General features: G+C 57.3%; 47 protein-coding genes and 1 pseudogene. 26 read left to right on the top strand and 22 right to left on the bottom strand.

All coding sequences use genetic code 11. The features are described 5' to 3' along the window. The first annotated feature begins 32 nt into the window (after positions 1 to 32). Both ACM6IR_RS17310 and tldD read left to right on the top strand, forming a co-directional pair. Positions 33 to 881, top strand: coding sequence for a carbon-nitrogen hydrolase family protein (locus ACM6IR_RS17310; protein WP_414908831.1), 849 nt, complete (start codon positions 33 to 35; stop codon positions 879 to 881). Positions 882 to 899: 18 nt separating this feature from the next. Beyond that, positions 900 to 2,342, top strand: coding sequence for a metalloprotease TldD (tldD, locus tag ACM6IR_RS17305; protein ID WP_033058018.1), 1,443 nt, complete (start codon positions 900 to 902; stop codon positions 2,340 to 2,342). Between the two features lie 48 nt (positions 2,343 to 2,390). Here the strand turns inward: tldD and yjgA are convergent, their stop codons facing one another. Further along, on the bottom strand, positions 2,391 to 2,915 hold the full coding sequence (gene yjgA / locus ACM6IR_RS17300) for a ribosome biogenesis factor YjgA (RefSeq protein ID WP_201114880.1): 525 nt from the start codon (positions 2,913 to 2,915) through the stop codon (positions 2,391 to 2,393). Positions 2,916 to 3,023: 108 nt separating this feature from the next. Here yjgA and pmbA point away from each other — a divergent pair, with 108 nt between their 5' ends. Continuing rightward, positions 3,024 to 4,370, top strand: coding sequence for a metalloprotease PmbA (pmbA, locus tag ACM6IR_RS17295; RefSeq protein WP_414908829.1), 1,347 nt, complete (start codon positions 3,024 to 3,026; stop codon positions 4,368 to 4,370). A 70-nt stretch (positions 4,371 to 4,440) separates the two neighbouring features. Here the strand turns inward: pmbA and ACM6IR_RS17290 are convergent, their stop codons facing one another. The 10 genes from ACM6IR_RS17290 to ACM6IR_RS17245 all read right to left on the bottom strand — a co-directional run bounded on the left by ACM6IR_RS17290 (position 4,441) and on the right by ACM6IR_RS17245 (position 11,466). Beyond that, on the bottom strand, positions 4,441 to 4,713 hold the full coding sequence (locus ACM6IR_RS17290; RefSeq protein ID WP_414908828.1) for an HPr family phosphocarrier protein: 273 nt from the start codon (positions 4,711 to 4,713) through the stop codon (positions 4,441 to 4,443). A gap of 15 nt (positions 4,714 to 4,728) precedes the next feature. Beyond that, positions 4,729 to 5,586, bottom strand: coding sequence for an RNase adapter RapZ (gene rapZ / locus ACM6IR_RS17285; RefSeq protein WP_414908827.1), 858 nt, complete (start codon positions 5,584 to 5,586; stop codon positions 4,729 to 4,731). Between the two features lie 2 nt (positions 5,587 to 5,588). After that, complete coding sequence (ptsN, locus tag ACM6IR_RS17280; protein WP_414908826.1) at positions 5,589 to 6,053, bottom strand: PTS IIA-like nitrogen regulatory protein PtsN; 465 nt, start codon at positions 6,051 to 6,053, stop codon at positions 5,589 to 5,591. A gap of 12 nt (positions 6,054 to 6,065) precedes the next feature. Continuing rightward, a complete protein-coding gene (hpf, locus tag ACM6IR_RS17275) occupies positions 6,066 to 6,374 on the bottom strand; it encodes a ribosome hibernation-promoting factor, HPF/YfiA family (RefSeq protein WP_060542979.1) in 309 nt (102 codons plus the stop codon). Positions 6,375 to 6,449: 75 nt separating this feature from the next. Next, entirely contained in the window at positions 6,450 to 7,943 is a 1,494-nt protein-coding gene (locus ACM6IR_RS17270; protein ID WP_201114876.1) for an RNA polymerase factor sigma-54, read from the bottom strand. Positions 7,944 to 8,127: 184 nt separating this feature from the next. Further along, positions 8,128 to 8,853, bottom strand: a complete 726-nt coding sequence (lptB, locus tag ACM6IR_RS17265; RefSeq protein ID WP_414908825.1) for an LPS export ABC transporter ATP-binding protein — start codon at positions 8,851 to 8,853, stop codon at positions 8,128 to 8,130. Beyond that, a complete protein-coding gene (gene lptA / locus ACM6IR_RS17260; RefSeq protein WP_414908824.1) occupies positions 8,853 to 9,401 on the bottom strand; it encodes a lipopolysaccharide transport periplasmic protein LptA in 549 nt (182 codons plus the stop codon). The genes lptB and lptA overlap by 1 nt, the downstream gene beginning before the upstream one ends. After that, the gene (lptC, locus tag ACM6IR_RS17255; RefSeq protein ID WP_414908823.1) at positions 9,388 to 9,960 is read right to left on the bottom strand and encodes an LPS export ABC transporter periplasmic protein LptC; all 573 of its coding nucleotides are present in this window, start codon (positions 9,958 to 9,960) and stop codon (positions 9,388 to 9,390) included. The genes lptA and lptC overlap by 14 nt, the downstream gene beginning before the upstream one ends. Positions 9,961 to 9,967: 7 nt before the next feature. After that, the gene (locus ACM6IR_RS17250) at positions 9,968 to 10,492 is read right to left on the bottom strand and encodes a KdsC family phosphatase (protein WP_414908822.1); all 525 of its coding nucleotides are present in this window, start codon (positions 10,490 to 10,492) and stop codon (positions 9,968 to 9,970) included. Continuing rightward, positions 10,492 to 11,466: a KpsF/GutQ family sugar-phosphate isomerase gene (locus ACM6IR_RS17245; RefSeq protein WP_414908821.1), complete on the bottom strand. Its 975-nt coding sequence runs from the start codon at positions 11,464 to 11,466 to the stop codon at positions 10,492 to 10,494. Before ACM6IR_RS17245 ends, ACM6IR_RS17250 begins: the two co-directional genes overlap by 1 nt. A gap of 275 nt (positions 11,467 to 11,741) precedes the next feature. Here ACM6IR_RS17245 and ACM6IR_RS17240 point away from each other — a divergent pair, with 275 nt between their 5' ends. The 10 genes from ACM6IR_RS17240 to hisC all read left to right on the top strand — a co-directional run bounded on the left by ACM6IR_RS17240 (position 11,742) and on the right by hisC (position 19,702). Continuing rightward, positions 11,742 to 12,551 carry an ATP-binding cassette domain-containing protein gene (locus tag ACM6IR_RS17240; RefSeq protein WP_414908820.1) on the top strand — a complete coding sequence of 270 codons (810 nt, stop codon included), beginning with the start codon at positions 11,742 to 11,744 and terminating at the stop codon, positions 12,549 to 12,551. After that, positions 12,551 to 13,348 (top strand): lipid asymmetry maintenance ABC transporter permease subunit MlaE, encoded by a 798-nt coding sequence (mlaE, locus tag ACM6IR_RS17235; RefSeq protein ID WP_414908819.1) that lies wholly within the window; start codon positions 12,551 to 12,553, stop codon positions 13,346 to 13,348. Before ACM6IR_RS17240 ends, mlaE begins: the two co-directional genes overlap by 1 nt. Then, positions 13,348 to 13,815 (top strand): outer membrane lipid asymmetry maintenance protein MlaD, encoded by a 468-nt coding sequence (gene mlaD / locus ACM6IR_RS17230; RefSeq protein ID WP_414908818.1) that lies wholly within the window; start codon positions 13,348 to 13,350, stop codon positions 13,813 to 13,815. The genes mlaE and mlaD overlap by 1 nt, the downstream gene beginning before the upstream one ends. A gap of 11 nt (positions 13,816 to 13,826) precedes the next feature. Further along, the gene (locus ACM6IR_RS17225; protein ID WP_414908817.1) at positions 13,827 to 14,480 is read left to right on the top strand and encodes an MlaC/ttg2D family ABC transporter substrate-binding protein; all 654 of its coding nucleotides are present in this window, start codon (positions 13,827 to 13,829) and stop codon (positions 14,478 to 14,480) included. Continuing rightward, positions 14,477 to 14,782: an STAS domain-containing protein gene (locus ACM6IR_RS17220; protein ID WP_414908816.1), complete on the top strand. Its 306-nt coding sequence runs from the start codon at positions 14,477 to 14,479 to the stop codon at positions 14,780 to 14,782. Before ACM6IR_RS17225 ends, ACM6IR_RS17220 begins: the two co-directional genes overlap by 4 nt. Before the next feature lie 113 nt (positions 14,783 to 14,895). After that, entirely contained in the window at positions 14,896 to 15,135 is a 240-nt protein-coding gene (locus ACM6IR_RS17215) for a BolA family protein (RefSeq protein WP_414908815.1), read from the top strand. Positions 15,136 to 15,157: 22 nt separating this feature from the next. Continuing rightward, a complete protein-coding gene (gene murA, locus ACM6IR_RS17210) occupies positions 15,158 to 16,423 on the top strand; it encodes a UDP-N-acetylglucosamine 1-carboxyvinyltransferase (protein WP_414908814.1) in 1,266 nt (421 codons plus the stop codon). A gap of 126 nt (positions 16,424 to 16,549) precedes the next feature. Then, positions 16,550 to 17,185, top strand: a complete 636-nt coding sequence (gene hisG, locus ACM6IR_RS17205) for an ATP phosphoribosyltransferase (RefSeq protein WP_007901570.1) — start codon at positions 16,550 to 16,552, stop codon at positions 17,183 to 17,185. Between the two features lie 124 nt (positions 17,186 to 17,309). After that, on the top strand, positions 17,310 to 18,647 hold the full coding sequence (hisD, locus tag ACM6IR_RS17200; protein WP_414908813.1) for a histidinol dehydrogenase: 1,338 nt from the start codon (positions 17,310 to 17,312) through the stop codon (positions 18,645 to 18,647). 2 nt (positions 18,648 to 18,649) lie between these two features. Next, a complete protein-coding gene (gene hisC, locus ACM6IR_RS17195) occupies positions 18,650 to 19,702 on the top strand; it encodes a histidinol-phosphate transaminase (protein ID WP_414908812.1) in 1,053 nt (350 codons plus the stop codon). 120 nt (positions 19,703 to 19,822) lie between these two features. On the opposite strand, the gene algW is transcribed toward hisC, so the two are convergent. Further along, entirely contained in the window at positions 19,823 to 20,977 is a 1,155-nt protein-coding gene (gene algW, locus ACM6IR_RS17190) for a Do family serine endopeptidase AlgW (RefSeq protein WP_414908811.1), read from the bottom strand. A gap of 102 nt (positions 20,978 to 21,079) precedes the next feature. Here algW and ACM6IR_RS17185 point away from each other — a divergent pair, with 102 nt between their 5' ends. The 3 genes from ACM6IR_RS17185 to cysN all read left to right on the top strand — a co-directional run bounded on the left by ACM6IR_RS17185 (position 21,080) and on the right by cysN (position 24,913). Next, positions 21,080 to 21,838 carry a Nif3-like dinuclear metal center hexameric protein gene (locus ACM6IR_RS17185; RefSeq protein ID WP_414908810.1) on the top strand — a complete coding sequence of 253 codons (759 nt, stop codon included), beginning with the start codon at positions 21,080 to 21,082 and terminating at the stop codon, positions 21,836 to 21,838. A gap of 249 nt (positions 21,839 to 22,087) precedes the next feature. Continuing rightward, positions 22,088 to 23,005 carry a sulfate adenylyltransferase subunit CysD gene (gene cysD, locus ACM6IR_RS17180; protein WP_414908809.1) on the top strand — a complete coding sequence of 306 codons (918 nt, stop codon included), beginning with the start codon at positions 22,088 to 22,090 and terminating at the stop codon, positions 23,003 to 23,005. A 9-nt stretch (positions 23,006 to 23,014) separates the two neighbouring features. Then, positions 23,015 to 24,913, top strand: coding sequence for a sulfate adenylyltransferase subunit CysN (gene cysN / locus ACM6IR_RS17175; protein ID WP_414908808.1), 1,899 nt, complete (start codon positions 23,015 to 23,017; stop codon positions 24,911 to 24,913). 179 nt (positions 24,914 to 25,092) lie between these two features. Here cysN and ACM6IR_RS17170 read toward each other — a convergent pair. Continuing rightward, positions 25,093 to 25,434: pseudogene (locus ACM6IR_RS17170) on the bottom strand (acyltransferase); the annotation flags it as partial. Positions 25,435 to 25,631: 197 nt separating this feature from the next. Between ACM6IR_RS17170 and ACM6IR_RS17165 the strand changes: the two are divergent. From ACM6IR_RS17165 to ACM6IR_RS17140, 6 genes are all read left to right on the top strand, one after another. After that, complete coding sequence (locus ACM6IR_RS17165; protein ID WP_414908807.1) at positions 25,632 to 27,086, top strand: TolC family outer membrane protein; 1,455 nt, start codon at positions 25,632 to 25,634, stop codon at positions 27,084 to 27,086. A gap of 79 nt (positions 27,087 to 27,165) precedes the next feature. After that, a complete protein-coding gene (locus ACM6IR_RS17160) occupies positions 27,166 to 29,307 on the top strand; it encodes a type I secretion system permease/ATPase (RefSeq protein WP_414908806.1) in 2,142 nt (713 codons plus the stop codon). A 93-nt stretch (positions 29,308 to 29,400) separates the two neighbouring features. Beyond that, positions 29,401 to 30,816 carry an HlyD family type I secretion periplasmic adaptor subunit gene (locus ACM6IR_RS17155; RefSeq protein ID WP_414908805.1) on the top strand — a complete coding sequence of 472 codons (1,416 nt, stop codon included), beginning with the start codon at positions 29,401 to 29,403 and terminating at the stop codon, positions 30,814 to 30,816. A 105-nt stretch (positions 30,817 to 30,921) separates the two neighbouring features. After that, complete coding sequence (locus ACM6IR_RS17150) at positions 30,922 to 31,488, top strand: hypothetical protein (protein WP_414908804.1); 567 nt, start codon at positions 30,922 to 30,924, stop codon at positions 31,486 to 31,488. A gap of 246 nt (positions 31,489 to 31,734) precedes the next feature. After that, on the top strand, positions 31,735 to 32,424 hold the full coding sequence (locus ACM6IR_RS17145) for a hypothetical protein (protein WP_414908803.1): 690 nt from the start codon (positions 31,735 to 31,737) through the stop codon (positions 32,422 to 32,424). Between the two features lie 14 nt (positions 32,425 to 32,438). Further along, positions 32,439 to 38,267, top strand: a complete 5,829-nt coding sequence (locus tag ACM6IR_RS17140; protein ID WP_414908802.1) for a S8 family serine peptidase — start codon at positions 32,439 to 32,441, stop codon at positions 38,265 to 38,267. 87 nt (positions 38,268 to 38,354) lie between these two features. On the opposite strand, the gene ACM6IR_RS17135 is transcribed toward ACM6IR_RS17140, so the two are convergent. From ACM6IR_RS17135 to ACM6IR_RS17125, 3 genes are read right to left on the bottom strand one after another with little or no spacing between them, the layout of a single operon-like run. After that, positions 38,355 to 39,260 carry an acyltransferase gene (locus tag ACM6IR_RS17135; protein ID WP_414908801.1) on the bottom strand — a complete coding sequence of 302 codons (906 nt, stop codon included), beginning with the start codon at positions 39,258 to 39,260 and terminating at the stop codon, positions 38,355 to 38,357. Continuing rightward, entirely contained in the window at positions 39,261 to 41,360 is a 2,100-nt protein-coding gene (gene pta, locus ACM6IR_RS17130; RefSeq protein WP_414908800.1) for a phosphate acetyltransferase, read from the bottom strand. Positions 41,361 to 41,419: 59 nt separating this feature from the next. Then, positions 41,420 to 41,758, bottom strand: coding sequence for a DUF3565 domain-containing protein (locus ACM6IR_RS17125; protein WP_414908799.1), 339 nt, complete (start codon positions 41,756 to 41,758; stop codon positions 41,420 to 41,422). Between ACM6IR_RS17125 and ACM6IR_RS17120 the strand changes: the two genes are divergently transcribed. The 3 genes from ACM6IR_RS17120 (at position 41,727) to ACM6IR_RS17110 (ending at position 44,122) form a co-directional block, all read left to right on the top strand. Beyond that, the gene (locus tag ACM6IR_RS17120) at positions 41,727 to 42,212 is read left to right on the top strand and encodes an FKBP-type peptidyl-prolyl cis-trans isomerase (RefSeq protein WP_154851047.1); all 486 of its coding nucleotides are present in this window, start codon (positions 41,727 to 41,729) and stop codon (positions 42,210 to 42,212) included. The two genes, ACM6IR_RS17125 and ACM6IR_RS17120, sit on opposite strands and share 32 nt — an antisense overlap. 123 nt (positions 42,213 to 42,335) lie before the next feature. Beyond that, complete coding sequence (locus ACM6IR_RS17115) at positions 42,336 to 42,818, top strand: glutathione peroxidase (RefSeq protein ID WP_414908798.1); 483 nt, start codon at positions 42,336 to 42,338, stop codon at positions 42,816 to 42,818. A gap of 200 nt (positions 42,819 to 43,018) precedes the next feature. Next, positions 43,019 to 44,122 carry an NADH:flavin oxidoreductase gene (locus tag ACM6IR_RS17110; protein WP_414908797.1) on the top strand — a complete coding sequence of 368 codons (1,104 nt, stop codon included), beginning with the start codon at positions 43,019 to 43,021 and terminating at the stop codon, positions 44,120 to 44,122. A gap of 134 nt (positions 44,123 to 44,256) precedes the next feature. Here ACM6IR_RS17110 and ACM6IR_RS17105 read toward each other — a convergent pair whose 3' ends face one another. Both ACM6IR_RS17105 and cysZ read right to left on the bottom strand, forming a co-directional pair. Next, entirely contained in the window at positions 44,257 to 45,456 is a 1,200-nt protein-coding gene (locus ACM6IR_RS17105) for a glycosyltransferase family 4 protein (RefSeq protein WP_414908796.1), read from the bottom strand. Between the two features lie 85 nt (positions 45,457 to 45,541). Continuing rightward, positions 45,542 to 46,297: a sulfate transporter CysZ gene (gene cysZ / locus ACM6IR_RS17100; protein ID WP_414908795.1), complete on the bottom strand. Its 756-nt coding sequence runs from the start codon at positions 46,295 to 46,297 to the stop codon at positions 45,542 to 45,544. A 314-nt stretch (positions 46,298 to 46,611) separates the two neighbouring features. Between cysZ and trxB the strand changes: the two genes are divergently transcribed. Further along, positions 46,612 to 47,574: a thioredoxin-disulfide reductase gene (trxB, locus tag ACM6IR_RS17095; protein ID WP_414908794.1), complete on the top strand. Its 963-nt coding sequence runs from the start codon at positions 46,612 to 46,614 to the stop codon at positions 47,572 to 47,574. Positions 47,575 to 47,746: 172 nt separating this feature from the next. Here the strand turns inward: trxB and ACM6IR_RS17090 are convergent, their stop codons facing one another. From ACM6IR_RS17090 to ACM6IR_RS17075, 4 genes are all read right to left on the bottom strand, one after another. Beyond that, entirely contained in the window at positions 47,747 to 49,030 is a 1,284-nt protein-coding gene (locus tag ACM6IR_RS17090; protein WP_414908793.1) for an NAD(P)/FAD-dependent oxidoreductase, read from the bottom strand. Positions 49,031 to 49,168: 138 nt separating this feature from the next. Beyond that, positions 49,169 to 50,002, bottom strand: coding sequence for a transporter substrate-binding domain-containing protein (locus ACM6IR_RS17085; RefSeq protein ID WP_414908792.1), 834 nt, complete (start codon positions 50,000 to 50,002; stop codon positions 49,169 to 49,171). A gap of 46 nt (positions 50,003 to 50,048) precedes the next feature. After that, positions 50,049 to 50,777, bottom strand: coding sequence for an amino acid ABC transporter ATP-binding protein (locus tag ACM6IR_RS17080; protein ID WP_414908830.1), 729 nt, complete (start codon positions 50,775 to 50,777; stop codon positions 50,049 to 50,051). A 69-nt stretch (positions 50,778 to 50,846) separates the two neighbouring features. Continuing rightward, positions 50,847 to 51,821 carry an amino acid ABC transporter permease gene (locus tag ACM6IR_RS17075; RefSeq protein WP_414908791.1) on the bottom strand — a complete coding sequence of 325 codons (975 nt, stop codon included), beginning with the start codon at positions 51,819 to 51,821 and terminating at the stop codon, positions 50,847 to 50,849. Between the last annotated feature and the right edge of the window lie 58 nt (positions 51,822 to 51,879).

Below are 51,879 nucleotides of genomic sequence, written 5' to 3'. Positions count from 1 at the left end.
TAGTCGTACGGATCTCAAGTAAGGAAAAGGCCATGTCTGTTGCTGTGATTCAAATGGTCAGCCAGAGCGACGTGCTGGCCAATCTGGCCCAGGCCCGTCGGCTCCTTGAGCAAGCAGCGGCGAGTGGCGCTGTGCTTGCCGTGTTGCCGGAAAATTTCGCCGCCATGGGCCGTCGCGACATTGCCGACATCGGCCGCGCCGAGGCGTTGGGCGAAGGTCCGATCCTGCCGTGGTTGAAACAGACTGCCCGCGACCTCAAGTTATGGATAGTGGCTGGCACATTGCCGCTGCCGCCGGTGGATCAACCGACGGCCAAGGTGCATGCCTGCTCGCTGTTGGTGAACGATCAGGGCGAGACAGTGGCGCGCTACGACAAGCTGCACTTGTTCGATGTGGACGTGGCGGACAATCGCGGACGTTATCGCGAGTCCGATGACTATGCTTATGGCAGTGGCGTGGTGGTGGCGGACACACCTGTTGGTCGAGTCGGCCTGACGGTGTGTTACGACCTGCGCTTCCCTGAGTTGTACAGCGAATTACGGGCTGCCGGTGCGGAGTTGATTACCGCGCCGTCGGCCTTTACCGCGGTGACCGGCGCGGCGCATTGGGATGTGCTGATTCGCGCGCGAGCCATCGAGACTCAATGTTATGTGCTCGCAGCCGCCCAGGGAGGAACGCATCCCGGGCCACGCGAAACCTATGGTCATGCCGCGATCATTGATCCGTGGGGGCGTGTGCTGGCACAACAGGATCAAGGCGAGGCCGTGCTGCTGGCCGAACGCGATAGCAGCGAACAGGCGTCGATCAGGGCGCGGATGCCGGTGTCCAGTCACCGGCGCTTTTTCTCGCAGGGCGCACAGCGACCTGCCTCAGAACGATGAATTTAAGGCGTAAAGCATATGAGCGAGTTGTTGTCCTCAGTCAGTGAACACCTCCTGGCGCCCGGCGGCGTAACGATCGAGAGCCTGCAAGGTGTGCTCGGTGATCTGGCCGGCCCGGGCATCGATGCCGCCGACCTGTATTTCCAGGGGCAGATTTCCGAATCCTGGGCGCTGGAAGACGGGATCGTCAAGGAAGGCAGTTTCAACCTCGACCAAGGTGTCGGCGTGCGGGCGCAATCGGGTGAAAAAACCGGTTTTGCCTACAGCAATGCGATCACGCTCGAAGCCCTCGGTGCAGCGGCTCGCGCGGCGCGTTCGATCTCGCGGGCCGGTCAAAACGGCACCGTGCAGGCGTTCACCACGCAGGATGTCGCGCAGTTGTATGGGCCGGATAACCCGTTGGAGGTAATGACGCGCGCCGAGAAAGTCGAGCTGCTCAAGCGTATCGACGTGGCGACGCGGGCCCTTGATCCGCGTATCCAGCAAGTCACCGTGAGCATGGCTGGCGTCTGGGAACGCATCCTTGTTGCGTCTACCGATGGTGGCCTGGCAGCCGATGTGCGGCCGCTGGTACGGTTCAATGTCAGCGTGATCGTTGAGCAGAACGGTCGCCGTGAACGCGGTGGCCATGGCGGCGGCGGACGTACCGATTATCGTTATTTCCTCAGCGACGACCGTGCCATGGGTTACGCCCGTGAAGCACTGCGTCAGGCGCTGGTCAACCTCGAAGCCATTCCTGCGCCAGCCGGTACGCTGCCGGTGGTGTTAGGGTCCGGCTGGTCGGGCGTGCTGTTGCACGAAGCGGTTGGCCACGGTCTGGAAGGCGATTTCAACCGCAAGGGCAGCTCGGCCTACAGCGGGCGGATGGGCGAGATGGTTGCGTCCAAGCTCTGCACCATCGTCGATGACGGCACCCTCGCCGGGCGCCGTGGTTCGCTGAGCGTCGATGACGAAGGCACTCCGACCGAGTGCACTACGCTGATCGAAAACGGCGTGCTCAAAGGCTACATGCAGGACAAGCTCAATGCGCGCCTGATGGGCGTGGCCCGCACCGGCAACGGTCGTCGCGAGTCCTACGCGCACCTGCCAATGCCGCGCATGACCAACACCTACATGCTCGCTGGCGAAAGTGATCCGGCGGAAATCATCGCCTCGGTAAAACGCGGTATCTATTGCGCCAACCTCGGCGGCGGTCAGGTGGACATTACCAGCGGCAAGTTCGTGTTCTCCACCAGCGAGGCGTATTTGATCGAAGACGGCAAGATTACAGCCCCGGTCAAAGGCGCGACGTTGATCGGCAATGGGCCGGAAGCCATGAGCAAGGTGTCGATGGTCGGTAACGATCTGGCGCTGGACAGTGGTGTGGGGACGTGTGGCAAAGATGGGCAATCGGTGCCGGTCGGTGTCGGCCAGCCAACCCTGAAAATTGATGCGATCACCGTGGGTGGCACGGGATCATAAGGAATGGAGCTTCGGGTGAACCGCTTGGCGGCTCACCCGACTCGAGATTTAACGCAGACCGCGTTGAGTCTCGTCCAGCTCACGGATGTACTTGAAGATTTTACGGCTCGATGCCGGTGGCTTGTTGGTCGCCAGTTCGTGCTGGGCCTGACGAATCAGGGAGCGCAATTGCTGACGATCGGCCTCCGGGTAGTCGACAACGAATTTTTCCAGGACGGCATCGTCGCCTGCGATCAACCGATCGCGCCAGCGTTCCAGGCCGTGGAAACGTTCGTTGTACTGCCGAGTGGAGGCATCGAGTTGATCGAGCAGGGTCAGAATGGCGTCAGTGTCCTGATCGCGCATCAGTTTGCCGATGAACATGAGGTGCCGTTTACGCGCGATATTCGCGGTGTGCTTGGAAGCATCGGCCAGAGCCCGACGCAAAGCGTCGGTCAATGGCAGTTTTGCCAGCAAGTCAGGCTTGAGTGTTGTCAGGCGCTCGCCGAGGTCAACCAGAGCATGTAGCTCGCGTTTAACCTGGGATTTGCTTTTTTCTCCCGTATCGAGGGAGTCGTCGTAAGAATCAACCATGGTGGCCGTCCGCAAAGAAACGCCGCCATGATAACCAGTCGGGGGCCGCTTGTCCGGCCCGGTCGCTCGATGACCTTTACCGAAAGCAGAATTTGAGTGGAGAACAGCATGAGTGCAGTTGAAAGCGTCGGCCCACAAGCGTTGCCGGCACTGCAAGAACAAGTCGAGCAAATCATCGCTGAAGCCAAACGCCAGGGTGCCAGCGCCTGCGAAGTGGCGGTGTCTCTGGAGCAGGGCCTGTCGACCTCGGTGCGTCAGCGTGAAGTCGAAACCGTCGAATTCAACCGTGATCAGGGCTTTGGCATCACTTTGTATGTCGGTCAGCGCAAAGGGTCGGCCAGCACGTCGGCCAGCGGCCCGGAGGCGATTCGCGAAACCGTCGCCGCCGCGCTGGCCATCGCCAGGCACACGTCTGAAGATGAGGCTTCGGGCCTGGCAGATGCCGCATTGATGGCCAAGGATCTGCAGGATTTCGACCTGTTCCACCAATGGGACATCACCCCGGAACAAGCCATCGAGCAGGCTCTGGCGTGTGAAGCGGCGGCGTTTGCCACCGACAGCCGGATCAAGAATGCCGACGGCACCACCCTCAGTACCCACCAGGGCTGTCGCGTTTACGGCAACAGTCACGGTTTTATCGGCGGTTACGCGTCGACCCGTCACAGCCTCAGCTGCGTGATGATTGCTGAAGCCGACGGGCAGATGCAGCGCGACTACTGGTATGACGTAAACCGTCAGGGCAACTTGTTGGCCGATCCGGCGAGCATCGGCCAGCGTGCCGCGCAACGGGCGGCGAGCCGTCTGGGCGCACGTCCGGTGCCCACCTGTGAAGTGCCGGTACTGTTTTCGGCGGAACTGGCCGGCGGTTTGTTTGGCAGTTTCCTCTCGGCGATCTCTGGCGGCAGTCTGTATCGAAAATCGTCGTTCCTTGAAGGCACTCTGGGGCAGAAACTGTTTCCGGAATGGCTGACCATCGATGAGCGTCCGCACCTGATGCGCGCCATGGGCAGTTCGGCGTTCGATGGCGATGGCCTGGCGACGTACGCCAAGCCGTTCGTCGAAAAGGGTGAGTTGGTGTCCTACATCCTTGGCACCTATTCCGGTCGCAAGCTTGGCATGCCGAGCACCGCAAACGCTGGCGGCGTACACAATCTGTTTGTTACCCATGGCGATGAAGACCAAGCCGCCTTGCTGCGTCGCATGGGGCGCGGTTTGCTGGTCACCGAACTGATGGGCCAGGGCCTGAACATGGTCACCGGTGATTATTCCCGCGGCGCGGCGGGTTACTGGGTCGAGAACGGCGAAATCCAGTTTGCGGTCCAGGAAGTGACCATTGCCGGCAACATGCGCGACATGTTCAAGCAGATCATTGCGGTGGGTAATGACCTGGAATTGCGCAGCAACATTCGCACTGGTTCGGTGTTGATCGAGCGCATGACAGTGGCAGGTAGCTGACGCTTATCGCAATACAAAAAGGCGCGTCATCCAATTGGGTGACGCGCCTTTTTTTAAGATCAAAAGATCGTTACTCGCCTTCGTCGAAGAAGTTGTTGATCAACTTCACCAGAGCTTCGAGCGCTTCCTGCTCCTGCTCGCCTTCCGTGCTCAGATGGATTTTGGTGCCTTTACCGGCGGCCAGCATCATCATGGCCATGATGCTTTTCCCGTCGACCATGGAGTCAGGCGTGCGCCCGGCTCTGATCTGGCATGGGAACTGGCCCGCCACACCAACGAATTTTGCGGAAGCGCGGGCATGCAGGCCCAGTTTGTTGATGATTTCAATTTCCAGAGCAGGCATCGCGGTGTGAATCCTTTAGCTGAGGTCGCGGTGGCGAACCTGGACGTTCTTCAGGTTTTTTTGTAGCAACTGGCCCAGGCGCTCGGTCAGGTAGACGGACCGGTGATGCCCGCCGGTACAGCCAATGGCAATGGTGACATATGCGCGGTTGCTGGCGGCAAACCGTGGCAGCCACTTGAGCAGATAAGTGGAAATGTCCTGGAACATCTCTTCGACATCCGGCTGTGCAGCCAGGTAATCGGCAACCGGTTGATCAAGCCCGGACTGCTCACGCAGCTCCGGCTTCCAGTAGGGATTGGGCAGGCAACGCACGTCGAACACCAGGTCGGCGTCCACCGGCATGCCGCGCTTGAATCCGAATGACTCCACCAAAAACGCAGTACCGGGTTCTGGTTGGTTCAGCAGGCGCAGCTTGATGGTATCGCGCAGCTGATACAGGTTCAGGTTGGTGGTGTTTACCTTGAGGTCGGCAAGGTCGGCGATCGGCCCGAGCAAGTTGGTTTCGTCGTTGATCGCTTCGGCCAGTGAGCGATTGGCGCTGCTCAGTGGGTGACGACGGCGGGTTTCCGAGAACCGTTTGAGCAAGGTTTCATCGTCGGCATCCAGGTACAAGACATCACACTGGATATGCCGGGCGCGGACTTCTTCCAGCAGTTCGGGAAACCGCGTCAGATGACTTGGCAAGTTACGCGCATCGATGGATACGGCAACCAGTGGTTGTACCAGTTCAGTGTGAATCAGCGCACGTTCTGCCAACTCCGGCAGCAGGCCTGCGGGCAGGTTGTCGATGCAGTAGTAGCCGCTGTCCTCGAGAACATCGAGTGCGGTGCTTTTACCTGAGCCGGAACGGCCGCTGACGATGATCAAACGCATGATTACTGACCGTTTTGCTCGTCCAGGACAACCTGATACAAGGCTTCATTGCTCGAGGCACCGCGCAGTTTTTCGCGCACTTCCTTGCGATCGAGCATGCTGGCGATCTGGCGTAGTAGCTCCAGGTGCGCATCGGTAGCGGCTTCCGGGACCAACAAAACGAACAGCAGGTCAACCGGGGCACCGTCGATGGCGTCGAAATCGATAGGGGCATCCAGGTGCATCAAGGCACTGATGGGTGCGCCGCAACCCTTGAGGCGGCAGTGGGGAATAGCGATGCCGTTGCCAAAACCGGTAGAACCGAGTTTTTCACGGGCAATCAGAGCTTCGAAGACATCTTGCATCTCCAGACCCGGCACTTCCCGGGCGATCAGGTTGGCAATTTGCTCGAGGGCTTTCTTTTTGCTGCCGCCCGGCACGTTCACGAGTGAACGGCCGGGGGTCAGGATGCTTTCAAGTCGAATCATGGGTTGGGAGTGTTAACGACCGGTAGCGCCCTGGAGGAGGCTCTGGGTCTTTTCCTTATGCTTTTTAAGTTGGCGATCCAGCTTGTCGGTGAGTGAGTCGATCGCCGCGTACATGTCGTCATGCTCGGCGTTGGCGACTACTTCACTGCCGGGAATATGCAGCGTGGCTTCGATTTTCTGCTTCAGCTTTTCGACCGTCATCGTGACCTGCACGTTGGTGATCTTGTCGAAATGTCGCTCCAGTCGTTCAAGTTTTTCGCCGATGTAGGTGCGAAGAGGTTCGGTCACTTCCAGTTGGTGTCCACTGATGTTGACTTGCATACAGCTTCTCCTTCGTTGCCAGTGCATAAAGCGGCAGGCAGAAATGCCTGCCACTGGAACGCTGTGGCGTGGCCCTTACATCAACCGCTTGCGTTCGCTCGAAGGCGCGATCCCGAGGGATTCGCGGTACTTGGCGACGGTGCGGCGGGCCACCTGAATGCCTTGTGCCTCCAGTAAACCAGCGATCTTGCTGTCACTCAACGGCTTTTTCTGATTTTCCGCGGCAACCAGTTTTTTGATGATCGCCCGGATCGCCGTGGACGAGCATTCACCGCCTTCGGAAGTGCTGACGTGGCTGGAGAAAAAGTATTTCAGTTCATAGATGCCCCGCGGGGTATGCATGAATTTTTGCGTGGTCACCCGTGAAATCGTCGATTCGTGCATGCCCACTGCTTCGGCGATGTCATGCAGGACCAGCGGTTTCATGGCTTCGTCGCCGTACTCCAGAAAACCGCGTTGATGCTCGACGATCTGGGTGGCAACTTTCATCAGTGTTTCGTTGCGGCTCTGCAGGCTTTTGATAAACCAGCGGGCTTCTTGCAACTGATTGCGCATGAAGGTGTTGTCGGCGCTGGTGTCGGCGCGGCGCACGAAACCGGCGTATTGGGCGTTGACCCGCAAGCGTGGCACGGACTCCTGATTCAGCTCCACCAGCCAGCGCTCGTTGTCCTTGCGCACGATTACGTCGGGAACGACGTATTCGGCTTCACTGGACTCGATCTGAGAGCCTGGGCGCGGGTTGAGGCTCTGAACCAGTTCGATGACCTGGCGCAGTTCATCTTCCTTGAGCTTCATGCGACGCATCAGCTGGCTGTAGTCGCGGCTGCCGAGCAGGTCGATGTAGTCGGTGACCAGGCGCTTGGCCTCGGCCAGCCAAGGCGTCTTGGCCGGCAACTGGCGCAGTTGCAGTAGCAGGCATTCACCCAGGTTGCGGGCGCCGATGCCAGCGGGTTCGAATTGCTGGATGCGGTGCAGGACGGCTTCGATTTCGTCCAGTTCGATGTCCAGTTCCGGATCGAAGGCCTCGAGGATTTCCTCGAGCGTTTCGTCCAGGTAGCCCTGATTATTGATGCAGTCGATCAGGGTGACGCCAATCAGGCGATCGGTGTCGGACATCGGTGCCAGATTCAGTTGCCACAGCAAGTGGCTCTGCAGGCTTTCGCCGGCTGATGTGCGGGTGGTGAAATCCCACTCGTCGTCATCGTTGCTTGGCAGGCTGCTGGCGCTGGTCTGGTAAACGTCTTCCCATGCGGTATCGACGGGCAGTTCGTTGGGGATGCGCTCGTTCCAGTCACCTTCCTCGAGGTTGTCCACCGTCGGGGCGGTTTCCTGGTAGGAGGGTTCCGAAACATCGGCGTTGGGTTGCTGTTCGGCTTTGTCGGCCAAAGGGTCGGCATTATCGAAGTCGTCGCCTTCTTCCTGGCGTTCGAGCATCGGATTGGACTCCAGGGCCTCCTGGATTTCCTGTTGCAGGTCCAGGGTCGACAATTGGAGCAGGCGGATGGCCTGTTGCAGCTGCGGTGTCATCGTCAGCTGCTGGCCCATTCTCAAGACTAGCGATGGTTTCATGGCAGGGGCTTAACACCTTATTCGCCGGCGCACATGCGCCATCCACTACAGGGCGCCGGAGCGCCAAACATAAGCAAATTATATGCCCGAAACTGCAGCCTTTGCCTAGAGCGCTGTAACAATAAAAAACTATTGATTTTTTATCGAGACGAGCGCTCTGCCGACTAGCCAGACACCTCAGTGCTTACAGGCGGAACTCATGGCCCAGATACACTTCCTTGACCAGGTCGTTGGCCAGGATGGTGGCGGAGTCGCCTTCGGCGATCAGTTGACCATCGTTGACGATGTAGGCGGTTTCGCAGATATCGAGGGTTTCGCGCACGTTGTGGTCAGTGATCAGCACGCCAATGCCTTTGGCCTTGAGGTGGTAAATGATCTGCTTGATATCGCCCACCGAAATCGGGTCCACGCCGGCGAAGGGTTCATCGAGCAGGATGAATTTCGGGTTGGTGGCCAGTGCCCGGGCGATTTCCACGCGGCGGCGTTCGCCGCCCGACAGGCTCATGCCGAGGCTGTCGCGGATGTGGCTGATGTGGAATTCCTGCAGCAGGCTTTCCAGTTCCTTGCGGCGACCGGCCTTGTCGAGTTCCTTGCGGGTCTCGAGGATGGCCATGATGTTGTCTGCAACCGAGAGTTTGCGGAAGATCGACGCTTCTTGCGGAAGATAGCCGATACCCGCTTTGGCGCGACCGTGCATGGGCTGGTGGCTGACGTCCAGATCGTCGATCAGTACGCGCCCCTGATCGGCCTGTACCAAGCCAACGATCATGTAGAAACAGGTGGTCTTGCCGGCACCGTTGGGGCCCAGCAGGCCGACGATCTGACCGCTGTCGATGGACAGGCTGACGTCACGCACGACCTGGCGGCTCTTGTAGCTCTTGGCCAGATGCTGAGCTTTCAGAGTTGCCATTACGGGGCCTTTTGCTCGTCGGTTTTCTTCTTCGGCTGGATCACCATGTCAATGCGCGGACGCGCCTCGGTGACCTTGTTGCCTGTGGCGCGACCGGCGCTGGCTAGCTTCTTGACGGTGTCGTAGACGATTTTCTCGCCTTGGGTGACGTTGTTGTCCTTGTCGATAACTTTTGCCTTATCGATCAGCACGACACGGTTTTGCGAGGCGTGGTACTGGACAGTCACCCCCCAACCCTGAACAGGCTTGCTGTCGCCCTGGGTTTGCAGTTGCTCGAAGTAGGCGAGGTTGCCCACCGAAGTCACCACGTCGATATCGCCAGTGGGCGTGCGGGTGATGGTCACGGTGTTGCCGGTAACCTTCATCGAGCCCTGGGTAATGATCACGTCGCCTTTATAGGTGGCGACGCCATTCTTGTCGTCCAGTTGGGCATCATCGGCCTGAATGCGGATAGGCTGCTCTTGATCGTTCGGCAGAGCCCAGGCGCTCACGCTTCCCAGTGCTGCGCTCAGACAGAGCAAAATAGGGAGAGTTTTAACGAGCCTCATACTGTCCTCTTACGTTCGATAGCAGGTGTATCCTGCTTTCTTTCAAATACGCTTTCATTCCCTTGCCAGTCGATACACCGCCAGCGCCGTCGATTCTAACGGGTTGCTCGGTCTGCGCATATTGCTGTTGCGGGAACACGGTCATGCGGGTGCTGGTAATCAGGGTCTTGCGGTTCTTCTCGTCGAAACGCGTAATGCGCACCGAGTCAATCAGTTCGACCTGAGTGCCGTCCGGATTGACTTCGCCGCGCTCGCTCTGGACGTGCCACGGGAACTCGGTGCCACGGTACATGTTCACGTCGGGGTTGGTCAGCAACGTCACCTCGGTCGCTTTCAGGTGTTCGACCTTGTCGGACGTCATTTCGTATTGCAGCTTACCGTCCGGCAGGTACTGCACGCTGTGGGCATTGGTCGCGTAATAGTCGATCGCACTTTCATCGACCTTTGCCACCGGCTTGTCGAGGAAACGTTCCGGACTGATGTTCCAGTAGCCGGCCGCTGCAAAGATCGCTGCGATGCAACTGAACATCAGGGTGTTGCGAAATTTCTTGCTCAGCATAGTTGGCTCACAGGTACGCAGCGTTGGCCGCATCGAGGCGGCCCTGGGCGCGCAGGATCAATTCGCAGAATTCGCGAGCGGCACCCTCGCCGCCGCGGGCCTGGGTGATGCCGTGGGCGTGTTCGCGTACAAAAGTGGCGGCATTGGCCACCGCCATGCCCAGGCCGACGCGGCGAATGACTGGCAGGTCTGGCAGATCATCGCCGAGGTAAGCGACTTGTTCATAGCTCAGGTTGAGTTGGGCCAGCAGTTCGTCGAGCACCACCAGTTTGTCTTCGCGGCCCTGATACAGGTGGGGAATGCCGAGGTTCTTCGCTCGCCGTTCGACTACCGGGGTCTTGCGACCGCTAATGATAGCGGTCTGCACGCCAGCTGCCATCAACATCTTGATGCCTTGGCCATCGAGGGTGTTGAACGTCTTGAATTCGCTGCCGTCTTCAAGGAAGTACAGGCGCCCGTCAGTCAGTACGCCGTCGACGTCGAACACCGCCAGTTTGATGTGTTTGCCGCGTTGCAGCAGATCCTGGCTCATTACATTACTCCTGCGCGCAGCAAATCGTGCATGTTCAAGGCGCCGACCGGGCGATCTTCGCTGTCGACCACGACCAGTGCGTTGATTTTATGGTCTTCCATGATTTTCAGCGCCTCGGCGGCAAGCATCTCGGCACGAGCGGTCTTGCCGTGGGCGGTCATGACCTGGTCAATCGTTGCGCTGTGGATGTCGATGCTGCGGTCCAGCGTGCGACGCAAATCGCCGTCCGTGAAGATCCCGGCGAGTTTGCCGTCGGCTTCCAGGATGACGGTCATGCCCAGGCCCTTGCGGGTCATTTCCATCAGCGCGTCCTTGAGCAGGGTGCCGCGCTGTACTTGCGGCAGTTCTTGTCCGGCGTGCATGACGTTTTCCACTTTCAGCAACAGGCGTCGGCCAAGTGCGCCGCCAGGGTGGGAGAACGCGAAATCTTCCGCGGTAAAGCCGCGGGCTTCCAGCAGCGCCACGGCCAGGGCGTCGCCCATGACCAGTGCCGCGGTGGTCGACGAGGTCGGTGCGAGGTTCAGCGGGCAAGCTTCGTGCTCGACGTGAACGTTCAAGTTGACCTCGGCCGCCTTGGCCAGCGCAGAGTCAGGATTGCCGGTCACGCTGATCAATTGAATGCCCAGGCGCTTGATCAGCGGTAGCAGGGTGATGATTTCATTGGTGGAACCGGAGTTCGACAGCGCGAGGATGATGTCGTCGCGGGTAATCATGCCCATGTCACCGTGGCTGGCTTCGGCTGGATGCACGAAGAACGCCGTGGTGCCGGTGCTGGCCAGGGTCGCGGCGATCTTGTTGCCGATGTGCCCCGATTTGCCCATGCCAACCACAACCACTCGGCCTTTGCTGGCCAGAATCATCTCGCAAGCGCGTACGAAATCCGCGTCGATATGGGGTAGCAAGCCTTGTACGGCTTCCAGTTCGAGGCGGATGGTGCGTTGGGCGGATTGAATCAGGTCGCTGGATTGGCTCATGTCAGAAATCGTATAGCCTGATGAAAAGGCGGCGATTATAGCGGTAATGATGGAAACCCTCACGCTAGTTCGTCGCGCATTGTCATTCCCGGTTACCGAAACCCTCTAAATGAAGCGTTTTGTCTGTCACGTTGCTGAATATGCCCCGGCTTGGGCCTTTGGCGCTTGGCCTGTGCAGTGATATAGTTCGCCGCCAGTTCGGCCCGCCCAGGAGGTATGTGCTTTCGCCAGAAAGTCAGGCGTCCGAGTGAGAGGCTGCATCGCAAGGAGTTTAGATGAGTGCCGATAACGCCTACGCGGTCGAGCTGAAGGGACTGACCTTCAAGCGCGGTGCGCGCAGCATTTTCAATAACGTCGATATCCGTATTCCGCGCGGCAAGGTCACCGGCATCATGGGGCCTTCCGGGTGTGGCAAGACCACGCTGTTGCGTTTGATGGGCGCACAATTGCGTCCGACCAAGGGCGAGGTCTGGGTCAACGGTCAAAACCTGCCGAAACTGTCGCGCAGCGATTTGTTCGACGCGCGCAAGCACATGGGTGTGCTGTTTCAGAGTGGCGCGCTGTTTACCGATCTCGATGTGTTCGAGAACGTCGCCTTTCCACTGCGCGTTCATACCGAGCTTCCGGAAGAAATGATCCGGGATATTGTCCTGCTCAAATTACAGGCCGTGGGCCTGCGTGGTGCCATCGACCTGATGCCAGACGAACTGTCCGGCGGCATGAAGCGTCGCGTCGCGCTGGCGCGGGCGATTGCCCTCGATCCGCAGATTCTCATGTATGACGAGCCCTTTGTGGGCCAGGACCCCATCGCCATGGGCGTGTTGGTGCGCCTGATCCGCCTGCTCAACGATGCGTTGGGCATCACCAGCATCGTGGTCTCCCACGACCTGGCCGAAACCGCGAGCATTGCCGATTACATTTACGTGGTGGGCGACGGACAGGTGTTGGGGAAGGGCACGCCTGACGAGCTGATGAACTCGAATGAGCCGCGTATCCGTCAATTCATGACAGGCGACCCCGACGGTCCGGTCCCCTATCACTTTCCAGCGACGGATTACCGCGCAGATCTTCTGGGGAAGCGCTGATGCGCAAGATTTCACTAATAGAACGAGTACGCCGGCTCGGCCACGCTGGCATCGAAACGATGGCGGTGTTCGGGCGCTCGGCAATTTTCCTGTTTCATGCCTTGTTCGGCCGGGGAGGCATCGGCGGCGGTTTTGGTCTTCTGATCAAACAGCTGCATTCGGTCGGCGTGATGTCGCTGGTGATCATCGTGGTCTCCGGGGTATTCATCGGGATGGTGCTGGCGCTGCAAGGGTTCAACATCCTGTCCAGCTACGGTTCCGAGCAGGCAGTCGGGCAGATGGTTGCGCTGACACTGCTGCGAGAGTTGGGCCCCGTGGTCACCGCGTTGTTGTTTGCCGGGCGCGCGGGTTCCGCGCTGACCGCTGAAATCGGCAACATGAAGTCCACCGAGCAGTTGTCCAGTCTGGAAATGATTGGTGTCGACCCGCTCAAGTACATCATTGCCCCGCGCCTGTGGGCGGGCTTCATTTCCCTGCCGGTGCTGGCGATGATTTTCAGCGTGGTGGGTATCTGGGGTGGTTCCTGGGTGGCTGTCGACTGGCTGGGTGTCTATGAAGGCTCATACTGGTCGAACATGCAAAACAGCGTGACGTTTTCTGACGATGTGCTCAACGGCATCATCAAGAGCATCGTTTTCGCCTTCGTCGTGACCTGGATTGCCGTATTCCAAGGCTATGACTGCGAACCCACTTCCGAGGGGATCAGTCGTGCCACTACCAAGACCGTGGTGTATGCCTCTTTGGCTGTACTCGGCCTGGACTTTATTTTGACCGCCTTGATGTTTGGAGATTTCTGATGCAAAACCGCACCCTGGAAATCGGTGTCGGCCTTTTCTTGCTGGCTGGCATCCTGGCTTTGTTGTTGCTGGCGTTGCGGGTAAGTGGCCTGTCCCCGAGCCCTACCACCGACACCTATAAACTTTATGCATACTTCGACAATATCGCCGGTTTGACGGTCAGAGCTAAAGTAACCATGGCCGGTGTGACCATCGGCAAGGTGACGGCGATCGATCTGGATCGCGACAGTTTCACCGGTCGAGTGACCATGCAGCTGGAAAAGCGCGTCGATAATCTGCCGACGGACTCCACTGCATCTATCCTGACCGCAGGCCTGTTGGGCGAGAAGTACATCGGCATCAGTGTGGGCGGGGAAGAAACCTTGCTCAAGGATGGTGGGACCATCCACGACACCCAGTCGTCGCTGGTGCTCGAAGACCTGATCGGTAAATTCCTGCTCAATACCGTTAGCAAAGACGCCAAATGAGGAGCTTTTGAATGATCTCTACCTTGCGACGTGGCCTGTTGGTGTTGCTCACGGTCCTGCCGGTGATGGCTAACGCCGTGGCGGCACCTTCCGCGCACGAAATCGTGCAGGACACCACCAACCGGATGCTTGCCGATCTGTCGGCCAATAAAGAGAAGTACAAGCAGGATCCGCAAGACTTCTATACGGCGCTGAACACCATCGTCGGACCTGTGGTGGATGCCGAGGGCATTTCCAAAAGCATCATGACGGTCAAATACTCGCGCAAAGCCACCCCCGCGCAAATGAAGACCTTTGAAGAAAACTTCAAAAAAGGTCTGTTCCAGTTCTATGGCAATGCCTTGCTCGAGTACAACAACCAGGGCATCACTGTTGACCCTGCCAAGGATGAGTCCGGCGACCGTACCAGCGTTGGCATGACGGTCAAAGGCACCAACGGTGCGATCTATCCTGTTTCCTACACGCTCGAAAAGATCAATGGCGAGTGGAAGCTGCGCAACGTAATCATCAATGGCATCAACGTTGGCAAGCTGTTCCGCGATCAGTTCGCTGATGCAATGCAACGCAATGGCAACGACCTGGACAAGACCATCAATGGTTGGGCCGGGGAAGTCGCCAAGGCCAAGGAAAAAGCCCCGGATGCCGCTGGGAAACAAGCACAATGAGTGTGTCGGCCATTCGCATGAGCGAATCCGGCGAACTGCGTCTTAGCGGCATGCTGGATTACCGCACCGGCCCGGGCCTGCGCAAGCAAGGGCAGGCGCTGATCAAGTCGAGCAAGGCTGACGAAGTGGTCGTCGATTGTTCGGCGGTGTTGAAGTCCAGCAGTGTCGGCTTGTCGCTGCTGTTGTGCTTCATGCGAGATGCGCAAGAGGCCGGCAAGGCGTTGAGCATCCGTGGGATGCCAGAAGACATGCGTGAAATTGCTCAGGTCAGCGAATTGACCGAGCTGTTGGCGCATCCCTAACCGCATCTATAAATAAGCCCCCCGTCAGAGTCCTGCTTCGCGGGGTTCGCAGGCGCGGGGCTTTTTTGTATGATGTCCGACCCGCGCGCACAAGGCGCCGATTGAGGTTGAGCATGCAGGCCACCGAAGTAAAGAGCTTCCTTGAAGGAAAGCTGTCGAATACAAAGGTGGAAGTTGAAGGCGAAGGCTGCAACTTCCAGCTGAACGTGATTAGCGATGAACTGGCGGCGTTGAGCCCGGTGAAGCGTCAGCAGCAGGTCTATGCCCATTTGAACCCATGGATCACCGATGGCAGCATCCATGCGGTCACTATGAAATTTTTCAGCAGCGCGGCCTGGGCCGAGCGCACCTGAGCCCAAGGGCGTCGAGATTCTTATGGATAAATTGATTATTACCGGTGGCGCTCGCCTTGATGGCGAGATCCGCATCTCCGGGGCAAAGAACTCTGCCCTGCCGATCCTGGCTGCCACCTTGCTGTGCGATGGCCCGGTGACTGTTGCCAACCTGCCGCACCTGCACGACATCACCACCATGATCGAGCTGTTCGGTCGCATGGGCATCGAGCCGGTGATCGACGAGAAACTCAGCGTCGAAATCGATCCGCGTACCATCAAGACCCTGATCGCTCCGTACGAACTGGTTAAAACCATGCGTGCGTCGATTCTGGTACTGGGCCCGATGGTCGCCCGTTTCGGCGAAGCCGAAGTCGCACTGCCTGGCGGTTGCGCCATCGGTTCGCGTCCAGTTGACCTGCACATCCGTGGCCTCGAAGCCATGGGCGCGGTCATCGACGTTGAAGGCGGCTACATCAAGGCCAAGGCGCCGGAAGGCGGCTTGCGCGGTGCGCATTTCTTCTTCGACACCGTCAGTGTGACCGGTACCGAAAACATCATGATGGCCGCCGCTCTGGCCAAGGGCCGCAGCGTATTGGCTAACGCCGCGCGCGAGCCTGAAGTCATCGACCTGGCGAACTTCCTGATCGCCATGGGCGCCAAGATTACCGGCGCCGGTACCGACACCATCACCATCGATGGCGTCGAGCGCCTGCACCCGACCACTTACAAAGTGATGCCTGACCGTATCGAAACCGGCACCTACCTGGTAGCGGCAGCCGTAACCGGCGGTCGTGTAAAGGTCAAGGACACCGATCCGACCATCCTTGAAGCCGTTCTGGAAAAGCTCAAGGAAGCCGGTGCCGAAATCACCTGCGGTGACGACTGGATCGAGCTGAACATGCACGGCAAGCGGCCAAAAGCCGTCAACATCCGTACCGCTCCGTACCCGGCGTTCCCGACCGACATGCAGGCGCAGTTCATCTCCCTCAACGCCATTGCCGAAGGCACTGGTGCCGTGATCGAGACGATCTTCGAAAACCGCTTCATGCACGTTTACGAACTGCACCGCATGGGCGCCAAGATCCAGGTCGAAGGCAACACCGCCATCGTGACCGGTACTGAAAAGCTCAAGGGCGCGCCAGTCATGGCCACCGACCTGCGTGCCTCGGCCAGCCTGGTCATCTCGGCCCTGATTGCTGAAGGCGACACGCTGATCGATCGCATCTACCACATCGACCGTGGTTACGAGTGCATCGAAGAGAAACTGCAGATGCTCGGCGCCAAGATCCGCCGCGTACCGGGCTAGTTTCTGCTTCATGGGCGCAGGGACGCGCCCGTTGATTTGTTGATGTCGAGCCGGTTGCCGGCTCGATGTGTGTCCGGCGCCGTTTGCGACCGGGCATAAGTACCTTGATAAGGACTGACGTTCCCCATGTTGACCATCGCACTGTCCAAGGGCCGCATCCTTGACGACACCCTGCCGCTTCTGGCTGAAGCGGGTATCGTGCCGACCGAGAATCCGGACAAGAGCCGCAAGCTGATCATCCCCACGACTCAGGCCGATGTGCGCCTGCTGATCGTGCGCGCTACCGATGTGCCGACTTACGTCGAGCATGGTGCCGCCGACCTGGGCGTCGCCGGTAAAGATGTGCTGATGGAATACGGTGGCCAGGGCTTGTACGAGCCTCTGGACCTGCGAATTGCGCTCTGCAAGCTGATGACCGCAGGTCGTGTCGGCGATGTCGAGCCCAAGGGCCGCCTGCGGGTGGCGACCAAGTTCGTCAACGTTGCCAAGCGCTATTACGCCGAGCAGGGTCGCCAGGTCGACATCATCAAGCTTTACGGCTCGATGGAACTGGCGCCGTTGATCGGTCTGGCCGACAAGATCATCGACGTGGTCGACACCGGCAATACCTTGCGCGCCAATGGCCTGGAGCCCCAGGATTTCATTGCAGACATCAGCTCCCGGCTGATCGTGAACAAAGCTTCGATGAAAATGCAGCACGCCCGTATCCAGGCGTTGATCGACACCCTGCGCAAGGCAGTGGAGTCTCGACACCGCGGCTGATTCACCTGCGCGACGTTAAGTCGCGCCCGTCTATCCGCCTCATAGCCAGAATTCTCGGGTGCCCAAGCGGATCGAACTGTAGCTTCGGGTACCTGAGTTTTTGCCAACCTATGAGGCTCTCGCTATGACCGCACTGACTGCAATTCGCCGACTCAACGCTGCTGACCCGGATTTCGCGCATCATCTGGATCATCTGCTGAGCTGGGAAAGTGTGTCTGACGACTCGGTCAATCAGCGGGTGCTGGACATCATCAAGGCCGTGCGCGAACGTGGCGATGCGGCGCTGGTGGAATTCACCCAGAAGTTCGACGGCCTGCAGGTCGCCTCGATGGCTGACCTGATTCTGCCGCGCGAACGCCTGGAACTGGCCTTGACGCGGATCACTGTGCCCCAGCGTGAAGCGCTGGAAAAAGCCGCCGCCCGCGTGCGCAGCTATCACGAGAAACAGAAGCAGGACTCCTGGAGCTACACCGAAGCCGACGGCACGGTGCTGGGCCAGAAGGTCACGCCACTGGATCGCGCCGGCCTTTACGTGCCGGGTGGTAAAGCGTCTTATCCTTCCTCGGTGTTGATGAACGCGATTCCAGCCAAAGTGGCTGGCGTGACGGAAGTTGTCATGGTCGTGCCGACGCCACGCGGTGAAATCAACGAACTGGTGCTGGCCGCGGCCTGCATCGCCGGCGTCGATCGCGTATTCACCATTGGTGGCGCGCAGGCCGTTGCTGCATTGGCTTACGGTACCGAAAGCGTGCCGAAAGTCGACAAAGTGGTGGGGCCGGGCAACATCTATGTCGCCACCGCCAAGCGTCATGTATTTGGCCAGGTCGGCATCGACATGATTGCCGGCCCGTCGGAAATCCTCGTGGTGTGCGACGGCCAGACCGATCCGGACTGGATCGCCATGGACCTGTTCTCCCAGGCCGAGCACGACGAAGATGCCCAGGCGATTCTGGTGAGCCCCGACGCCGAATTCCTCGACAAGGTCGCAGCCAGCATCGCCAAACTGCTGCCGACCATGGAGCGCGCCGACATCATCGAAACCTCGATTAATGGCCGTGGTGCGCTGATTGAAGTCCGCGACATGGCGCAAGCCATCGAAGTTGCCAACCGCATCGCACCGGAGCACCTGGAATTGTCGGTCGCCGATCCGCAAGCCTGGCTGCCGCAGATCCGTCACGCTGGCGCGATTTTCATGGGCCGTCACACGTCCGAAGCGCTGGGCGACTACTGCGCCGGCCCGAACCACGTGTTGCCGACGTCCGGCACCGCACGGTTTTCCTCGCCGCTGGGCGTGTACGACTTCCAAAAACGCTCGTCGATCATCTTCTGCTCCGAGCAGGGGGCGTCCGAACTGGGCAAGACCGCTTCCGTGCTGGCCCGTGGCGAGTCACTGACTGCCCACGCGCGCAGTGCCGAATACCGCATTGTTGACGAAGACTTTCTACAAGGGCAGGGGAACTGAGCATGAGTAAATTCTGGAGCCCGTTCGTCAAGGATCTGGTGCCTTACGTGCCGGGCGAGCAGCCGAAGCTGACCAAACTGGTGAAGCTCAACACTAATGAAAACCCGTACGGCCCCTCGCCAAAAGCCTTGGCGGCGATGCAGACCGAACTGAACGACAACCTGCGCCTGTACCCAGACCCGAACAGCGACCTGCTCAAGCAAGCAGTCGCCAAGTACTACGGCGTGCAGAGCAATCAGGTGTTTCTCGGCAACGGTTCCGATGAAGTCCTGGCGCACATCTTTCACGGTTTGCTGCAACACGATCAGCCGCTGCTGTTCCCGGACATCAGCTACAGCTTCTACCCGGTGTACTGCGGGTTGTACGGCATCGCCTTCGACGCGGTGCCGCTGGACGAGCAGTTCCGGATCAACCCGGCGGACTACGCCAAGCCGAACGGCGGGATCATCTTCCCTAATCCGAACGCACCGACTGGTTGCCTGCTGGCGCTGGACGCTGTTGAGCAAATCCTCAAGGCCAGCCCGGATTCGGTGGTCGTGGTCGATGAGGCTTACATCGACTTTGGCGGTGAGACCGCGATCAGCCTGGTGGACCGTTATCCGAACCTGCTGGTGACCCAGACCCTGTCCAAGTCCCGTTCACTGGCCGGCCTGCGGGTTGGTTTGGCGGTGGGGCATCCGGACCTGATCGAGGCGCTGGAACGGATCAAGAACAGCTTCAACTCCTATCCACTCGATCGCTTGGCGATCGTCGGCGCGGCGGCAGCGTTCGAGGATCGCGAGTACTTCGACAAGACCTGCCGTTTGGTTATCGAAAGTCGTGACAAGGTGGTCGGTCAGCTCGAGGCAAAGGGTTTTGAGGTGCTGCCGTCGGCGGCAAACTTCATTTTCGCCCGTCATCCGAAACACGATGCGGCAGGGCTGGCGGCGAAGTTACGCGAGCAGGGTGTGATCGTTCGGCACTTCAAGCAGGAGCGGATTGCCCAGTTCCTGAGGATTTCAATGGGGACGCCAGAGCAGAATCAGGCGCTGATCGACGCCCTCGGCGACCTCTAATCACCGCTAAACCCGTAGGAGCGAGGCTTGCCCGCGAAGAACGATAACTCGGTACATCAGGGATACCGAGTCATCGTTCTTCGCGGGCAAGCCTCGCTCCTACGGGTTTGTGTTGGCTGATTACTCTACTTCTTTGACCGGTGCCGGTGGCGGGCGCAAACCGATTTCGGCGGTTAGCTTGAGTTCCTTGCCGTTGCGCATCACCTGGACCGTGACGTTGTCAGTCGGTTTGATCCGCGCGACCTGGTTCATCGAGCGCCGACCATCACTGGCCGGTTCGCCATCGATGCTGAGGATCACGTCGCCCAGTTGCAGGCCGGCCTTCTGCGCCGGACCATCGCGGAAAATTCCCGCCACCACAATACCCGGGCGCCCTGACAGACCGTAGGACTCCGCCAGTTCCTGAGTCAGCGGTTGCACTTCGATACCGAGCCAGCCGCGAATCACCTGGCCGTGCTCAATGATCGATTTCATGACTTCCATGGCGAGCTTGATCGGGATCGCGAAACCGATGCCCTGTGAGCCGCCGGATTTGGAGAAGATCGCGGTGTTGATACCGGTCAGGTTGCCGTTGGCGTCCACCAGTGCACCACCGGAGTTACCGGGGTTGATCGCGGCGTCGGTCTGGATGAAGTCTTCGTAGTTGTTCAGGCCCAGCTGATTGCGCCCGGTGGCGCTGATGATGCCCATGGTGACGGTCTGGCCGACGCCGAACGGGTTGCCGATGGCCAGCGCCACGTCGCCGATGCGGATGTTGTCGGAGCGGCCAACAGTAATCGATGGCAGGTTTTTCAGATCGATCTTCAGGACCGCGAGATCGGTTTCCGGATCGCTGCCGATTACTCGGGCCAGGGTTTCGCGGCCGTCCTTGAGTGCGACCACGATCTGGTCGGCGCCACTGGTGACGTGGTTGTTGGTCAGCAAGTAACCTTCCGGGCTCATGATCACACCGGAACCCAGGCTCGACTCCATGCGCTTCTGCTTGGGCGAGTTGTCGCCGAAGAAACGGCGGAACTGCGGATCTTCGAACAGCGGATGGTTCGGTTTGTTGATGACTTTGGTGGTGTACAGGTTGACCACCGCCGGCGCGGCGATGGTGACGGCATCGGCGTAGGACACAGGCCCCTGCTGCACGCTGGTGGTTTGCGGGGCTTGCTGCAGATTGACGTCGAGGTTCGGGAGCCCGACCCATTGCGGGTAACGCTGGATGATCAACAGAGCGATAAGCACGCCAGCCAACAGCGGCCAGCCGGAAAAACGCAGCGCTTTGAGCATTAAGCACGTCCTGAGAGGTTGCGGGCGGTATGAGACCGCCCATAATGTTGCGCATTATACGAGGCCGCGCGTGCCTCTGAACGGGATATTTAGGAGTCTTTTATGGCCGTCGCCCTGAGCACCCTGGTCGAAGAAGCCGACCGATACCTGAGTAGTGCAAAGATTGCCGATTATTGCCCCAACGGCTTGCAGGTCGAAGGCGGGCCCCAGGTCATGCGCATCGTCAGCGGCGTAACCGCCAGCCAGGCCTTGCTCGATGCGGCGGTGGAAGCCGAGGCCGACCTGGTGCTGGTGCATCACGGCTACTTCTGGAAAGGCGAGAACCCATGCATCACCGGCATGAAGCAGCGTCGACTGAAAACCTTGCTCAAGCATGACATCAGCCTGCTGTCTTACCACTTACCGCTGGATCTGCACCCGGAAGTCGGCAATAACGTGCAGCTGGCGCGTCAGCTGGACATCACCGTCGAAGGTCCGCTTGATCCGGACAATCTGAAGGTCGTTGGCCTGGTCGGCTCGCTGAGTGAGCCAATGACGCCTCGGGATTTCGCCCGCCGCGTGCAGGAAGTCATAGGCCGCGAGCCCTTGCTGATCGAAGGCAGCAAGATGATTCGCCGGGTCGGCTGGTGCACCGGTGGCGGCCAGGGTTACATCGATCAGGCTGTGCTGGCCGGCGTCGACCTGTACCTCAGCGGTGAAGCTTCCGAGCAAACCTTCCACAGCGCCCGGGAAAACGACATCAGCTTCATCGCTGCCGGCCACCATGCCACCGAGCGCTACGGGGTCCAGGCCTTGGGCGATTACCTGGCGCGACGTTTCGCCCTTGAGCACATCTTCATCGATTGTCAGAATCCTATCTGATTCCGTTCATCCCAGTAGGAGCGAGGCTTGCCCGCGAAGAACGATAACGCGGTGCGTCAGGTACACCTCGTTTTAGTTCTTCGCGGGCAAGCCTCGCTCCTACAGAGGTCCGCGTAGCCCAAACGAGGGGGTATATTCATATACCCTTTCGATCTAGCTGGTGGCCTGATTAGAAGAGGTCGCTGTGCTAGGATTCCTCGCTCGAACACGGCCCGCTGGCCGTCCATAAGATCGTTTTCGTGAGTAGCCATGGTCGACAAACTGACGCATCTGAAACAGCTGGAGGCCGAAAGCATCCACATCATCCGCGAGGTCGCCGCCGAGTTCGATAACCCGGTGATGCTGTACTCCGTCGGTAAAGACTCCGCCGTGATGCTGCACCTTGCGCGCAAGGCGTTCTTCCCGGGCAAACTGCCGTTCCCGGTAATGCACGTCGACACCCAGTGGAAGTTCAAGGAGATGTACACGTTCCGCGACCGCATGGTCGAAGAACTCGGCCTGGACCTGCTGGTACACGTCAACCCTGAAGGCGTCGCGCAGGGGATCAACCCGCTGACCCACGGTAGCGCCAAGCATACCGACATCATGAAAACCGAAGGCCTCAAGCAGGCCCTCGACAAGTACGGCTTCGATGCCGCGTTCGGTGGTGCCCGTCGCGACGAAGAGAAATCCCGTGCCAAAGAGCGCGTGTACTCCTTCCGCGACACCAAGCACCGCTGGGACCCGAAGAACCAGCGTCCAGAACTGTGGAACGTCTACAACGGCAACGTCAACAAGGGCGAATCGATCCGCGTATTCCCTTTGTCGAACTGGACCGAACTGGATATCTGGCAGTACATCTACCTCGAAGGCATCCCGATTGTGCCGCTGTACTTCGCCGCCGAGCGCGACGTCATCGAGATGAATGGCACCTGGATCATGATCGACGACGAACGCCTGCTCAATCACTTGAGCGATGAAGACAAGGCACGCATCGTCAAGAAGAAGGTCCGCTTCCGTACGCTCGGCGACTACCCGCTGACCGGTGCGGTCGAGTCCGAGGCCACCAGCCTGACCGACATCATTCAGGAAATGCTCCTGACGCGAACTTCCGAACGCCAGGGCCGGGTCATCGACCACGATGGCGCAGGCTCGATGGAAGAAAAGAAACGTCAGGGTTATTTCTAAGGGGTTGTCATGTCGCACGTATCTGATTTGATCAGCGAGGACATCCTCGCCTACCTGGGCCAGCACGAACGCAAGGAAATGCTGCGCTTTCTGACCTGTGGCAACGTCGATGACGGCAAGAGCACCCTGATCGGGCGCCTGCTGCACGATTCCAAAATGATCTACGAAGATCACCTGGAAGCCATTACCCGCGACTCGAAAAAAGTCGGCACCACCGGCGAAGACATCGATCTGGCGTTGCTGGTCGACGGCCTGCAGGCCGAGCGCGAGCAAGGCATCACCATCGACGTCGCGTACCGCTATTTCTCCACCGCCAAGCGTAAATTCATCATCGCCGACACCCCTGGCCATGAGCAGTACACCCGCAACATGGCCACCGGTGCGTCCACCTGTGACCTGGCGATCATCCTCGTCGACGCCCGCTATGGCGTGCAGACCCAGACCCGTCGCCACAGCTTCATCGCCTCGTTGCTGGGTATCAAACACATCGTGGTCGCCATCAACAAGATGGACCTCAACGGCTTCGATGAAACCGTGTTCGAGTCGATCAAGGCCGATTACCTGAAGTTCGCCGAAGGCATCGCGTTCAAGCCGACCACCATGGCTTTCGTGCCAATGTCGGCGCTGAAGGGCGACAACGTGGTGAACAAGTCCGAGCGCTCGCCGTGGTACACCGGCCAGTCGCTGATGGAAATTCTCGAGACCGTCGAGATCGCCAACGACCGCAACTACACCGACCTGCGTTTCCCGGTGCAGTACGTCAACCGTCCGAACCTGAACTTCCGTGGCTTCGCCGGTACTCTGGCCAGCGGCATCGTGCACAAGGGCGACGAAGTCGTTGTGCTGCCGTCGGGTAAAAGCAGCCGCGTGAAATCCATCGTTACTTTCGAAGGTGAGCTGGAGCACGCCGGTCCAGGTCAAGCGGTGACGCTGACCATGGAAGACGAGATCGACATCTCGCGCGGCGACTTGCTGGTGCACGCCGACAATCAGCCGCAGGTGACTGACGCTTTCGACGCCATGCTGGTGTGGATGGCCGAGGAACCGATGCTGCCGGGCAAGAAATACGACATCAAACGCGCTACGACTTATGTGCCGGGTTCGATCACCAGCATCGTCAACCGCGTGGACGTGAACACCCTGGAAGAAGGTCCGGCCAGCTCCCTGCAGCTGAACGAGATCGGTCGGGTCAAGGTCAGCCTCGACGCGGCCATCGCGCTGGACGGTTACGACAGTAACCGCACCACCGGTTCGTTTATCGTCATCGATCGCTTGACCAACGGCACTGTCGCCGCCGGCATGATCATCGCCCAGCCGTTGGCGCATGGCAGCAGCACGCACCACGGCAAACTGGCGCACGTTGCCACCGAAGAACGCGCACAGCGCTTCGGCCAGCAGCCGGCCACCGTGTTGTTCAGCGGCTTGTCGGGCGCAGGCAAAAGTACGCTGGCCTATGCCGTTGAACGCAAGCTGTTCGACATGGGCCGTGCGGTGTTCGTACTCGATGGCCAGAACCTGCGTCACGATCTGAACAAAGGTCTGCCACAGGATCGCGCCGGGCGTACCGAGAACTGGAGTCGTGCCGCGCACGTGGCGCGTCAGTTCAACGAAGCCGGTCTGCTGACGCTGGCAGCCTTCGTTGCGCCGAGTGCTGCTGGTCGTGAGCAGGCCAGGGAGCTGATCGGCAAGGAGCGTCTGCTGACGGTCTACGTCCAGGCCTCGCCGACGGTCTGTGCCGAGCGTGATCCGCAAGGTTTGTACGCCGCTGGCGGCGATAACATTCCGGGTGAATCCTTCGCGTACGACGTGCCGCTGGATGCCGACCTCGTGGTCGATACCCAGTCGCTGTCACTGGAAGAAAGCGTGAAGCAAGTGCTGGATCTGCTGCGTCAGCGTGGCGCGATCTAAGCGTTAGCTGCACATGAAAAACCCGCCGATGAGTGATCATAGGCGGGTTTTTTATGTCTGATCGGGCGCCTTCGCGGGCAAGCCTCGCTCCTACGGATTTGCGTCGTACCACATATCGCGACCACCCGAATCTCGTAGGAGCGAGGCTTGCCTGCGAAGAGGCCCGGACAGACGCCTGATTATTTCGCGGGATACTCCCGATGCATCTGCCCCAGCAGCGCATCCTTGTCTTCCCACAACTGATTGATCCACCCCTGAAACTGCAATCGATACTCCCCATCTTGGTCGTAGTTCTTGCCGATGAACTGCGGCGGAATCTTCAGCTCCTGAAAATGCACCACCACGTCCGCAACGTTCCCACAGAGCAAATCCCAATACCCCGGACGCCCGCCCGGGTAGTGAATGGTCACGTTGACGATGGACTCCAACTGCTCACCCATCGCATCCAGCACAAACGCAATGCCGCCAGCTTTGGGTTTCAGCAGGTACCGGAACGGTGATTTCTGCTGTGTGAGCTTGCCTTTCATGTAGTCCGCATTATTTAGATCTGTGGGAGAAATCCATATGCGGCCTTTTCCGACGCCGAATTGAATTTTTGTTCGCTCAGCATCGGACAGGGATTACCGATTTATCGGAAATCGGCAACTGATATTTATATTGCTGCGCGGGTAATGTTCTCGTTAGACAAAATACGTCTTTTCGAACGAGCGGAAAAAGCTTGGATATTACTTTGGCTTTGAAGAGTGAAAATATGCGGTTGGTTATTAATAGTTTGGATTCATATTTGTCGCCGTGGACAATTTTAATTGTACTCACGGAAATGATTTTGTTTGTCGTCCTGTTGATATTGCCGTCGTTAGTTTTTGCGAATGTCGATGCTGGGCGCGCAACTCTGCTGGGGATCTATGAAGAAGCGCTGGTGAATGATGCCCAGCTATTAGCCGCCAGGCATCGCTATGAATCCTTCAAAGAAAAGATCCCCCAGGCTCGCGCTGGATTATTACCAATCTTGAATTCCTCGGTACGATCCGCTGCCGTGACGCAAGAGAGTTCAAATTCAAGTAGCTCCCACACTAATTCGATATTCCAGGCCAACTTAATTCAGCCCTTGTTTCGCGCGGATCGCTGGTTTCAACTGGACGCCTCAAAAGCCAGTGTGACTAAAGAGCAATTTGAGCTTCTGGCAAAAGAACAATTATTGATCCTCACTGTGGCGCAAAATTATTTTGATACCCTCCGATCGCTGGATATGGTGGCAGCGTCAAAGGCTGAAGAAACAGCCCTCCATGGTCAACAACAGCAGGCCCAAGGACGACTTGCGAGCGGTGCTGCGAGTATCAACGACGTTCTGGATGCTACAGCGGCTTACGATAACGCCAACGCAAACCGGAAGTTAGCAGAGCGCAAGGTGAATGATGCGTTCGAATACTTGTCTCGCCTAACAAACAAACACTATTCGACAATCGAAGGTATTCAGCATCAGTTGCCTGTTTTGGCGCCAGAACCCAAGGAAGCAGACGCCTGGGTAAACCAGGCGGTACAACAAAACCTAGCTTTACAAGCCAGTCAATATTCGGTAGTGGCGGCGGAACACACCCTGTTGCAACGCAAGGCTGGGTTCGCCCCCACCCTCGATGCAGTTGTCTCCTATCGCAGAGGTAACAGTGAAGCCATGGCTGGCGCTAACTATCGGGATGATATTACCCAGCGCAGTATTGCGCTTGAACTCAACATCCCCTTGTATTCGGGCGGTATGGTTCGCTCCCAAGTACGCGAAGCGAGCGAGCAATTGACGCAAATCCAATATGATAAAGAAGACCAGCTTCGTGAAACAGTAGTGGCCACTCGAAATCTGCATCGCACTGTTAATTCAGATATTGAACAGGTGAAAGCGAGACGCCAGACCATCCAGTCTAGTCGAGCGTCAGTAGAGGCAAACAACGTTGGGTGGAAGATGGGTTTTCGAAATTTCTCGGATGTTCTTAATGCGCAGCGCCAACTCTATAACGTCGTCCGAGAGTACAACAATGCGCGCTATGACTACATTCTAAATACCCTTAAATTAAAACAGGTGGCCGGTATTTTGAATTCGGCCGATTTAATGAATCTGAATGTTTATTTGTCAAGAAATTATGATTTTGAACGAGATTTTCTTCCTCCTGACAGTTTCTAGCATTTTTGGCCTGAATCGGTCGTTGGCTGTTTTTTATCAGCATTATTTAGTGTTTTATTTCGATTGACCAGGATGTCTCATGAACGAAGAAGAAAAGACTGAATCGCCAGATTCTCTTGCGGAGATCGACACTGGTGTTGCGTGTTTAGTCATGCTGGCCCGATTTTACAATGTGGTGGCGTCGATCGAGCAACTTTACCACCAGTTATCCGCTACAGCGTTCGGGCAAGCTGAGTTGCTCTTGTCGGCGCGTAAGTTAGGTCTCAAGGCTAAGTGGGTGCAAACGGTACTTTCTCGTTTGGATCGTACCCCGCTACCTGCCATTGCCACGGATCGTGATGGCTCTTTCTTTATTATTGCCAAGTTTGAAGACGGTAAAGCGCTAATACAAGACCCCCGCTCCAGCCGACCCGAAGTGATCGACCTGGATCAACTCGATGCACGATGGGCGGGGTGCTTGTTGTTGGTGCGTTCCGAATCGGCAAATCCCGGGGAGATCTCGCGCTTTGATTTCTCCTGGTTCATTCCGGCCATCATCAAATATCGCTCGCTGCTCAGCGAGATCATGCTGGTCTCTTTTGTGCTGCAACTGTTCGCCTTGGTGACGCCGCTATTCTTCCAAGTCGTCATGGACAAAGTGCTGGTGCATCACGGCTTGAGCACCCTGGATGTCATCGCCTCTGGCTTGCTGGCCGTGATGATTTTCGAGACGGCTCTCAGCAGTTTGCGCAGCTACGTATTTGCCCATACCACCAGTCGCATTGACGTGGAGCTGGGTTCTCGCCTTTTCCACCATCTGATCAAGTTACCTTTGGCCTATTTCCAGGCTCGGCGTGTCGGTGACTCGGTGGCGCGTGTGCGCGAACTGGAAAACATCCGCAGCTTTCTCACAGGCAATGCAATTACGTTGCTGTTGGACGTACTCTTTTCAGTGGTTTTCATCGTCGTGATGTATTGCTACAGCGGCTGGTTGACCTTGATCGTGCTCTTGTCATTGCCGCTATATGTACTGGTATCCATGTGTATCACGCCGCTGCTGAGAGCGAGACTACAAGACAGTTTTGCTCGCGGTGCGGAAAACCAGGCGTTTCTGGTTGAGACGGTGAACGGTATCGATACTCTCAAGTCAATGGCCGTCGAACCTCAGGTGCTGCGCCACTGGGATAACCAGTTAGCGGCCTACGTCGCGGCCTGCTTCAAGACCCAGAATCTGTCCACCATCGCCAATGAATGCGTGTCACTGATTGGCAAACTGGTCACTGTGGCGACCCTTTGGCTGGGAGCTCAACTAGTCATTGGTGGGCAACTGTCGGTGGGTGAGTTGATAGCGTTCAACATGCTTGCCGGTCGGGTATCACAACCGATCATGCGCTTGGCGCAGCTTTGGACCAGTTTCCAGCAAACCGGTGTTTCGGTTCAACGTCTGGGCGATATTCTCAATACTCCCACCGAGCTGTCCAAGGGCACACGCAGCACGCTGCCGCCGCTTAAGGGCCGTATAGAGTTCGATCAGGTGCATTTCCGTTATCGCACCGATGGCTCGGAAGTTTTGCGCGGGGTGAGTCTACGTATTGAAGCCGGTGAAGTCATTGGCGTCGTCGGTCGGTCTGGCTCAGGAAAAAGTACATTGACCCGCCTTCTACAACGGCTGTACGTCCCTGAGCGTGGCCGGGTACTAGTCGATGGTATGGATTTGGCGCTGGCTGATGTTTCATCGCTACGTCGACAGATTGGGGTGGTTTTGCAGGACAGCATGTTGTTTAACCGCAGTATTCGCGAAAATATTGCTCTGACTGAGCCGGGAGCTCCCCTCGATTCTGTGATCGACGCCGCTCGAATGGCGGGAGCTCATGAATTTATCTTGGAGTTGCCAGAAGGCTACGACACCGTCGTTGGTGAGCACGGAGCTTCACTTTCCGGTGGGCAGCGCCAACGCGTGGCCATCGCTCGGGCATTGATAGGCAATCCGCGCATTCTCATCTTCGATGAAGCCACCAGCGCTCTTGATTACGAATCGGAGCGAATCATCCAGCAGAACATGCAAACCATTTGCCGAGGGCGCAGCGTGATCATCATTGCTCACCGTCTATCAGCCGTGCGTGAAGCCAATCGCATCCTGGTTGTGGATCGAGGGCAAATCGTTGAACAGGGCTCACATACCGAACTGCTAGCCCAGCAAGCCGAGCATTACTGTCGTTTGCACCGCATGCAGCAAGGCTGAGCCACCGGTAACGCGAGACAACAATGCTCACTGCTGACCTCGTTCCATTTCAGGCAGGGATGAAAACACTTTGACTCAAGGAGCGACCTTCGCATGAGCGCAAGTCTTGAACTATTGCACCGATATCGCGATTCCTGGCGCCAGTGCTGGCGTCAGCGCCGTCAGATGGACGCGCCTGAGCGCTTGCCACATGAAGTCCAGTTTTTACCGGCAGCTTTGGAGCTCCAGGATAAGCCTGTACACCCGGCGCCTCGCGTTTTTATCTGGGGCATCATGGCGTTCGCCATACTCGCAGTGCTGTGGGCTTCAATCGGCAAAATAGAAGTGGTAGCCATTGCTTCAGGCAAGATTGTTCCCAGCGGTAAAACCAAATTGATTCAGTCCAGTGAAACGGCTGTGGTTAAAGCCATCCATGTCAGCGATGGTCAGATTGTCAGGGCGGGGGAGTTGCTTGTCGAACTCGATCCGACTTCTGCGGACGCAGACATCAAGCTCATCCAGAGTGAGCTTCTTGCAGCGCGAATTGATAGTGCACGTGGCAAAGCAATGCTGGATGCAATCAATCAGCAACAAGACCCTGAGTCCTTGATCGGTGCCATCCAGAATGCCAATCCTGAGCAAGTGCTTTCGGCGCAACGCTGGCTGCAGGGGCAGTATCAGGAGTACCGCAGCAGCCTAGAGTTGGTTGATGCGGAAGTTCTTCAGCGCAGTGCCGAAATCCAGGCCGCTCGGGCTCAGGTCGCGAATCTGCTGAAAACACTGCCGATAGCCACGCAGTTGGCTGAGGATTATCAGCGCTTGCTGAACCAGCAATACGTGGCTCGTCACGAATACCTGGAGAAAGAGCAGGCTCGACTGGATCTGCAGCGTCACTTGAGGGTGCAGCAGGCCAGCGTGCTGCAATTTTCTGCGGCTCAAACAGAAGCTCGACGTCGCCGTGAAGGCGTCATCGCCCAGACACGCAGAGCCATGCTCGATTTGCAGCAACAGTCGGATCAAAAAGTGGCCCGACTGGTTCAGGAGCTTGCCAAGGCCCGCTATCAGAAATCGCTAACACTTCTTAACGCTCCGGTGGCTGGCACTGTCCAGCAACTGGCGATTCACACCGTGGGTGGAGTGGTGACAGCTGCCCAGCCATTGATGGTAATCGTTCCAGATAATCAACCGGTTGAGGTTGAGGCTTTCCTGGAAAACAAGGATGTCGGTTTTGTCCGAGCTGGGCAGCCCGTCACGGTGAAGGTGGAGACATTTACCTTCACCAAGTATGGGACGGTGGATGGCGAAGTTATCAGTGTTTCCAGAGATGCAATCGAGGATGAAAAGAAAGGACCTGTCTACAGCAGTCGGATACGACTGAAAAACGATCACTTAGTAGTGAATGGCAATAAAGAGTTCTTGTCCCCTGGTATGTCGGTGACGGCTGAAGTCAAGACAGATCAACGCCGAGTGATTGAATATTTCTTGAGTCCGTTGCAGCAATACGCGAATGAAAGCTTGAGAGAGCGCTGAGTTTTTATCGTGCAGTAACGGCTTTTGTTAGCCAGACGGTGTGCTGTGATTTTGTTTGGTTATGTATGAATTACTTAATTCACCAGGTTTTTTGGAGGTATTTTAATGCTTAAAAAATATGCAGTTATGACGGGTTTTATAATTTGGCGTGTGTTGGTTCTTTCGTTCTCTGGGGCTGCTTTTGCAACCTGTAAGGTTCCTCCTGAGACAATGGTTGCTTATCCTTTTCAGGCTGCATTCACTGAAGATGAGTGCCATTTTGTCGCCTACAAGCAGGATGGCAAGGTAGAAGTGGTTGTTGAATACCCTGAGATGAAAATTGTAGAGGCTAGAGCAGGCTCCGATAAAGGGCGGATGACTCTTCAGTTTTGGTATCTCCCAATACCGGAAGATGGAGTAGATCACGCTGTCGTTGGTGTTCCACTTCTTAATGCAGGTCCCATTACAAGCTTTAGGGTCGGAAGAAATTGGGTCAGCACATTTTTGGGGCGCGACGGCCGAGAGGTTTATGTTAATGGGTATGAAAATATTAATAGAGTGGGGCGGAAATTTTTCATAAATATACAAGGCACTTATCAATACTCAGTGGAGCATGCGGATCTAAGAGTCATGGACGATTTTGCCTTGGATTTTTTCAAGACGATGATGGTCGGAAATTTGGCTATCAAATAAGCACTTCGCAGTAATTTCTACAGTGATGTGATCCTACAAGCAGCGAGAGATTATCGGAAGGAGCCTACAAAATTGTCGGAAGCTAGGTTGGTGACTTATAAGAGGAAGAGACTAGGCTAGTAAATATTAAAATTAATTATCTAGCAGTTGAATCTTGAAGTGGGCTTTTGAATTGGTGGTCCGTTAAATGGCGACGCTCTTGTTCGGCTGACTAAAAGTCGTGTTGAAGCACAAAGGGAAGTTTTTATGATGTTGCGGAAGCGTTTGTTGTTTTTAGTCGGAGTGATGTTTTTTTATTATTGCTCCGCAGGCGTTTCTTTAGCTGAAGACATGGTCTGTGGGAAATTGAATGGGCATGTGATCGAGGTGTCACGTAAATACAGTGCGTTTTGGCCGGAATATGAAGGTGAAAGTTCTTGGGGACAAGGCTTTATCCATAACAAGAAAGGGTGTGACGCAAACTTAGAGTCTTGGTCGATGGTCATGACATGGCCGGAGATGTTGCCAGCTGATCATGCGACTTACTTTGTACAAGCACTGAGGTTTGAAGGTGTGGATATTACGCTAAAACCTCTTCGTAGACCTAATAACGACATGAGTTATTTGCTTGATTTTTTTCTTTGGGAAACACCCGGGCAATGGAAGGAGTATGTGATTTTTGATGAAAGTCTTGGTCTGCTTTATGTGGATGGAAAAGATAGGGTTTTTGCTGAGGGTTTGAATCGGTATTACTGGCAGAACAGTGGTGGTGAGGTTTCTATCGTATTCGAATGCCTATGGTTGCCTAAGGAGAATAGACTTTATACCTGTGAGGGGGCCTATGTATTGCAGGAAATTGATACTTTGGTACGTTTCAGATTCACGCCAGAGAAGATGAAAGAGTGGAAGGCCGTCGTAGGCGCTATAAGAAAATTTGTGTTAGATAAAGTCAAATAATAAGGAGTGTGCACATGGTAAAGTTGTTGACTATCGCTGATCTGGAACATGCTCGGAATCTTTTAGCGTCGCAAGGTCCTGGCCCAATGTATGATTTTTTATCGGCTAAAGGTTACAAGTACGCAACATTAGCGAATGGCGTAGCAAAGGGTAACTCTGTCGCAGGAGAGGTTGCTATTAATTTCATGAAGCTTACCGCTACTAAAATTGGAGCACCGATATCCCCGGATGGTGTGGATGAAATTCGTGTTCAGATGGCTGGCGAGTATATTAAAACGCTGCTGGGTAAGCTCAAAGATAATAATTTTGTGCTGACTTCCGATATTAATCATAAAGAGGCTTGGACGTTTCACACTAAAGTTTTCGAAAGAAATGGCTTGCCAGCTGACGCCTGGACTTTGAACTCGGTGTTATCAATCATGAGTGAGCGCAGCCGCGAAGGGTATTGGCAAGCTGCACTCGACGCAGCAGGGAGCCTACCAGCAGAGTTGAGTCTGGCAGCCCGAACGGATGTTTTGATGTCAACAGCAAGTTCTGCCGGTACAGAACAAAACAGAATACTGGCAAAGAACTGGATTGATCGGGTCGACTCTCCTTCGGGGACATTGACTTTTTTAACCAGTGTTGCGAGCCAACTTGGAAACGCTGCAACTGGGCTCTTTGGTCCGCCTGTAGAAACGGCTGCCGGCGCGCCACCTATCAACCACATCAACATCCAAATCACCCCCGACCCAAAACCCCAACAAAAAATCCCCAACGAGAACCAGGCCCGTGAAGACGTAAACAACGGCTTCACTCAAAACTCCCCTACTCATCGCGTGTTCTTCAACGACCAAACCCTAAATAAAACCGACTTCACATCCGTCCAGCTTGGCAGCCTGGCCACTGGCGGTATTCGCCCCGGCGAAATTCAGCTTGATCCTAATGTACGTCCAAGCGACTACTTGTCGCAGTTCTACCATCATCGCCCCTCAGGTAAGGCCCCGGATTTCAGCTTGCGCAATGCAGTGACGTTGAACGGCCTGGCAGCGCTGACCACCGTGAATACGTACGTCGATCCGCTGCTGCTGGACCTGACTGGCGATGGCGTGCAAATGACGTCAATCAGCGACGGTGTGTTGTTCGATACAGACCATAGCGGCACGCTCAAGCGCAGCGGTTGGGCGGACCGAGCCACCGGGATGTTGGTGATCGACGATGACCGCGGGCAAATCAACGATGTCAGCCAGATGTTTTCCGAGTACTTCCGGGGCACTTCTGGGGCTGACGGTCAGGCGGGTCAGGCGTTGTATACAGAGGGTTTCGCGGCGCTGGCTAGTGTCGACAGCAACGCTGATCAGGTGATTGATCAGCGTGATGACATATGGAGCCAGTTGCGGGTTTGGGTCGATGCGTCTCACGACGGCAAAAGCGATGCGGGCGAACTCAAGACTTTGGCCGAGCTCGGCATCACTCAGATCAACGTCACGGCTACACCGGTCAGTGGTGATATTCGCCAGGGTAACAGCGTGATTGCACGGGGTTCCTTTGTGATCAACGGCGAGACTCGTGAAGCCTTGGCGGTCAACTTCCTGGGAGACCCGGTCAGCAGCACGCTGACGGTGGAAGGTAATGGCAGCAAAGTAGTGTCGACTACCGGCACCACCACCACGACGGCTTATGCGAGTAGCAGCGCCGCCGATGAAACCCTCGATGCAGCACAACTGGGCGTCACCAACTTGTACGCCGGTAGCGGCAATGACACCTTGACTGCTGCGTCGACGGGCAGTTGGTTGGTGGGTGGTGCTGGTAGCAACATTTATAACGGCGGAGTAGGTGACGATGTGTTTGTCATCAGCTCTTCCGACAGCTCTCAAAACATCCATGGCAACGGAGGACGCGACACGGCGATTATCGTCAGTGATGAGGGCGTTGCGCTGAACCTGGCCAAGGCCGGGTTGACCATTGCTCAAGGTGGTAGGGGCCATGATTATCTAATCAGCGGTGGCCAGTCTGGAGTCTTTATAAAAGGAGGTTCTGGAGGCGCGACATTAGTGGGCGGTGGCGGCAACGATGTATTGGTGGGTGGTGCAGGCCGCAATACCATCATCGGAGGAAGTGGTAAGGCAATCATTTTCGCGGGTCCCAAGGGCGATGCGATCATGGCGTCAGCCGCTGGCAGCATCATTCACGCCGGGGCCGGTATGGATCGGATTTACGGTGGTGCGGGTCATGATGTGATCGAGGCCGGCCACGGTAACGCGATCATTGACGGTGGCGGGGGAGTCAATCTGGTGACGCTGCATGGTAAGTACGGCGACTACATGATCAGTTCCATCGGTACCGGTTACACCGTGGTCGACAATGTCACGGGGCGAGACGGTACCCTGACCCTGAGCAATATCCAGAAGCTGAACTTCGCAGATATTTCGGCGGTGGACCTCCAACAGCCCAATGCGATGCCAGTGGCGGATGCATTAAGGGTTAATGAAGCCGGAAATGGATTTAATCGTACTCAGCCTCACCTGATTTCGGCAGCCAGCTTGATTGCAAACGATCATCGGCTCAACAGCAAGGGCAACTTGCGGATTGCTTCTGTTGACGACGCGATTGGCGGTAGCGTGAGTCTCACTGAACAAGGTGATGTGCTATTTATCCCCGATCCGCGTTTCACCGGGATTCTCAGTTTTAAGTATGACCTGGTAGATGAGGCGGGTAACCCGGCGACCTCGGTTGTGGATTTGAATACCGGCGAACTGGCACCCATGCGTGCGACCGTTACACTGCTTACGCCGGAGGTCCCGACCGACCCGTTGGCGGCAGAAGAGTGGTACTTGAATGACATCAATGTGCTGCCGGTCTGGAAGGACTACACAGGCAAAGGTGTACGCATCGGCCAATTCGAACCGGGTGGGGAGTTTTCCGCCGGACCGGAAATTTTCGATATCCAACACCCCGATTTGGCACCTAATGTCGATCAGGCCTGGCTGCAGGCGCAACGCACTGATCAGACCCTGCCAGCGCTGGTATCGAATCACGCGACGATGGTCGCGGGTGTCATGGTGGCGGCGAAAAATACGTTGGGCGGGGTCGGTATCGCCCACGAGGCAACACTGGGTGGCCATTTTTTGGCCAACAGCGGTGAAGACCTGACCGGCATGGGCAAGATGCTCGGCTATGACATTGCCAACCACAGTTGGGGGTTCACCAAGGACTTTGCCTTAAGCAATTTGCAAGGAGGGCAAATCAACACGGCAATTGCGTTGATCAGTAATGCGCGCTATGCCGCGAGTAATGGCCGAGGTGGTCTCGGAACGTTGATCGTTACCTCGGGCGGGAACAAGCGCGGGACTGGCGGTAGCTCTCAAGGCTCGCTGACCAACAACAACCGCTTTTCGATCCAGGTCGGCGCGCTCAATGCTCAGGCGGATCTGTCAACGCTGGTGGTGGGCTCGGCACCTTTCTCCAATCCCGGGGCGAGTCTGCTGGTTTCGGCTCCGGGCAGTAACGTCTGGTCCACCAGTTACAAGCTGGAAACGGAACGTGGCTCGACGTTCGGCAACGATTACAGTGCTATGCAAGGCACTAGTTTCGCAGCACCGATTGTCTCCGGTGTGATTGCCCTGATGCTGCAAGCCAACCCCAATCTGGGCTACCGCGATGTGCAGCAAATACTCGCCGTGTCTGCACGCAAGTTGGAGGACTCATCCACGCAGTGGAGCGACAACGGTGCCCGTAACTGGAATGGTGGGGGGATGCACGCCAGCCACGATTATGGTTTCGGCAAAGTGGATGCGCGGGCAGCCGTACGTTTGGCTGAGAGTTGGATGACGCAAAGCATAGGCGCTAATGAAAAGTCACTCAGTGCATCGAGTGGTGTGCTTGGGCAGGTCGTTGCAGCTGGAAAGCTCATCGCGCCTAAACTGGCCATTCAGAGTGGATTAAACATTGAACACGTGGAAGTCGATTTTGACGCTCAGGTCGGACGGTTAGGCGATCTGGTCGTCAAATTGATTTCACCCAATGGCACCCAAAGCGTGTTGCTTGACCGGGTAGGCAAGATCCCGGTGGCCGCGACAGGAGCCAACGAAGCGGACGTCGGCAGCACTCAATCGGGTGAATTTAAATACACCTTTATGTCGACCCATGACTGGGGTGAACGCGCGGCCGGAGATTGGACATTGCAGGTGACTAATACTGCCTACGGCCTGCCGGTCACGCTCAACAGTTGGTCGCTTCGACTCTATGGTGCCCAGGCTACGAGCGACGATAGCTATTTCTATACCGATGAGTTTGTCGATGCGGCTAAACGCCAGAATGCTCGCACAGTTCTCGACGATGGGCTTAATGGCACTCCGGGCGGGCGCAATACGATTAATGCCGCAGCCGTTAGCGCCGATGTCTCGATTAATCTGAGTGCAGGCACGGCATCCATCGAGGGTGTCGGCTTGACAGTGAAGAATCCCGGCACGATTCAGAACCTGCTCAGTGGTGACGGTAATGACTGGCTGGTGGCCGGTCCGTCGGACAGCTTACTTAACGGTGGTCGTGGGAAAAATACCTTGGTCGGAGGCGCAGGCAAGGACCTTTTCGTCGTTCACCGGCGTAGTGGTGGAATCGACACAGTCGTCAATTTTGATCCCGTTCGCGGTGAAGTGATCAACCTGGTCGGTTTCAAGGGTAAACAGTTCGGTGATCTACAGCTCAACCAGCAAGAGGCGGGTGTCATTGTTGAACTGGGTGAAGGGCAAACCCTTTTGCTGAAAAATCAGTTAGCCGCTGACGTAAGGGCCAGCCAGTTCAAGTTTCAGGACACGTTTTTAGCTCCGGTCTTTCCGAGTGAGATCTCTGCCGGTGAAAAAGCTACCGTTGCTCCCGAGATTTCACCCGATGCTCCGGGCACAGTGACCCTGAAAGGAGGTGCTGGAGGTGTCAGTTACTCAACTGATACGAACGGACAGTTGATCGCCTCATTGACGGGGAAGGTGTATAGCCACGATAACGAAGCATCCAATGTATTTGTCGTCGCGAAGCAGGAAGGCGTGTCGAATTACAACAATGCGATGCGGGGATTTCGCCAAGGCGTCGACAAGATTAACGTGAGTCAGACTGGCATTACCCAATTCAGCGCGTTGACGATCAGTAAGCAAAACAGGGCGACGATCAATGGTATTTCACTGGTGCACGGTGTGGAGGTTAGCGCGGGAATGTCAGGCTCTGGCCCCAAGGTCAAATTGCTGTACCTGGATGCGCTTGAGGTTTCTCAATTGAATGCGGCGGACTTTATATTTGCCTCACCCAGCCCCCAAGCTGAAGTGAAGCCGGATTCGGTATTGGTGCCAATCACTGAAAGTCTGACAACCGGCATATCGCCTACGAGCGAGTATGAGCAGCGCCTGAGTCCCGAGCGTATTACCCGGTTAGTGCCGTTGCTGGAAATAGACCTTCGGCCATCTAAGATTGAAAGCAGCAGAGAAATTCCACTTCGCCCGAGTCCAGTTATCGATAGAGTGCCTTTCCGGTTGAGCGACTATTTTTCAACGCGGGATGAGATTTCTTTTAAGCCCATCGTGTTTGAACCGGTCGATTGGAAAAACACAGAGCTGAGCTCTTTTGAACGGAATCGACCAACGACCTCATCGATAGAAGATCGAATTCTTTCGGGTAGCAGATTACTGGACACCCTTAAAATGCCCACCATGCCGGTTGGAAGGGAGCAGAGTCGCAGCGCTTTCATGCAACAAGACGCTGATCATTTGGTACAAGCGATGGCGACATTCGCTCCGACTAATTCGGCAGCTTTGTCGTTCATGCCGATGGAGCCAAAGTCAGTGGATCCCGTGTTAGCGGCGAGTGTTGGCTGAGTACCCGTCTTAATTTCGTCGAGAACAGCAACCAAGCCGCCTCTGCTCCTTAAGATGCAACATCGAAAAGGTGAGGTCTCTGGCGGCTTATTTCCTGGCGGGATACTCCCGATGCATCTGCCCCAGCAACGCATCCTTGTCTTCCCACAACTGATTGATCCACCCCTGAAACTGCAATCGATACTCCCCATCCTGGTCGTAATTCTTGCCAATGAACTGGGGCGGAATCTTCAGCTCCTGGAAATGCACCACCACATCCGCAACGTTCCCACAGAGCAAATCCCAATACCCCGGACGCCCACCCGGGTAGTGAATGGTCACGTTGACGATCGACTCCAGCTGCTCACCCATCGCATCCAGCACAAACGCAATGCCGCCAGCCTTGGGTTTCAGCAGATACCGGAACGGTGATTTCTGCTGTGCATGCTTACCCTCGGTAAAGCGCGTGCCTTCGACAAAGTTGAAAATACCGACCGGGTTGTTGCGGAATTTGTCGCAGGTCTTGCGGGTGGTTTCCAGGTCTTTGCCTTTTTTCTCCGGATGCTTCTCCAGGTAGGCCTTGGAGTAACGCTTCATGAACGGAAAGCCCAACGTCCACCAGGCCAGACCAATCACCGGCACCCAGATCAACTCTTGCTTGAGAAAGAACTTCAGCGGCTGGATGCGACGGTTGAGCACGTATTGCAGCACCATGATGTCAACCCAGCTCTGGTGGTTGCTGGTAATCAGGTACGAGTGCTGATAGTCCAGCCCTTCAAGGCCGCTGAGGTGCCAGCGGGTGCGACAGACCAGGTTCATCCAGGCTTTGTTGTTGCTGATCCAGGCTTCATGGGTATGGCTCATCAGCCAGCGCGTGAAACGTTGGGTGAGGGCGAAGGGCAACACTTTGAGAATCGCCACGCAGAACAGAAACGAGCAAAGCAAAATCGTATTCAATGCCAACAACAACGATGCAATCACGCCACGCACGGCGGCAGGCAGAAAATCCAGCATTTAAACATCCAAAGGTCGGTTGGCAGCTTGAATCGCGGTCAATGCGATGGTGTACACGATGTCATCGACTTGCGCGCCGCGCGGCAGGTCGTTCACCGGTTTGCGCAGGCCTTGCAGCATCGGCCCAAGGCTCACGCAGTCGGCACTGCGTTGCACGGCTTTGTGCGTGGTGTTGCCGGTGTTCAGGTCGGGGAACACGAACACCGTGGCGCGACCGGCAACCTGACTGTTCGGCGCCAGTTGCCGTGCGACGGTTTCGTTGGCGGCGGCGTCGTACTGCAATGGGCCGTCAATCAGCAGCGAGTTTTGCTGTTCGTGGGCGAGCAACGTCGCTTCGCGCACTTTCTCGACTTCCTCGCCGCTGGCCGATTCGCCGCTGGAATAGCTGATCATTGCCACGCGTGGCGTGATGCCGAAGGCCGCCGCCGAATCAGCGCTTTGCAGGGCGATCTCGGCCAGCTCGCTGGCGCTCGGGTGCGGGTTCATCACGCAGTCGCCGTAGACCAGGACTTCTTCGGGAAACAGCATGAAGAACACCGACGACACCAATGTGCAGCCCGGTGCCGTTTTAATGAGCTGCAGGGCCGGGCGAATGGTATTGGCGGTGGAGTGAATGACCCCCGACACCAGGCCGTCGACTTCATCCAGCGCGAGCATCATGGTGCCGATCACCACGGTGTCTTCCAGTTGCTGCTCGGCCATCGGTGCGTTGAGGCTCTTGCTTTTGCGCAGGGCGACCATCGGTTCGACGTAGCGTTCGCGAATCAGGTCCGGGTCGAGAATCTCCAGCCCCGGCGGCAACTCGATACCTTGAGCGCGGGCGACCGCTTCAACGTCCGCGGGCTTTGCCAGCAACACGCAACGGGCAATGCCACGTGCTTGGCAGATCGCCGCCGCTTGCACGGTCAGCGGCTCGCTGCCTTCGGGCAACACGATGCGCTTGTTGGCGGCCTGGGCGCGCTGGATCAATTGGTAGCGGAACACCGCTGGTGACAGGCGCATTTCCCGTGGCGTGCCGCAGCGTTGATGCAGCCAGTTGGCGTCCAGATGGCTGGCGACGAAGTCGGTGATGATCTCCGCGCGCTCGCGGTCATCGATCGGGATTTCCTTGTTCAGGCCGTTCAACTGGTTGGCGGTGTCGTAGGAGCCGGTGCTCACCGACAACACCGGCAAGCCAGCCTGCAAGGCGCCACGGCACAGGTCCATGATGCGCGGATCGGGCAGGGTGTCGCTGGTTAGCAGCAGGCCGGCCAATGGCACGCCATTCATGGCTGCAAGACTGACGGCGAGGATGATGTCGTCACGGTCGCCAGGGGTCACCACCAACACGCCGGGCTTGAGCAGCTCCACGGTGTTGCGCACGGTGCGGGCGCAGATGATGATGCTGGTCATGCGCCGGGTTTCGTAATCACCGGCATTGAGGATTTGCGCGCCCATCAGGTCGGCCACATCGCGGGTGCGCGGCGCGTTCAGTTCCGGCTGGAACGGGATGCAGCCCAACAGACGGAAATCGCCGCTGCGCAACAACGGTGAGTGTTCCTTCAGGCGTGAAGCGAAGGCCGCCATGCTTTCGTCGGTCTTGACCTTGTTGAGGATCACACCGAGGACTTTCGGGTCTTTCGGACCGCCGAACAATTGCGCCTGCAACTCCACGCGGCCGGAGAGTTCGCTCAGTACTTCATTTTCCGGCGCCGAGACCAGTATCACGTCGGCGTCGAGGCTTTTGGCCAAATGCAGATTGACCCGTGCGGCGTAACTGGCGCTGCGGGTAGGAACCATGCCTTCGACAATCAACACGTCCTTGCCGATGGCGGCTTGCTGATAAAGCGTGATGATTTCTTCGAGCAGCTCGTCGAGCTGGCCGTCGCCGAGCATGCGTTCGACATGCGCCAGGCCCAACGGCTGAGGCGGTTTCAAACCGTGGGTGCGGGCCACCAGTTCGGTGGAGCGTTCCGGCCCGGTATCGCCCGGATGTGGCTGGGCAATCGGCTTGAAAAAACCGACTTTAAGGCCGGCCCGCTCTAGGGTACGCACCAGCCCGAGGCTGATGGAGGTCAGACCCACACCAAAATCGGTGGGGGCGATAAAAAAAGTTTGCATGCGGATTCTCTGGAGGTGCATGGCAATGGCGATCATCTATATCTGACGATCTACCCAAATCAGTCGTCAAGGTTATCGCTAACCGAGCCCTGTGCGCACCAACCGCAATCAAAGGGCTGGCCTATTTTTTCAATACGTTGCGCGGGGTCCAGGACCCAGGAGCGCGATTGCCAGGGTGGCTGGTGTCGCAGGTGCTGGGTATGGCCGCAGGATAGCTCGGCCACCCAATGCCCGTCCTCGTCCTGATGAAAGCCTGTGACCGTCGGCCGTTTCGCCGCGATCCGTCTGTCCGGGTTGTGTTCGCTTTCGGGCGATGGCTTCGCTAAACTTGGTCTTTCTTCATTCTTATGCAAAAGGTCTCGCCCCATGCTGATCGCCGCCAATAAGGCTGTCTCCATCGACTATACCCTGACCAACGACGCTGGTGAGGTCATCGACAGCTCAGCCGGCGGCGCGCCGCTGGTCTACCTGCAAGGCGCAGGTAACATCATCCCGGGCCTGGAAAAGGCTCTGGAAGGTAAAGCAGTCGGCGACGAGCTGACCGTAGCCGTTGAACCTGAAGATGCTTACGGCGAATACGCTGCCGAACTGGTCAGCACCCTGAGCCGCAGCATGTTCGAAGGCGTCGACGAACTGGAAGTGGGCATGCAGTTCCACGCTTCCGCTCCGGACGGCCAGATGCAGATCGTCACCATCCGCGATCTGGACGGCGACGATGTCACCGTCGACGGCAACCACCCGTTGGCCGGTCAGCGCCTGAATTTCCAGGTCAAGATCATCGACATCCGTGAAGCCAGCCAGGAAGAAATCGCTCATGGTCACGTCCATGGCGAAGGTGGCCATCACCACTGATTTTCTGCGCTAAGCTTTCGAGAACTGGAGAGGCGCCTGAGGGCGCCTTTTTAGTCCGCGGCTGTCCTTGGCGGCACCGCCAAGAGGCTGTATCGAGAAGAACACGGGAATTTGGAGTTCGTCATGAGTGCTTTCCACGACCTTAAATTGACAACCCTGGATGGTAAGGAGCTTCCTCTGGCGCCCTTCAAAGGGCACGTCGTGCTGGTGGTCAACGTCGCCTCCAAATGTGGCTTGACCCCACAATATGCGGCGCTGGAAAACCTCTACCAGCAATACAAAGGCCAGGGCTTCAGCGTGCTGGGCTTGCCGTGCAACCAGTTTGCCGGGCAGGAACCGGGCACCGAGCAGGAGATCCAGGAGTTCTGCAGCCTCAACTATGGCGTGACCTTTCCGTTGTCCAGCAAGCTGGAAGTCAACGGCCATGATCGTCATCAGTTGTACCGTCTGCTGGCGGGCGAGGGGGCGGAATTTCCGGGGGACATTACCTGGAACTTCGAAAAATTCCTGCTGGGTAAGGACGGGCGTGTGCTGGCCCGATTCTCCCCGCGCACGGCGCCGGATGATCCAACCGTGATTCACGCGATCGAAAAAGCGCTGAGCTGACATCCCCCCCTCTGTAGGAGCGAGGCTTGCCCGCGAAGGCGGTCGGTCAGTCGACATCATCGTTGACTGACATGACGCCTTCGCGGGCAAGCCTCGCTCCTACAGTTTTGATCCTTAATCACCAAAATCAATAGTGCTGTTCAAGGCGTGCAACTCTTCATATTATCGCCGTCATAAAGTCATCTCCCGTGGAGCGTCCCATGCCCGTTAAAGCCCTATTCAAACCGTTCCACCTCGGCACCCTCGATTTGCCGACCCGCGTCGTCATGGCGCCGATGACTCGCTCCTTTTCGCCGGGTGGCGTACCCAATTCCAAAGTGATCGAGTACTACCGTCGTCGCGCGGCCGCCGGCGTTGGCTTGATCATCACCGAAGGCACCACCGTCGGGCACAAGGCTGCTAACGGTTACCCTAACGTGCCGCATTTCTACGGTGAGGCGGCGTTGGCGGGCTGGAAGAAAGTCGTTGATGCGGTGCACGCCGAAGGCGGCAAGATCGTTCCGCAACTGTGGCATGTCGGCAGCGTGCGTCGTATTGGTACCGAGCCGGATGCCAGTGTGCCGGGTTACGGCCCCTCGGAAAAACTGAAGGACGGTCAGCTCGTGGTTCACGGCATGATCCGGCAAGATATTCAGGACGTCATCGCCGCGTTCGCCCAGGCCGCGAAAGATGCCCAGAGCATTGGCATGGACGGTGTGGAAATTCACGGCGCCCACGGCTATCTGGTCGATCAGTTCTTCTGGGAAGGTAGCAACCAGCGCACCGACGAATACGGCGGCAGCCTCGCCAACCGTTCGCGCTTCGCCATCGAATTGATTCAGGCCGTGCGTGCTGCGGTCGGTGAAGGCTTCCCGATCATCTTCCGTTTCTCCCAGTGGAAGCAGCAGGACTACACCGCGCGCCTGGTGCAAACCCCGCAAGCCTTGGGCGAGTTCCTCAAGCCGTTGTCCGACGCAGGCGTGGACATTTTCCACTGCTCGACTCGCCGCTTCTGGGAGCCGGAGTTCGACGGTTCCGAACTGAACCTGGCAGGCTGGACGCGCAAATTGACGGGCAAGCCGACCATCACCGTGGGGAGCGTTGGCCTTGATGGCGAGTTCCTGCAATTCATGGTCAACACCGACAAAATCGCGCAGCCGGCCAGTCTGGAAAAACTGCTGGAGCGTTTGAACAACGATGAGTTCGATCTGGTAGCGGTGGGTCGTGCGCTGCTGGTAGACCCGGACTGGGCGCAGAAAGTGCGTGACGGTCGCGAGGAAGACATCCTGCCGTTCAGCCGTGAGGCGCTGATGACGCTGGTTTAAGTAGCGCCTTGGCAGGCCCCTTCGCGGGCAAGCCGAATCGTCGCACCGCTCGCTCCTACAGGATATGCGTCGTTCTGATCGACTCAAATCCGTAGGAGCGAGCGGTGCGACGATTCGACTTGCCCGCGAAGCTCTTATGGCAACAACGCCGCATTAGTCAGTGCCTGCCCCTGCACACAAGCCCCACGCAACTGCCCTTCAAACTGCTCGATAATCGCCGCCCAACCCTGACGACTCGCGTGCTGGCGCGCATTGAGCCTTATGCAACGCAAGGTCTCACGCTCCTCCAGCAACCACGCGGCTGCATCGCAGAACGCCTGTTCATCCCCCGGCATCGCCAGCACGCCATTGTAGCCATGGCGAATATGCTGAGCCGCGGCTGCCTGATCGTACGCCACCACACCCAATCCCGACGCCAGCGCCTCAAGCACCACGTTGCCAAAGGTTTCGGTCATGCTCGGAAATAGAAACATATCCCCCGACGCATAGTGGCTGGCCAAGGTTTCGCCACGTTGCGACCCGCAAAAAACCGCCTCGGGCAGTTCCGTCTCCAGTGCCGCCCGTTGCGGACCGTCACCGACCACAATCAATTTCAGTTTTCGCTGTGGATAAGTGGCTTTCAGCGTGTTGAAGCAACGCTGGAGCAGACACAGATTTTTCTCCGGGGCCAGACGTCCTACGTGGATAACGGCAACGTCGTCATCATCCAGGCCCCAACTTTCCCGCAGGGAAGCTAGACGTTTGGTCGGGTGAAACAATTGGCTGTCGACTCCGCGGGACAGCAAAGCCAGACGCTCGAAATGCCGTCGCTCCAGTTCCATTCTTTGGCTCACGCTCGGCACCAGGGTCAGCGTCGAACGATTGTGAAACCAACGCAGGTAATGAGTCAGCATGCGAGTCAGCAGTCCCAGCCCATACTGGCGGGAATACTGCTGAAAATTGGTGTGAAAACCGCTCACCACCGAAATCCCCAATCGCCGTGCCGCACGCAACGCAGACAGCCCCAGCGGTCCTTCGGTGGCAATGTAGAGCACGTCCGGGCGATGACGCTTCCAGCGGCGCAGCAGCTTGTGCATCGACGACTGACCCCATTGCAATCCCGGATACCCCGGCAACGGCCAGCCCCGGCACAGCAATAACGCGTCGTCGCTGCCCGTTTGCTGGTCACAACCCTGACGTGGCCGCACCAGCTCGACCTTATGCCCGCGCGCGCGCAAACCGTCACACAAGCGGCCGAGGGTATTGGCTACGCCGTTAATTTCCGGTGGGAAGGTTTCGGTGATCAGGGATATATGCAGAGCTGTCGTCATGACATCAGTGTCGGCTGAGGTCATGTCGCCGGTGTGACGAGGGGATGATGGATTTGTGACGATGTTTTGTTCGCCACGCTCTCCATTTTCCGGGGCTCACATCACACTTTCAGCGCCGCTCCACCACGAGGGCTTCTGCGCCGCGCTCGCGCACCCAAAACAACGTCGCCCCGGCCACAGCCGCTGGCATCATCAGAATGTTGACCACCGGAATCAGCAGCGCCAGATAAACACTTCCGCCGAAACTCATGCTCTGCCAGCGTTTCTGCCGCAGCCAGGCGAGCATTTCGTTCCAGCCGAGCTTGTGGTTATCCGCCGGGTAGTCGATGTACTGGATCGCCATCATCCACACCCCGAACAGCAGCCACAGCGGCGCGGCAACAATGTTCACCACCGGAATGAACGAGAGGATGAACAGGCCGATGGCACGAGGCAGGAAATAGCCGAGTTTGCGCATCTCCCGGCCCAGAGTGCGGGGAATCATGGCGATCAGCTCGCCCCAGCTGAAGGTCGGGAAGTCGTCGGTGCCACGCACCACCACTTCGACTTTCTCCGCGAGGAAGCCATTGAACGGCGCAGCAATGACGTTGGCGAGCATTGTGAAGGTGAAGAACACCATCAACACCACCAACACCACGAACAGCGGCCAGAGGACGTAACTGAGGAAACTCAGCCACTGGGGCAGAGACGGCATCAGCGCATCGACCCACATACTGAACTGGTGGCTGGCCAGATAGATCAATCCGACGAACAGCACCAGATTGATTGCCAGCGGTAATAGCACGAACAAACGCAGACCAGGACTCAGGACCAGTTTGAGGCCTTCGCGAAGGTATTGCGGGCCGGACAGAACGGGGGCGGGCATAACGTGCTCCGAACAAAGGGAAAACGCGCCGACCTTACCGGCTTTACTCGAGGTGCGAAAGCGCGGCAGCGGCATCGACATTAACTGTAACAAAGGCGTCTTTATATTCTCTGCATGGGGATAGAGAACACCTATGAGCTGGATTGTTAAACCGTATTTCCTTAATCTTCGCCCCCTCGATACGCTGCACCCATTCTTTTTCAGGACTGTCGGGTTTAAGCCTTCCTCAAGTGCTTTCAACGGTCCTTTTTTATTCCCGCCGGCAACCCGGCGTTCCGCGCCCGGTGTTCAGGGCCGGTCAACAGGAGCAGGTCATGTCTGAAGTTCGTCATTCGCGAGTGATTATTCTCGGTTCCGGCCCTGCCGGTTACAGCGCTGCGGTCTATGCTGCCCGTGCCAACCTCAAGCCACTGCTGATCACCGGTATGCAAGCCGGCGGTCAACTGACCACCACCACCGAAGTCGACAACTGGCCGGGCGACGTCCATGGCCTGACCGGCCCGGCGTTGATGGAGCGCATGAAAGAGCACGCCGAGCGCTTTGAAACCGAGATCGTTTTCGATCACATCAATGCCGTGGACTTCGCTGCCAAGCCGTACACCCTGACCGGTGACAGCGCGACTTACACTTGCGACGCCTTGATCATCGCCACCGGCGCCAGCGCTCGTTACCTGGGCCTGCCATCGGAAGAAACGTTCATGGGCAAAGGCGTATCGGCCTGTGCGACCTGCGACGGTTTCTTCTATCGCAACAAGCCAGTGGCCGTGGTGGGTGGCGGTAACACCGCTGTCGAAGAAGCGCTGTACCTGGCCAACATCGCCAGCACAGTGACCCTGATTCACCGTCGCGAAACCTTCCGCGCCGAGAAAATCCTGATCGACAAGCTCAATGCCCGGGTTGCCGAAGGCAAGATCATCCTGAAGCTGAACTCGACGCTGGACGAAGTCCTGGGCGACAACATGGGCGTGACCGGTGCGCGTCTGAAAAACAACGACGGCAGCTTTGACGAGCTGACGGTCGACGGCGTATTCATTGCCATCGGCCACACCCCGAACACCTCGTTGTTCGAAGGTCAGCTGACATTGAAAGACGGCTACCTGGTGGTGCAGGGCGGCCGTGACGGCAACGCTACTGCGACCAACCTCGAAGGCATCTTCGCGGCCGGTGACGTGGCTGACCACGTTTACCGTCAAGCGATCACCTCGGCCGGCGCTGGCTGCATGGCCGCGCTGGACGCCGAGCGTTACCTCGACGACCTGCAGAACGCCAAGTTCTGAGATCGTTGAAATAAGAAAACCGGCCTCGGCCGGTTTTTTTGTGTCCGTTGATCAGAGATGCCTGCCGACCCCGCCCTCTGTGGGAGCGAGCCTGCTCGCGAAGGCGTCGGCAACCAAGCAGGCCCACCGCTTTCGCGAGCAGGCTCGCTCCCACAGGGGAAGTATTGCGTCCTCATCCCTTTAGCCGCTCCTGGACGTAGTCCATGACCTTCAACGATTGATAAATGGCATTGGCCGCCACCCGTCCGAACGGCCCGCCGTTCCAGTCCAGCAAGTACGGCTTGAACAACTCATAACGCGCGCTTTCCCCGCACACGGCTTCGGCAATTACCCGGCCGCCGATTGAACCGGTATTCAACCCGTGGCCGCCAAATGAAGTGCAGGCCCATACACCGGGTTCCAGCAATCCCAGATTGGGCATTTTGTTGGTGGAATAGCCCATCAGGCCGGACCAGGCCAGCTCGATTTTTACCGGCGCCAGTTGCGGGTAGACCGACACCATGTCGGCCTTGAGCATCGCGGCCAGGGCTTTTTCGTTCTGCTCGTTGCGGGTGGTGATGCGTCCGCCCCAGAGCAGACGGTCGCCCTCGACGATGCGGTAGTAGTCCGAAGCGCGGCGATCATCGGAGAACGCGGCACTGGAATCGAGGACGCTTTTGATCGAGTCGCCCAGATGTTCGGTCAACACCACATACGTGGCGATGGGCAGGTAGGCGCGGCTGAGTTTTTTCAGTTCCGGGCCGCCGTAACCTCCGGCGCAGAACACCAGGTCCTGACAGCGCACACTGCCATGAGCCGTGTTGACGATTTTATCGGCGCCTTCACGATGCCAGGCGAGCATTTTTGAGTGTTCGAAAATCTTGCTCCCAGCCGCTTCAACGGCCAAAGCCAGGCCCAGACAATAATTGAGTGGGTGAAAATGCATGGCATTCGGGTCTTCGACACCCTGGAAATAACGCAAGGTGTGCGCCCGGTCGCGGACCTGGGCGGTGTCGAGAAAATTGAGTTCATAGCCGAAGTCGCGCAGCATCGTATCGATGTGGTTTTTCACGCCGACGCCATCGTCGTAGCGTTTGACACGAATCGTACCGGCGGAAGGTGCGCAACCGGGCAGGGCCAGTTCGGTGATGTTGCGGCGGACGATTTCCACACCCTCCACCGACATCTGGAATAGCGCCCTGGCCTGTTCCAGCCCCAGTTTTTTGCGGATCGCCCCAGAGCCTTCGGCCCAGCCCGGCGAGACCACGCCGCCATTGCGGCCGGACGCGCCCCAGGCCACCTGATTGGCCTCAAGGATGATCACGCTTTTGCCGCGGCGGGTCAGTTCCAGAGCGGCAGTGAGGCCCGCGATGCCGGCACCGATGATGCAGACATCGCAGGTCTGGTCGGTGTTCAATTCGGACCTGGCCGCTCGGGGCAGCGAGGTTTGGGAGTACCAGGTGGTGGGAAAGGACATGGTCAATCCTTGAAAAATCGTGTTCTGTGGGAGCGAGCCTGCTCGCGAAAAACTCAAGGGCGACGCGTGCATTCAGATAGCCCGCGTCATCGTTAACGTTCTTCGCGAGCCGGCTCGCTCCCACAGGTGGGGCGATGGTTATTTGATGGTCGAGTAGTCGACGCCATACCACTTGTCCGACAGCTTGGTCAGCGTGCCGTCCTTGTGCATGGCCGCGATGATTTCACCGAGCTTGGCCTTGAGTTCCGGGTCGCCCTTGTCGGTGGCCACGGCCAGCGGCTCGTAGAACACTACAGCGTTATCGACGGCCCGCAGCGGGTAACCCTTCTTGACGGCCGCGTCCAGCGTGCTGCGTTGAGTGAGGATGGCATCCAGACGGGTACCGTCGCCCAGGCGCAGATCGTCCAGCGGTCCGACGGAGCCGGAGTAAGTTTTCATTTTTGCAGTCTTTACGTCATAAACGACCGGCGGAACGTCAGTGGTTTCAATCGCCAGCGCCTGGCTGAAATAGTCCTCGGACGTGGTGCCGCCTTCGACGCCAATGGTTTTGCCGTTAAGCGCTTTGTGGTCAGTGACCGAAGATTTGTTGTGCACGGCAAAGACGTAGGGAACGTAGTAATAGGTCCCGGGGAAATCGAGGATTCGCGCGCGGCTCTTGGTCGCGGTCATCGAGCCTACAGACACGTCCCAGCGGCCGTTCCACTTGCCGGCGGTAATCACATCCCAGTCGGGCGTAATGAACTTGGCCTCGACGCCGAGACGCTTGGCGATCTCCTTGGAAACGTCGATATCGAAACCGTCGATTTCATTCTTGTCATTGATAAAACCCTGGGGTGGCCAGGTCGCCGAAGTGGCGACGGTCATCGTCTTGCTGCTCTGGATCTTGTCCAGCACTGCACCGGCATTGGCAGCACCGACGAACAACAGTGACAGTGCGGCGGCGAGGGTAATTGCGCTTTTTCTTCTGACCATGTCCATCTCCATGTCTCGTTATTGTTTTATGGGGGCAAAGCGGTCTTCAGTGACCGATGATTTGCGACAGGAATTTCTGCGCACGTTCGGTCTGTGGGTTGTTGAAAAACTCGGCTGGGGAGGCTTGTTCGATGACCTGGCCCTGGTCCATGAACAGCACGCGGTCAGCAACCTTGCTGGCAAAACCCATCTCGTGGGTCACGCAAATCATGGTCATGCCGTCGGTGGCCAATTCGCCCATTACGTCCAGCACTTCGTGGACCATTTCCGGGTCCAGCGCCGAGGTCGGCTCGTCGAACAGCATCACTTTTGGATTCATGCACAACGCCCGGGCGATCGCGACACGCTGCTGCTGGCCGCCGGACAATTGCGACGGGTACTTGTGCGCGTGTTCGGCGATTCGCACGCGTTCGAGGTAAACCTGGGCGCGTTTTTTAGCCTCGGCGGCCGACACGCCTTGCACCAGTTGTGGTGCCAGGGTCAGGTTGTCCATCACACTCAGATGCGGAAACAGGTTGAAGCTCTGGAACACCATGCCGATTTCGCTGCGCACGGCGCTGACACTTTCCGCTGCGCTGGTCAGCGTGATGCCGTTGACCTGGATGTGGCCTTTCTGAAAACTTTCCAGGTGGTTGATGCAGCGAATCATCGTCGATTTTCCCGAACCCGACGGTCCGCACACCACCAGGATTTCACCGCTGGCGACGTTCAGGTCGACATCGCGCAAAGCGTGAAAATTGCCGTACCACTTGTTCAGGCCGGTGATCGAAATCATCGAAGGGCTGACCTGCGCAGCAGGGGTCAGGTCGAGTCGTTCAGCTGTATTGGTCCGAGTCATCACGCATCAACCCCTTGCAGTGGATCGGTTGACCCGTTTTTCGATTCGCGCCTGCACCCGTTCGAGGATGAACGACAGGGCCCAGTAAATCATCGCGGCAGTGATCAGCATTTCCAGGTGGCGAAAGTCCGCGCGGCCCTGGGTCTTGGCCAGGTACATCAGTTCCCACACGCCGATCACCGACACCAGCGAACTGTCCTTGAGCATCGCAATGAACTGATTGCCGGTGGGCGGGATGATCACCCGCAAGGCTTGCGGCATGATCACCCGGCTCAGGGTTTTGAACGGGCTGATATTCAGGGCCCGTGAAGCTTCCCATTGGCCGACCGGAATGCTCTGGATACCGGCACGGAAAATCTCGGTCATGTAGGCGCCGTAGCACAGCGACAGCGCGAGAATGCCGGCCGGTACTGCGTCGACCACATAGCCCAGTTGCGGCAGTCCCAGGTAAATCAGGTAGATCTGAATCAACAGCGGCACACCGCGAAAGAACGAGGTGTAGAACGAGGCGAGGGCATTGGCCAGACCGTTGTTCGACAACTTGGCCACTGCACCGATCAACGCCAGCACGAAGGCAAATACAATCGCGACGGCGGAGATGTAGAGCGTGGTTGCAGCGCCCTGGATGATGAGGAAGCCGATCTTGTCGAGAATGAAACTGTAGGAGAGGTCGAAGGTGTCGAAGAACGCCATAAACAGGATCAGCAGTTCGATCCAGACCACCGTGGTCTGCACCTTGAACTTCAAGCGTCCGAGGATGTGAAAGTTCAGCGTGCCCAGTACGGCGATTAACAGGCCAATGGCAATGTTGCGAGCGGTCAGGCTGTCCGGGGCATCGCCCAACAGTGGATGCAGGAAATGACTGAGGGCGCTGTTCCCCAGGTTCATCAGGTAGGCGCCGAGGAACAACACCACGGCTACGCCAAGCAGGAATTGAGGATCATTGGACTTTTTTTTATAAATTATATTGTCGTGATACATGAAGGCCTCAACGTTTAGGTGGTGTCGGTCTCGCTAGATGAAGTGTGTGTTTGGCAAG

Origin of the sequence: Pseudomonas sp. IT-P253 (genome assembly GCF_949768125.1) — a bacterium.
GTDB lineage: Bacteria > Pseudomonadota > Gammaproteobacteria > Pseudomonadales > Pseudomonadaceae > Aquipseudomonas.
Note: the sequence above shows the minus strand (reverse complement) of the source record. Positions and strands in the feature narration are given on the sequence as shown.

Excerpts from the sequence above, each read along its gene's own strand:
- ACM6IR_RS17310 (WP_414908831.1), top strand. The coding sequence starts at position 33 with ATGTCTGTTGCTGTGATTCAAATGGTCAGCCAGAGCGACGTGCTGGCC.
- tldD (WP_033058018.1), top strand. The coding sequence starts at position 900 with ATGAGCGAGTTGTTGTCCTCAGTCAGTGAACACCTCCTGGCGCCCGGC.
- yjgA (WP_201114880.1), bottom strand. The coding sequence starts at position 2,915 with ATGGTTGATTCTTACGACGACTCCCTCGATACGGGAGAAAAAAGCAAA.
- pmbA (WP_414908829.1), top strand. The coding sequence starts at position 3,024 with ATGAGTGCAGTTGAAAGCGTCGGCCCACAAGCGTTGCCGGCACTGCAA.
- ACM6IR_RS17290 (WP_414908828.1), bottom strand. The coding sequence starts at position 4,713 with ATGCCTGCTCTGGAAATTGAAATCATCAACAAACTGGGCCTGCATGCC.
- rapZ (WP_414908827.1), bottom strand. The coding sequence starts at position 5,586 with ATGCGTTTGATCATCGTCAGCGGCCGTTCCGGCTCAGGTAAAAGCACC.
- ptsN (WP_414908826.1), bottom strand. The coding sequence starts at position 6,053 with ATGATTCGACTTGAAAGCATCCTGACCCCCGGCCGTTCACTCGTGAAC.
- hpf (WP_060542979.1), bottom strand. The coding sequence starts at position 6,374 with ATGCAAGTCAACATCAGTGGACACCAACTGGAAGTGACCGAACCTCTT.
- ACM6IR_RS17270 (WP_201114876.1), bottom strand. The coding sequence starts at position 7,943 with ATGAAACCATCGCTAGTCTTGAGAATGGGCCAGCAGCTGACGATGACA.
- lptB (WP_414908825.1), bottom strand. The coding sequence starts at position 8,853 with ATGGCAACTCTGAAAGCTCAGCATCTGGCCAAGAGCTACAAGAGCCGC.
- lptA (WP_414908824.1), bottom strand. The coding sequence starts at position 9,401 with ATGAGGCTCGTTAAAACTCTCCCTATTTTGCTCTGTCTGAGCGCAGCA.
- lptC (WP_414908823.1), bottom strand. The coding sequence starts at position 9,960 with ATGCTGAGCAAGAAATTTCGCAACACCCTGATGTTCAGTTGCATCGCA.
- ACM6IR_RS17250 (WP_414908822.1), bottom strand. The coding sequence starts at position 10,492 with ATGAGCCAGGATCTGCTGCAACGCGGCAAACACATCAAACTGGCGGTG.
- ACM6IR_RS17245 (WP_414908821.1), bottom strand. The coding sequence starts at position 11,466 with ATGAGCCAATCCAGCGACCTGATTCAATCCGCCCAACGCACCATCCGC.
- ACM6IR_RS17240 (WP_414908820.1), top strand. The coding sequence starts at position 11,742 with ATGAGTGCCGATAACGCCTACGCGGTCGAGCTGAAGGGACTGACCTTC.
- mlaE (WP_414908819.1), top strand. The coding sequence starts at position 12,551 with ATGCGCAAGATTTCACTAATAGAACGAGTACGCCGGCTCGGCCACGCT.
- mlaD (WP_414908818.1), top strand. The coding sequence starts at position 13,348 with ATGCAAAACCGCACCCTGGAAATCGGTGTCGGCCTTTTCTTGCTGGCT.
- ACM6IR_RS17225 (WP_414908817.1), top strand. The coding sequence starts at position 13,827 with ATGATCTCTACCTTGCGACGTGGCCTGTTGGTGTTGCTCACGGTCCTG.
- ACM6IR_RS17220 (WP_414908816.1), top strand. The coding sequence starts at position 14,477 with ATGAGTGTGTCGGCCATTCGCATGAGCGAATCCGGCGAACTGCGTCTT.
- ACM6IR_RS17215 (WP_414908815.1), top strand. The coding sequence starts at position 14,896 with ATGCAGGCCACCGAAGTAAAGAGCTTCCTTGAAGGAAAGCTGTCGAAT.
- murA (WP_414908814.1), top strand. The coding sequence starts at position 15,158 with ATGGATAAATTGATTATTACCGGTGGCGCTCGCCTTGATGGCGAGATC.
- hisG (WP_007901570.1), top strand. The coding sequence starts at position 16,550 with ATGTTGACCATCGCACTGTCCAAGGGCCGCATCCTTGACGACACCCTG.
- hisD (WP_414908813.1), top strand. The coding sequence starts at position 17,310 with ATGACCGCACTGACTGCAATTCGCCGACTCAACGCTGCTGACCCGGAT.
- hisC (WP_414908812.1), top strand. The coding sequence starts at position 18,650 with ATGAGTAAATTCTGGAGCCCGTTCGTCAAGGATCTGGTGCCTTACGTG.
- algW (WP_414908811.1), bottom strand. The coding sequence starts at position 20,977 with ATGCTCAAAGCGCTGCGTTTTTCCGGCTGGCCGCTGTTGGCTGGCGTG.
- ACM6IR_RS17185 (WP_414908810.1), top strand. The coding sequence starts at position 21,080 with ATGGCCGTCGCCCTGAGCACCCTGGTCGAAGAAGCCGACCGATACCTG.
- cysD (WP_414908809.1), top strand. The coding sequence starts at position 22,088 with ATGGTCGACAAACTGACGCATCTGAAACAGCTGGAGGCCGAAAGCATC.
- cysN (WP_414908808.1), top strand. The coding sequence starts at position 23,015 with ATGTCGCACGTATCTGATTTGATCAGCGAGGACATCCTCGCCTACCTG.
- ACM6IR_RS17160 (WP_414908806.1), top strand. The coding sequence starts at position 27,166 with ATGAACGAAGAAGAAAAGACTGAATCGCCAGATTCTCTTGCGGAGATC.
- ACM6IR_RS17155 (WP_414908805.1), top strand. The coding sequence starts at position 29,401 with ATGAGCGCAAGTCTTGAACTATTGCACCGATATCGCGATTCCTGGCGC.
- ACM6IR_RS17150 (WP_414908804.1), top strand. The coding sequence starts at position 30,922 with ATGCTTAAAAAATATGCAGTTATGACGGGTTTTATAATTTGGCGTGTG.
- ACM6IR_RS17145 (WP_414908803.1), top strand. The coding sequence starts at position 31,735 with ATGATGTTGCGGAAGCGTTTGTTGTTTTTAGTCGGAGTGATGTTTTTT.
- ACM6IR_RS17140 (WP_414908802.1), top strand. The coding sequence starts at position 32,439 with ATGGTAAAGTTGTTGACTATCGCTGATCTGGAACATGCTCGGAATCTT.
- ACM6IR_RS17135 (WP_414908801.1), bottom strand. The coding sequence starts at position 39,260 with ATGCTGGATTTTCTGCCTGCCGCCGTGCGTGGCGTGATTGCATCGTTG.
- pta (WP_414908800.1), bottom strand. The coding sequence starts at position 41,360 with ATGCAAACTTTTTTTATCGCCCCCACCGATTTTGGTGTGGGTCTGACC.
- ACM6IR_RS17120 (WP_154851047.1), top strand. The coding sequence starts at position 41,727 with ATGCTGATCGCCGCCAATAAGGCTGTCTCCATCGACTATACCCTGACC.
- ACM6IR_RS17125 (WP_414908799.1), bottom strand. The coding sequence starts at position 41,758 with ATGGAGACAGCCTTATTGGCGGCGATCAGCATGGGGCGAGACCTTTTG.
- ACM6IR_RS17115 (WP_414908798.1), top strand. The coding sequence starts at position 42,336 with ATGAGTGCTTTCCACGACCTTAAATTGACAACCCTGGATGGTAAGGAG.
- ACM6IR_RS17110 (WP_414908797.1), top strand. The coding sequence starts at position 43,019 with ATGCCCGTTAAAGCCCTATTCAAACCGTTCCACCTCGGCACCCTCGAT.
- ACM6IR_RS17105 (WP_414908796.1), bottom strand. The coding sequence starts at position 45,456 with ATGACCTCAGCCGACACTGATGTCATGACGACAGCTCTGCATATATCC.
- cysZ (WP_414908795.1), bottom strand. The coding sequence starts at position 46,297 with ATGCCCGCCCCCGTTCTGTCCGGCCCGCAATACCTTCGCGAAGGCCTC.
- trxB (WP_414908794.1), top strand. The coding sequence starts at position 46,612 with ATGTCTGAAGTTCGTCATTCGCGAGTGATTATTCTCGGTTCCGGCCCT.
- ACM6IR_RS17090 (WP_414908793.1), bottom strand. The coding sequence starts at position 49,030 with ATGTCCTTTCCCACCACCTGGTACTCCCAAACCTCGCTGCCCCGAGCG.
- ACM6IR_RS17085 (WP_414908792.1), bottom strand. The coding sequence starts at position 50,002 with ATGGTCAGAAGAAAAAGCGCAATTACCCTCGCCGCCGCACTGTCACTG.
- ACM6IR_RS17080 (WP_414908830.1), bottom strand. The coding sequence starts at position 50,777 with ATGATTTCGATCACCGGCCTGAACAAGTGGTACGGCAATTTTCACGCT.
- ACM6IR_RS17075 (WP_414908791.1), bottom strand. The coding sequence starts at position 51,821 with ATGTATCACGACAATATAATTTATAAAAAAAAGTCCAATGATCCTCAA.